At 35.7% G+C, this 57,671-nt stretch carries 52 protein-coding genes, 2 tRNA genes, 1 pseudogene, 1 riboswitch and 1 other annotated feature (2 of these 57 only partly in view); of the genes and pseudogenes, 26 read left to right on the forward strand and 29 right to left on the reverse strand.

Features of this window, described 5'->3' with window-relative positions; translation table 11 throughout:
- The 3 genes from CD039_RS10545 to CD039_RS10555 all read left to right on the forward strand — a co-directional run.
- Positions 1-165: the 3' end of a YxeA family protein gene (locus CD039_RS10545; protein ID WP_103372284.1), read on the forward strand. The gene continues 222 nt to the left of window position 1, outside the view; 165 of the gene's 387 nt are visible here — the last part of the coding sequence; its start codon lies off the left edge, out of view; it ends in the stop codon at positions 163-165.
- A 166-nt stretch (positions 166-331) separates the two neighbouring features.
- A complete protein-coding gene (locus CD039_RS10550) occupies positions 332-1,090 on the forward strand; it encodes an ABC transporter ATP-binding protein (protein WP_103372285.1) in 759 nt (252 codons plus the stop codon).
- Positions 1,080-2,957, forward strand: coding sequence for an FtsX-like permease family protein (locus CD039_RS10555; RefSeq protein WP_103372286.1), 1,878 nt, complete (start codon positions 1,080-1,082; stop codon positions 2,955-2,957). The genes CD039_RS10550 and CD039_RS10555 overlap by 11 nt, the downstream gene beginning before the upstream one ends.
- Positions 2,958-3,095: 138 nt before the next feature.
- Here the strand turns inward: CD039_RS10555 and CD039_RS10560 are convergent, their stop codons facing one another.
- On the reverse strand, positions 3,096-3,605 hold the full coding sequence (locus CD039_RS10560; RefSeq protein WP_049410036.1) for a DUF805 domain-containing protein: 510 nt from the start codon (positions 3,603-3,605) through the stop codon (positions 3,096-3,098).
- 253 nt (positions 3,606-3,858) lie between these two features.
- Between CD039_RS10560 and CD039_RS10565 the strand changes: the two genes are divergently transcribed.
- Positions 3,859-4,830, forward strand: coding sequence for a tRNA dihydrouridine synthase (locus CD039_RS10565; RefSeq protein WP_103372287.1), 972 nt, complete (start codon positions 3,859-3,861; stop codon positions 4,828-4,830).
- Between the two features lie 318 nt (positions 4,831-5,148).
- Here CD039_RS10565 and CD039_RS10570 read toward each other — a convergent pair whose 3' ends face one another.
- From CD039_RS10570 to CD039_RS10590, 5 genes are all read right to left on the reverse strand, one after another.
- Positions 5,149-6,243 (reverse strand): hypothetical protein, encoded by a 1,095-nt coding sequence (locus tag CD039_RS10570; protein ID WP_103372288.1) that lies wholly within the window; start codon positions 6,241-6,243, stop codon positions 5,149-5,151.
- 172 nt (positions 6,244-6,415) lie between these two features.
- On the reverse strand, positions 6,416-8,299 hold the full coding sequence (locus CD039_RS10575; RefSeq protein ID WP_103372289.1) for a glycosyltransferase: 1,884 nt from the start codon (positions 8,297-8,299) through the stop codon (positions 6,416-6,418).
- 398 nt (positions 8,300-8,697) lie between these two features.
- The gene (locus CD039_RS10580; protein WP_103372290.1) at positions 8,698-9,684 is read right to left on the reverse strand and encodes an MsnO8 family LLM class oxidoreductase; all 987 of its coding nucleotides are present in this window, start codon (positions 9,682-9,684) and stop codon (positions 8,698-8,700) included.
- Positions 9,685-9,714: 30 nt separating this feature from the next.
- On the reverse strand, positions 9,715-10,380 hold the full coding sequence (locus CD039_RS10585) for an NAD(P)H-dependent oxidoreductase (RefSeq protein WP_103372291.1): 666 nt from the start codon (positions 10,378-10,380) through the stop codon (positions 9,715-9,717).
- Positions 10,381-10,516: 136 nt separating this feature from the next.
- Positions 10,517-10,837, reverse strand: coding sequence for a winged helix-turn-helix transcriptional regulator (locus tag CD039_RS10590; protein ID WP_103372292.1), 321 nt, complete (start codon positions 10,835-10,837; stop codon positions 10,517-10,519).
- 156 nt (positions 10,838-10,993) lie between these two features.
- Between CD039_RS10590 and CD039_RS10595 the strand changes: the two genes are divergently transcribed.
- Positions 10,994-12,313, forward strand: a complete 1,320-nt coding sequence (locus CD039_RS10595) for an NtaA/DmoA family FMN-dependent monooxygenase (protein ID WP_103372293.1) — start codon at positions 10,994-10,996, stop codon at positions 12,311-12,313.
- A 429-nt stretch (positions 12,314-12,742) separates the two neighbouring features.
- On the opposite strand, the gene CD039_RS12170 is transcribed toward CD039_RS10595, so the two are convergent.
- From CD039_RS12170 to CD039_RS10615, 4 genes are all read right to left on the reverse strand, one after another.
- A complete protein-coding gene (locus CD039_RS12170) occupies positions 12,743-12,871 on the reverse strand; it encodes a hypothetical protein (protein WP_103372294.1) in 129 nt (42 codons plus the stop codon).
- Positions 12,872-12,884: 13 nt separating this feature from the next.
- The gene (locus CD039_RS10605) at positions 12,885-13,769 is read right to left on the reverse strand and encodes a permease (protein ID WP_103372295.1); all 885 of its coding nucleotides are present in this window, start codon (positions 13,767-13,769) and stop codon (positions 12,885-12,887) included.
- An 87-nt stretch (positions 13,770-13,856) separates the two neighbouring features.
- Positions 13,857-14,177, reverse strand: a complete 321-nt coding sequence (locus tag CD039_RS10610; RefSeq protein ID WP_002449352.1) for an ArsR/SmtB family transcription factor — start codon at positions 14,175-14,177, stop codon at positions 13,857-13,859.
- Between the two features lie 45 nt (positions 14,178-14,222).
- On the reverse strand, positions 14,223-14,417 hold the full coding sequence (locus tag CD039_RS10615; RefSeq protein ID WP_070719429.1) for a hypothetical protein: 195 nt from the start codon (positions 14,415-14,417) through the stop codon (positions 14,223-14,225).
- A gap of 282 nt (positions 14,418-14,699) precedes the next feature.
- On the opposite strand from CD039_RS10615, the gene arsD reads away from it, so the two are divergent.
- From arsD to arsC, 5 genes are all read left to right on the forward strand, one after another.
- A complete protein-coding gene (gene arsD, locus CD039_RS10620) occupies positions 14,700-15,047 on the forward strand; it encodes an arsenite efflux transporter metallochaperone ArsD (protein WP_002449502.1) in 348 nt (115 codons plus the stop codon).
- Positions 15,034-16,758: an arsenical pump-driving ATPase gene (arsA, locus tag CD039_RS10625; RefSeq protein WP_186303076.1), complete on the forward strand. Its 1,725-nt coding sequence runs from the start codon at positions 15,034-15,036 to the stop codon at positions 16,756-16,758. The genes arsD and arsA overlap by 14 nt, the downstream gene beginning before the upstream one ends.
- A 137-nt stretch (positions 16,759-16,895) precedes the next feature.
- Positions 16,896-17,210 (forward strand): ArsR/SmtB family transcription factor, encoded by a 315-nt coding sequence (locus CD039_RS10630; protein WP_103372297.1) that lies wholly within the window; start codon positions 16,896-16,898, stop codon positions 17,208-17,210.
- A gap of 2 nt (positions 17,211-17,212) precedes the next feature.
- Positions 17,213-18,502: an arsenite efflux transporter membrane subunit ArsB gene (arsB, locus tag CD039_RS10635; RefSeq protein ID WP_103372413.1), complete on the forward strand. Its 1,290-nt coding sequence runs from the start codon at positions 17,213-17,215 to the stop codon at positions 18,500-18,502.
- Between the two features lie 16 nt (positions 18,503-18,518).
- Positions 18,519-18,914, forward strand: coding sequence for an arsenate reductase (thioredoxin) (gene arsC / locus CD039_RS10640; protein ID WP_103372298.1), 396 nt, complete (start codon positions 18,519-18,521; stop codon positions 18,912-18,914).
- Between the two features lie 205 nt (positions 18,915-19,119).
- On the opposite strand, the pseudogene CD039_RS10645 reads toward arsC, so the two are convergent.
- From CD039_RS10645 to CD039_RS10655, 3 genes and pseudogenes are all read right to left on the reverse strand, one after another.
- A pseudogene (locus CD039_RS10645) lies at positions 19,120-19,601 on the reverse strand (YdhK family protein).
- A gap of 19 nt (positions 19,602-19,620) precedes the next feature.
- Entirely contained in the window at positions 19,621-21,054 is a 1,434-nt protein-coding gene (locus tag CD039_RS10650) for a multicopper oxidase family protein (protein WP_103372299.1), read from the reverse strand.
- A gap of 14 nt (positions 21,055-21,068) precedes the next feature.
- Entirely contained in the window at positions 21,069-23,132 is a 2,064-nt protein-coding gene (locus CD039_RS10655; RefSeq protein WP_167386269.1) for a heavy metal translocating P-type ATPase, read from the reverse strand.
- A gap of 165 nt (positions 23,133-23,297) precedes the next feature.
- On the opposite strand from CD039_RS10655, the gene CD039_RS10660 reads away from it, so the two are divergent.
- The 9 genes from CD039_RS10660 (at position 23,298) to CD039_RS10705 (ending at position 32,374) form a co-directional block, all read left to right on the forward strand.
- The gene (locus CD039_RS10660; RefSeq protein WP_103372300.1) at positions 23,298-24,851 is read left to right on the forward strand and encodes a hypothetical protein; all 1,554 of its coding nucleotides are present in this window, start codon (positions 23,298-23,300) and stop codon (positions 24,849-24,851) included.
- 263 nt (positions 24,852-25,114) lie between these two features.
- Positions 25,115-25,423: a cassette chromosome ssDNA-binding protein gene (gene ssb / locus CD039_RS10665; RefSeq protein ID WP_103372301.1), complete on the forward strand. Its 309-nt coding sequence runs from the start codon at positions 25,115-25,117 to the stop codon at positions 25,421-25,423.
- Positions 25,423-27,159, forward strand: coding sequence for a cassette chromosome replicative helicase (gene cch1 / locus CD039_RS10670; protein ID WP_103372302.1), 1,737 nt, complete (start codon positions 25,423-25,425; stop codon positions 27,157-27,159). The genes ssb and cch1 overlap by 1 nt, the downstream gene beginning before the upstream one ends.
- A 219-nt stretch (positions 27,160-27,378) precedes the next feature.
- Complete coding sequence (gene ccrA / locus CD039_RS10675) at positions 27,379-28,740, forward strand: cassette chromosome recombinase CcrA (protein ID WP_103372303.1); 1,362 nt, start codon at positions 27,379-27,381, stop codon at positions 28,738-28,740.
- On the forward strand, positions 28,737-30,365 hold the full coding sequence (gene ccrB / locus CD039_RS10680; protein ID WP_103372304.1) for a cassette chromosome recombinase CcrB: 1,629 nt from the start codon (positions 28,737-28,739) through the stop codon (positions 30,363-30,365). Before ccrA ends, ccrB begins: the two co-directional genes overlap by 4 nt.
- Before the next feature lie 502 nt (positions 30,366-30,867).
- A complete protein-coding gene (locus CD039_RS10685; RefSeq protein WP_103372305.1) occupies positions 30,868-31,209 on the forward strand; it encodes an SAUGI family uracil-DNA glycosylase inhibitor in 342 nt (113 codons plus the stop codon).
- 92 nt (positions 31,210-31,301) lie between these two features.
- Positions 31,302-31,613, forward strand: a complete 312-nt coding sequence (locus tag CD039_RS10695) for a DUF960 family protein (protein ID WP_103372306.1) — start codon at positions 31,302-31,304, stop codon at positions 31,611-31,613.
- A gap of 15 nt (positions 31,614-31,628) precedes the next feature.
- A complete protein-coding gene (locus CD039_RS10700; RefSeq protein WP_070837706.1) occupies positions 31,629-32,138 on the forward strand; it encodes a DUF1643 domain-containing protein in 510 nt (169 codons plus the stop codon).
- A gap of 14 nt (positions 32,139-32,152) precedes the next feature.
- Positions 32,153-32,374 carry a hypothetical protein gene (locus CD039_RS10705; RefSeq protein ID WP_103372307.1) on the forward strand — a complete coding sequence of 74 codons (222 nt, stop codon included), beginning with the start codon at positions 32,153-32,155 and terminating at the stop codon, positions 32,372-32,374.
- A gap of 104 nt (positions 32,375-32,478) precedes the next feature.
- Here CD039_RS10705 and CD039_RS10710 read toward each other — a convergent pair whose 3' ends face one another.
- The 4 genes from CD039_RS10710 to CD039_RS10725 all read right to left on the reverse strand — a co-directional run bounded on the left by CD039_RS10710 (position 32,479) and on the right by CD039_RS10725 (position 36,360).
- On the reverse strand, positions 32,479-33,660 hold the full coding sequence (locus CD039_RS10710; RefSeq protein WP_103372308.1) for a restriction endonuclease subunit S: 1,182 nt from the start codon (positions 33,658-33,660) through the stop codon (positions 32,479-32,481).
- Positions 33,661-33,919: 259 nt separating this feature from the next.
- Positions 33,920-34,531: a hypothetical protein gene (locus CD039_RS10715; RefSeq protein ID WP_145178978.1), complete on the reverse strand. Its 612-nt coding sequence runs from the start codon at positions 34,529-34,531 to the stop codon at positions 33,920-33,922.
- Positions 34,532-34,571: 40 nt separating this feature from the next.
- Positions 34,572-35,051, reverse strand: coding sequence for a 23S rRNA (pseudouridine(1915)-N(3))-methyltransferase RlmH (rlmH, locus tag CD039_RS10720; protein ID WP_049410109.1), 480 nt, complete (start codon positions 35,049-35,051; stop codon positions 34,572-34,574).
- 508 nt (positions 35,052-35,559) lie between these two features.
- Positions 35,560-36,360 carry an MBL fold metallo-hydrolase gene (locus CD039_RS10725; protein ID WP_002472777.1) on the reverse strand — a complete coding sequence of 267 codons (801 nt, stop codon included), beginning with the start codon at positions 36,358-36,360 and terminating at the stop codon, positions 35,560-35,562.
- 581 nt (positions 36,361-36,941) lie between these two features.
- Here CD039_RS10725 and CD039_RS10730 point away from each other — a divergent pair.
- The gene (locus tag CD039_RS10730) at positions 36,942-37,766 is read left to right on the forward strand and encodes a DUF3100 domain-containing protein (RefSeq protein ID WP_103372310.1); all 825 of its coding nucleotides are present in this window, start codon (positions 36,942-36,944) and stop codon (positions 37,764-37,766) included.
- Positions 37,750-38,202 (forward strand): hypothetical protein, encoded by a 453-nt coding sequence (locus CD039_RS10735; RefSeq protein ID WP_103372311.1) that lies wholly within the window; start codon positions 37,750-37,752, stop codon positions 38,200-38,202. Before CD039_RS10730 ends, CD039_RS10735 begins: the two co-directional genes overlap by 17 nt.
- Positions 38,203-38,576: 374 nt before the next feature.
- Here the strand turns inward: CD039_RS10735 and CD039_RS10740 are convergent, their stop codons facing one another.
- From CD039_RS10740 to yycF, 4 genes are read right to left on the reverse strand one after another with little or no spacing between them, the layout of a single operon-like run.
- Positions 38,577-39,356: a two-component system regulatory protein YycI gene (locus tag CD039_RS10740; protein WP_103372312.1), complete on the reverse strand. Its 780-nt coding sequence runs from the start codon at positions 39,354-39,356 to the stop codon at positions 38,577-38,579.
- Positions 39,357-40,694, reverse strand: coding sequence for a YycH family regulatory protein (locus CD039_RS10745; protein WP_103372313.1), 1,338 nt, complete (start codon positions 40,692-40,694; stop codon positions 39,357-39,359).
- Positions 40,684-42,513, reverse strand: coding sequence for a cell wall metabolism sensor histidine kinase WalK (gene walK, locus CD039_RS10750; protein ID WP_103372314.1), 1,830 nt, complete (start codon positions 42,511-42,513; stop codon positions 40,684-40,686). The genes CD039_RS10745 and walK overlap by 11 nt, the downstream gene beginning before the upstream one ends.
- 12 nt (positions 42,514-42,525) lie before the next feature.
- Positions 42,526-43,230: a response regulator YycF gene (gene yycF, locus CD039_RS10755; RefSeq protein WP_002472735.1), complete on the reverse strand. Its 705-nt coding sequence runs from the start codon at positions 43,228-43,230 to the stop codon at positions 42,526-42,528.
- Positions 43,231-44,061: 831 nt separating this feature from the next.
- Between yycF and CD039_RS10760 the strand changes: the two genes are divergently transcribed.
- The 4 genes from CD039_RS10760 to CD039_RS10775 all read left to right on the forward strand — a co-directional run bounded on the left by CD039_RS10760 (position 44,062) and on the right by CD039_RS10775 (position 45,761).
- Positions 44,062-44,136: transfer RNA gene (locus tag CD039_RS10760), tRNA-Glu, on the forward strand.
- A 7-nt stretch (positions 44,137-44,143) separates the two neighbouring features.
- Positions 44,144-44,216: transfer RNA gene (locus tag CD039_RS10765), tRNA-Asp, on the forward strand.
- 296 nt (positions 44,217-44,512) lie between these two features.
- Positions 44,513-45,175 (forward strand): LPXTG cell wall anchor domain-containing protein, encoded by a 663-nt coding sequence (locus CD039_RS10770; RefSeq protein ID WP_103372315.1) that lies wholly within the window; start codon positions 44,513-44,515, stop codon positions 45,173-45,175.
- 109 nt (positions 45,176-45,284) lie between these two features.
- Positions 45,285-45,761, forward strand: coding sequence for a hypothetical protein (locus tag CD039_RS10775; protein ID WP_103372316.1), 477 nt, complete (start codon positions 45,285-45,287; stop codon positions 45,759-45,761).
- Positions 45,762-46,023: 262 nt separating this feature from the next.
- Here the strand turns inward: CD039_RS10775 and CD039_RS10780 are convergent, their stop codons facing one another.
- The 8 genes from CD039_RS10780 to hutH all read right to left on the reverse strand — a co-directional run bounded on the left by CD039_RS10780 (position 46,024) and on the right by hutH (position 57,246).
- Positions 46,024-47,307, reverse strand: coding sequence for an adenylosuccinate synthase (locus CD039_RS10780; protein ID WP_103372317.1), 1,284 nt, complete (start codon positions 47,305-47,307; stop codon positions 46,024-46,026).
- Between the two features lie 294 nt (positions 47,308-47,601).
- Positions 47,602-49,002 (reverse strand): replicative DNA helicase, encoded by a 1,401-nt coding sequence (gene dnaB / locus CD039_RS10785; protein WP_103372318.1) that lies wholly within the window; start codon positions 49,000-49,002, stop codon positions 47,602-47,604.
- A 32-nt stretch (positions 49,003-49,034) separates the two neighbouring features.
- On the reverse strand, positions 49,035-49,484 hold the full coding sequence (gene rplI / locus CD039_RS10790) for a 50S ribosomal protein L9 (RefSeq protein ID WP_103372319.1): 450 nt from the start codon (positions 49,482-49,484) through the stop codon (positions 49,035-49,037).
- Positions 49,481-51,448, reverse strand: coding sequence for a DHH family phosphoesterase (locus CD039_RS10795; protein ID WP_103372320.1), 1,968 nt, complete (start codon positions 51,446-51,448; stop codon positions 49,481-49,483). The genes rplI and CD039_RS10795 overlap by 4 nt, the downstream gene beginning before the upstream one ends.
- Positions 51,449-51,462: 14 nt before the next feature.
- Positions 51,463-52,398 carry a DUF2232 domain-containing protein gene (locus tag CD039_RS10800; protein WP_103372321.1) on the reverse strand — a complete coding sequence of 312 codons (936 nt, stop codon included), beginning with the start codon at positions 52,396-52,398 and terminating at the stop codon, positions 51,463-51,465.
- A 138-nt stretch (positions 52,399-52,536) separates the two neighbouring features.
- Positions 52,537-53,499, reverse strand: a complete 963-nt coding sequence (metX, locus tag CD039_RS10805) for a homoserine O-acetyltransferase MetX (RefSeq protein ID WP_103372322.1) — start codon at positions 53,497-53,499, stop codon at positions 52,537-52,539.
- A 100-nt stretch (positions 53,500-53,599) separates the two neighbouring features.
- Positions 53,600-53,700: riboswitch (SAM riboswitch) on the reverse strand.
- Between the two features lie 400 nt (positions 53,701-54,100).
- On the reverse strand, positions 54,101-55,384 hold the full coding sequence (gene serS, locus CD039_RS10810) for a serine--tRNA ligase (RefSeq protein ID WP_103372323.1): 1,284 nt from the start codon (positions 55,382-55,384) through the stop codon (positions 54,101-54,103).
- A gap of 59 nt (positions 55,385-55,443) precedes the next feature.
- Positions 55,444-55,649, reverse strand: a binding site (T-box leader).
- An 85-nt stretch (positions 55,650-55,734) separates the two neighbouring features.
- Entirely contained in the window at positions 55,735-57,246 is a 1,512-nt protein-coding gene (gene hutH / locus CD039_RS10815; protein WP_103372324.1) for a histidine ammonia-lyase, read from the reverse strand.
- Positions 57,247-57,543: 297 nt separating this feature from the next.
- Here hutH and CD039_RS10820 point away from each other — a divergent pair, with 297 nt between their 5' ends.
- A protein-coding gene (locus tag CD039_RS10820) for an NAD(P)H-hydrate dehydratase (protein WP_049410130.1) crosses the window boundary here: on the forward strand, positions 57,544-57,671 show its beginning. Its footprint extends 688 nt past the window's final position; 128 of the gene's 816 nt are visible here — the first part of the coding sequence; the start codon lies at positions 57,544-57,546; its stop codon lies off the right edge, out of view.

The raw sequence follows: 57,671 nt of genomic DNA on the forward strand, positions 1-57,671 counted from the left end.
GGCTACGACAAAGATGGGCACAGTAAAAAGATTACGTATACAGGTATGAAAAAGCTCAAAACGAATCATTATCTAAAAATCATAAAAAAATCGGGCGTAGTTAAAAGTTATGAAGAAGTCAAGAAGAAAAATATTCCACAAGATGCTCGCGAAAAACTCAAATAAATCGATAAATCCACGGCCGCACACTCAGGTCGTGGGTTTATTTGTAATCTCTGACATAACCTTACAAATCTGTAAGTTACAGCCCTCAATTTGTAAGGTTAGATAAAGGCTGCAACGCGCACTCTCTCGTAAACTTGAACTATAAACAATCATTAGGAGTGAGATAATGACTATTCTAGAAGTAAATAATTTATCTAAAATCTATGGCAATAAACAAAAATATGAAGCCCTTAAAAATATCAATTTCAGTGTTGAAAAAGGAGAATTTGTCGCAATTATGGGGCCTTCGGGTTCAGGTAAGACAACGCTCCTCAACGTCATCAGTTCAATCGATACGATTTCAGGCGGGTCGGTCATCATTGATGGCAAAGAAATTAATAAATTAAATGATAAAAAGCTCGCTGATTTCCGTAAAACGCAACTTGGTTTTATCTTCCAAGACTACAGTGTCCTCCCCACACTCACAGTCAAAGAGAACATTATGCTTCCACTGTCAGTGCAAAAAAATAAAAAATACGTAATGGAACAAAACTACAAAGAAGTTACTGATGCGTTAGGTATCAATGACCTAAGTCACAAATATCCGAGTGAAATTTCAGGCGGACAACAACAACGTACAGCTGCTGCGCGTGCATTCGTTCATAAGCCGTCCATCATTTTCGCCGATGAACCTACAGGCGCGCTTGATTCTAAGAGTGCCCAAGATTTACTCAAACGTCTTGAAGATATGAACAACGAATTTAATACGACGATTATTATGGTAACGCACGATCCTTCAGCAGCGAGTTTCGCAGAGCGTGTCATTATGTTGAAAGACGGTAATATCCATTCAGAAATTCATCAAAATAATAAATCTAAGCACGATTTTTACCAAGAAATCATCAAACTACAATCCACATTAGGTGGTGTGACTCATGACATTTAATCAAATTACGCTAAAGAACCTTAGACAGAATATTAAACATTATGGGATGTTCCTGTTCTCCCTACTCTTGAGTATTGTGATTTACTACAGTTTCACAACTTTAAAATACTCACATAGTATCAATAATTCAAATTCTGCTGAGTTCCTTAAAAAAGGCGCGTCAATCGGTTCAACGACACTCTTTATTATCATCATCGTCTTCTTGATGTACGCGAATCATTTATTCGTGAAGAGACGTACGAAAGAATTCGCGTTATTCCAACTTATTGGACTATCAAGAGGCAATATTCTCAGAATGTTGAGCCTTGAACAATTCATGATTTTTATCGTTACAGGCATCGTAGGTGTAATTATTGGCATCTTTGGTTCACAATTAGCACTTAACATCGCAGTGAAACTCATGAAACTCAAGACGCACATAGCGATTGGCTTTGAACCTAAAGCGTTAGGCATCACTGTAATCATGCTTGCCATCTCATTCTTATTAATACTGATTCAGAACGCCTTATTCTTGAAACGTCGTAGCATCCTTACGATGATGAAAGACAGCACGAAGACCGAGGCGACGAAAGCACGTATTACGATTCCTGAAGTGATTGGCGGTATCTTAGGTATCGCGATGATTGCCTTCGGTTATTATATGGCAATGGGAATGTTTACTACGTTCAAAGCATTAACGATGGCGATGGCCACTCCATTTATTGTTATTTTTCTAACTGTCGTCGGTGCTTATCTCTTCTTTAGAAGTTCCGTTTCTTTGATTTTTAAAACGGTTAAGAAAGCTAAAAATGGTCGCGTGTCGATTACAGATGTCGTCAGCACTTCTTCAATTATGCATAGAATGAAGAAAAATGCGATGTCGCTCACAATTATTGCGGTAATTTCAGCGATTACGGTTACAATTCTATGTTTCGCAGCCATCACACAGTCACAAACGAATTACACTATGGAGACCATGACACCTCAAGATTTTAATATCTCAGAATCAAACCACGCAGAGAAATTTGAAGATAAACTCCATAAAGCACATATTCCATTTGAAAAGAAAGTAACTGAAACGATCAACCCTAAAAATGTGAAAGATGAAGTTATGACTATGGGTGATGATACACATTCTGCCAACACATCAACGCTGGCTGCCAACTCTAAACTGAAAGGTAACGAGGCGAAACTAACCAACACAAAATCTATGCCAAGTATCGTTCAAATTCACAACAATAAAGAGATTACTGTAAAAGGGAAAGAGAAGAAAACTGTAAAAGTGACACAAATCGATAAAGATAAAGTCTATCCTTTAAATGTCTCTTATGACGCACCTGTCGTAGAAGTGAGTCCTGAGATTTATAATGCGGTAAAAACAAATGATAATATTCTACACGATTACGGATATAACTTAAAACATCACAGTGATATGAAAAAAGCTGAGAAATTAGGTATGAAAATTGATTCATCAATCATTTCTAAAGAAACGATGAAGAAACAGCTCGATGCGTCTAACGGTGTCTTCATCTTCGTGACTTCATTCCTAGGCTTAGCATTCCTAATTGCGGCTGGCTGTATTATCTACATTAAGCAAGTCGATGAAACTGAAGATGAGAGTGATAACTTTAAGATTCTGCGTCGTATCGGCTTTACAAGTTCAGATATGGCGAAAGGCTTAGTATTGAAGATATTATTTAACTTCGGTCTCCCTCTCATTGTTGCGCTGTTACATGCGTTCTTTGCGGCCAATGCATTTATGCATATTATGGGTAACGTGACGTTGAAACCAGTGTTTACCGTCATGATTATTTACACACTCGTTTACTTCATCTTTGCGATTATCGCATTCGTTCATTCCAACCGAGTGATCAAGAAGTCAATTTAAAGAGATGATGTGATACTGTAAGTTAAAATTGTTGAAGAGCCATGCATGAGAAGTGCGTGGCTCTTCTTAGTTTCTAATCTAATTAAAAGACGCATCCTTTTAGATGCGCCTGATTTTAAATATATGTAAGTTACTCATTTATTCAGCTACTACTTCGTTATCTTTCATTGGTGGACAACTGCCACCTTTCCCGTAACGATTAGGTCTTTTTTTACCTGGCATAGCTAACACTATAACAGTATATAACCAGATGAGGCTCGTAATAGCAGAACCGAACAACCATGCGAAAGTAGCTGTACCAAAGAGACGAGCATCATTATTAACAATTAAATAGATAATGCCTAATATAAATAAGCATGCGCCGATAGTTGAAATAATCCCACTCAAATGATGCAGAATCGCCAATATCATCGTACGGCTTGTATCATGAAGACGGCGACAAGTTACTGTGAAAGTTGGGATAAGTAACACGACTGCAAAAATCGAACCTAGCGTTCCTACTGAAACAATACCTAATAATGATGTAATTAAGAAATTAATCCAGAATGGATGCCAATATTCAGCTCGTGTTGCTCTTCCGTTGACCTTAGCAAACCTCGTCCAAAATCTTATATAACAACCTATTGCCGACTGATTTAATTTAGCCATAAATTACCTCCTAACCCATTATATTATTAGTATACATAAACAGAATTATATATCAATTTCATTTTATACAACTACTTTATATAAAAACTATAAGAGATGTAAACGATTGCAAATGCTTAACTTTTAGACTCCCAGCAGACTTCCCTCTTAACTTACTGAGACCCATCGCTATACCTTTGTATAAGTCTGCGATTTGTGGTAGTATCATCATGGATAAATTTAGATATTACTAAACAAGAAGGTTTAATAGATTATGAAAGATAATTTTTGGAGTGAATTACCTCGCCCATTCTTCATTCTGGCACCTATGGAAGACGTGACGGACATCGTTTTCCGTCATGTAGTCAGCGAAGCTGCGAGACCTGATGTGTATTTTACCGAATTCACTAACACAGAGAGTTTCTGCCACCCAGAGGGCATTCATAGCGTGCGTGGACGTCTGACTTTTAGTGAAGATGAACAGCCAATGGTCGCGCATATTTGGGGTGACAAGCCTGAGCAGTTCCGCGAGATGAGTATTGGCCTAGCTGAGATGGGCTTTAAAGGCGTGGATCTGAATATGGGCTGTCCTGTAGCCAATGTTGCGAGCAAGGGTAAGGGTTCTGGCCTGATTCTCCGTCCTGAAGTTGCGTCAGAGATAATTCAAGCAGCGAAAGCAGGTGGGATTCCTGTCAGCGTTAAGACGCGTTTAGGTTATTATAAAATTGAAGAGTGGAAAGAATGGTTGAGACACGTCTTCAAGCAAGGTATTGCTAACTTATCGATTCATCTTCGTACTCGCAAAGAGATGAGTAAAGTCGATGCCCATTGGGAATTGATTGAAGCGATTAAAAGCTTGCGAGATGAGATTGCGCCGGATACGTTACTGACGATTAACGGTGATATTCCAGATAGACAGACTGGTCTTGAACTTGCCGAGAAATACGGTGTCGATGGTGTGATGATCGGTCGAGGTATCTTCCACAACCCATTTGCATTTGAAAAAGAACCCCGTGAACATAGCACAAAAGAATTATTAGATTTATTAAGACTCCATCTCACATTATTTGATAAATATTCAGCAAACACTGGTCGCCCATTCAAGAGTTTACGTCGATTCTTCAAGATATACGTACGCGGCATTAGAGGTGCGAGCGGTTTGCGTCACGAATTAATGAGTACCAATTCTACTGATGAAGTGCGTAAGTTGTTAGATGAGTTCGAAGCGCAGATGGATGGAGAGTAGAGAGGGAAAAATAGATACTAAGTATAAAGTGCATCCTAAAATTAGAGTTTTGATCTAACTTTAGGATGCACTCTTTCGTCTTTCAGTGAATTTCAATTATTTATATATGTTCTACTTCTTATTAGCGTAAGTATCCCAAGAGATAATTACAAGCATGTAAAATAAAATATAAACAATGAACCAAATATCTAAATGATCTTGATGCAATTGCTTATATATTAAGAATAACATCACAACAGACATAATTAACTTCACAGAAAAACGTAACCACATATACTTTAAACTCCCACTTACCAGATAATCTTATACACATAGAGTTTAACTATTTTTAGAAATTATGTCATCTAAATATTTTTCAAAGTCTTTTAAACTTATGACATCACGTATTTTATCAATGATTTTATTAATACCTTTGGTATCTTCATTTAAGGCCGATACTATATTTCTCTCAGAAAGTGCAGCACTTTGATTTTTGAACTTATATATAGAAGATACAATATCTTGCTTGTAGTTAATTTCCTCATTAATGCAATATTCTTCAAATAACTCTTCCCATTTATCTGCACTTCTCAGAATAATAATAACATCCTTATCTTTTTTAATTTTTTCAATAAGAATTTTAGCACTTAATTTACTACTTTCTAAATTATCTAAATTGCTTAACGAACCACTTTTAAATGAACGATATGGAATTAATTCAATATTAGCTACTTTTATTTTATCTAGTGCTTGTTCAAATTTTTCTTCAATATCCTTATTATTAGTATATTTTTTAGTTTCATCCATTTTGTCAAAAATTGATGTATAATGTTTGAGAGCATTTTTAAATAATGAATCTTTTCCTTCACTAAATACTTTCGAATAATATTTCGTAAAATAGTAGGCTACTATTTTAATGTCATCTTCTTTATGTTTATCCACAAATATATCAGCACTTTCATTAGATTCCTCGTACATTTTACGCAATGCTTTTATTTCCTTGTAAAGGACATTTTCTTTAGATAAAATATGATTTTGGTAAAATTCATGTAATTGTTCACCATTGTTTGTATCTCCTACATAAAATTCATTAGACACATCTTCGTTACTCTCATTTGTTCTTTCTTTTCGAATATACTCTCCTACTGTATCACAATTTTTCGATTCTTCAGTTTGGGTACGAGGATTAAGTAATCCAATTACCACTTTTGCCTTATCAATATCCCCTAACACATGATTAGGTATACCCCAACGAAGTACCTTTCCGCTCTTGCTACTTTTCTTCTCTAATTGCTCATCTTTATGGTGTCCCCAAGAAAACTTCTCTTTACTTTCAGGGTGTTCGTATAAGTAATGATATTTTTCAGCTTTTTCTTCTATATTTCCTCCATTGTTCCAAAATTCTTCTAATTCATTCCATAAACTTTCACTCATATCTCATCTCTCCTATACAATGGTTATCAAACGGTTCATACATCAAAAACCGCTTCACATACCCAGTTAAACAAATAAAGTGGACAACAAATGTCCACTTAAAATTGCATGATAAGATTTAATATGATGTTGCACTAAAATCTCGATTTTAGTCATTAATCATTTACACCCACTACTTCACCACTTCTACAAAGTCTTTGTTCGCAGTCATGAACAGTCCATCTTGCGTTACTAAGCGTGGCGTTGAATTTTTAGTATAAATAATATCCTTAATAGTCAATTTCTTACCGACTTTAAGCGTTTGAACCGCTTCACCCATAAACGTGCGTGTATCATACAGTTTACATGCTTTAGTAATTTTCACTTTTTGAGGCACGTCAGTGATATATTGATCTAAATTTGACGCATCAATCAACGCTACAAAGTCTTTATTTGCGGTCAAGATACTACCATCTTGTAATACGAGGCGTGGCGTGCCTTTGGACGTATGCTGTATATCCACCGCTTCGACTCTCGTTCCCGCCTCCACGGTATCAATAGGAACTTTGAACGCGATATCTTCATATCGTTTCACTTTCTTCAGTGTCATGAGCGGCCCTGGCACTTTTGTAAAATATTTATCACTCAAGTCCATTTTTTGTTGCGCTTTCTCTTTATTCATCAACTCAACTTTGAAATTTTGACGTTTCATCTGATAAAGGTCATTAAAACTAGGATATGACGCATACACGAGTGAAAATTCGCCTTTTCCATACTCGACACTTAAATTCAAATCTACAGTATCCAAATTTTTAAATGCTTCATGTGAAACATAAATTCTACTGTCGTTATATTCAAACGGCAACTCCGCTTCATTCGGCACATTGTTAATTTCAACCGCCTTCACCGCTTGAATTTTAACATCATCAGCCCTAAAGACATGAATCACTTCATATTTCTCACCATCAATGACATGCGTCCCTTCATAAATTGGATAACAATCCACCGCAAGAGTTTCAAACCATTCATAAGACCGCGTAAGATTGCGATAAATCTTGCCATCTTGAATCGTAAATTTCCATCTTTTATACACGATATCTGATACGAAATTGATAAACGTTTCCTCATCCGCCTGATGATAAAATGTATGCAGTATTTCAAAAATCGGATCCGTGATTAGCTCCTTAACTTCAAAACCGCATTCACTCATTTTACGTTCGACTGCATCAAATATCTTATAAAACCCCGGTTTATCAGGTGATTTCACAAAAGTTCTCGTACGAAGAAAACGTGCAATGTAGTCCATCTCAAGCACTCGAGATAACGCCATGCGCTTAAGCTCTGAAGACATCTCCATGTCACAAGTTCGATTGAGAATCTCTAAATTCAATCTCGCTTTCTCTAACATGGACGTTTGTTTAATCAACGAAACGTTCTCGTCATAGCGATTGACGTGATACATCGGTATCGTAGTCATCGTAATATCATTCACTTTAGAGAAGAGTTGGAAGAAAAATAACTTATCTTCTCCATACTTCATGTGTTCAAATTGAATGTCATTATCAACAACAAGCGCCCGTTTAAATAACTTTCCAGGTGGTCCCACAGCTCTAAAGATTTTCTCGATATCTTGTGGCTTTAAATGAGATTTATCTTTATAACTCGTAAATTTACCGTGATATCCCACACCTTTTGAAGTATGTTTGAAACTCTGACCTATACCGAAATCCGCGTCGTCAGCAATAACCTTCTCAACCATCTTAGGAAAGCCTTCCGTATCTAACCAGTCATCCGCATCCAATAATGTAATATATTTCCCGCGAGCCTCTTGAATTCCCACATTTCTTGGCTCAGCAGGACTCCCTGTATTCTCAGGTAATTGAATTAATCGAATAAAGTCATAGTCATTTTCATAACTTTTAACAATCTCCACCGAACGATCAGTTGAACAGTCATCCACGAAGATAACCTCAATACTGTCTTTATCTATTTCTAAATTAATTAACGATTCTATACACTGATTTAAGAATTTCTCCTTGTTATACACTGACACAATAATCGAAACGAGTTTAGTCATGTTGGTCCCCTCTCTTTTAATTCTCATGTTAGTTCATATCTTTGATGATAAGATGCGCTGTCTCGCTTCCCTTATGCCACCAACGATAAATTGATTGATTACACTTTAGCTATTTGAAAATGTTCAAAATCATTCGATCCACTTAAATTAATCATAATATACGTAACCTTTAATGCAAGTAGTTTTTCTAAAAATTTTTCTATACATGCAACTTTAAAGTACTTAATTAATTGAACTTATAAGTATTAATGCTGTAAATAAATGATAGCAAGCACAACGCTAGATCTACAAGAGAGGTTCTACTATTAAAAAAAGACATAATAAAAATAACGAAGCCCAGCTACTCTCGTAGTCGCTTCGTTATTTATCAAACCTACTGTTCAAATGAATTATTCGTCTTATTTAGTAATCAAAGAGGCGAGTGCTTTATATAGATTTTCCCGGGATGCTTCACCAAACTGTGTCGTCGTAATCATAAGCTCATCAATTGCTAATTCATTCGCCAAATGGGTTAACTTTTGTTTGAGTTCTTCAAATGTCCCTATCAATTGAGACTGTAAATAAGATTCTGCCATAAGTTGTTGTTGCTTACTTAATTTAATTTCATCAATATGATTCCAATCAACATTTTGAATCATACCAGCACTATTTAAATACTTAAGCATAGCTGCTTTTTTTAAATAGTGCACTTCTTCCTCTGTTTGGCCACCAATGACTGAAACACTGACAATCATATTCTGATGTTGTTGATCTTGAGTCTCTTGACGATATGCTTTTACAGCTTTCTTCACATCATTCTGGTTAAATTGATAAGCATATACATAGGATAATCCTTTCTGAGAAGCTAGACGTGCACTTTCAACGCTTGAGCCTAACACATACACAGGTGGTAACGGCACGCTTTGAGGTATCGCCCGAATTTGTGACAATTCATTATTAATGACTTCGCTATGATAGGAATCATAATTAAATAATTCTATTAATTGGGCATCTAAATCATTCGCTTTATATGGTTGATTTGAACGGCGTAAAGCAAAAGCAGTGAGGCCGTCTGTACCAGGAGCACGTCCGATACCTAAATCAACACGATTAGGATAGAAAGCTTCCATTGTTTTAAATGACTCAGCAATTCTTAACGGAGAATGGTTAGGGATCATTATCCCACCTGAACCTACCCGTAAATTTGATGTGACACTCAAGATTCTATTCATAATCGTTTCTGTAGCTGCACTGGCCACCGTAGGCAAGTTATGATGTTCTGCAATCCAGTAACGTCGATAACCTAGTTTGTCGACACTCTTAGCTAGCTCTATTGTATGATTCAACGCATTTCTATCGTGATCATTACCATCTACAGGAACTAAGTCTAGTACAGATAAATTCATGTGATATTCACTCCTCTCAAATATCCATGATTAATCTTCATCGACGCCACCATTTAATAAGCCTTTAGCTGCAAGTTTAGTCATTAGTCGTGCATTACCTCTTCCTATATCACCCAATTGTGTTTCAAAGATTTGATTAATAAATGTTTCAGTTTGATCTAAATAATGGTGTCTAGTTTCGTTACTGACTGCAGGTACAGCTGTGAAATACTGTTGAGCTATGTCTCGGAAACCTGTCATACCGAATATATTATCCCATAAGATTTCGATGGCTTGATATTGTTGCGTTAATCCAATGTAAGGGTCTGCTGAACCAAATGTAAATAGTGAGAAGACGCGTTTATCTTTGAGTAAACCTTCCCCTTTTTTGTTATATGCAAAGCCTGAGATAAATACTTTGTCAAAATATCCTTTTAAGAAACCTGGAACAGAACCAAACCATACTGGAGAGATTGTGATAATCGTATCAGCCCATAGGACATCTTCTTGTTCACGTCTAACTTCTGGAGTGTATTCCTTTGTGACTGCTGCTTTTAAGTCTTCACTTTCCATTGTTGCATTAAAGTTCATAGAGACTAAATCTTTTACTTTATACTCAGCCCCTTGTTTCTCAAGCGTTTCTACTGTACGATCTAAGATTGCTTTGTTGAAACTACCGTCATATGGATGTGCATAAACTACTAATACATTAGTCATTCATATCCCTCTTTCTAACTATTGTTATTTCTATTTTGAACAAATATATGGAATATGAATAGTACTGTTTTTTTTAGTAGCTACTCCATTTTATAGTTGAATTATGAGGAAACAAGGAATATAGCGATCGAAATTTTTATAGATTTTCTTCTCCCCAATCATACATATACTTTAGTATAGGCTCGAATTTCTTCCCTAGTTCAGTTAGTGAGTACTCCACTTTAGGTGGAATTTCTTTATACACTTCACGATGAACCAAACCATCTCTTTCAAGTTCGCGTAATTGTTTCGTTAGCATGGACTGGGTTAATTCTGGAAATGTACGATTGATTTCTCCAAAACGGCGAGGTGTTTCAGACACATACCATAGTAAGACTAACTTCCATTTTCCGCCTACTAGTTTTTGAACTTTTGCTAAACCACAATCATGTGAATATTCCATTTTATTCATATCCATTCAGTAAAAAAATCGTTTAATTCAACTCCTGTTATTCTCCATTACTACTATAAAAGATACTAACTTCTTAAAAAAACAGTACTTGTTTTAAATAAATTACTGTTATAACGTTAATGCATTATTAATTTAGCATAATCATTTAAGGAGTGAAATAATATGTCCTCATCTAAACAAATGATACTAGGTGCTCAATGTACGAGCTATGGTGCTTCAAGTAGCGCTTGGAGAAATGAAGCAGCTGCCCCTGATCGTTTAACTAATTCAGATTCTATTATCGAATCTGTTAAAAAAGCTGAAGAAGGGAAATTCCACTTTATCTTTATGGCAGATCATCCTGCTTTAAGAGACGATATCTCAACTTCTTCACCTTCTAGTACGATCGATCCTATCGTCATTGCGAGTCAACTCGTACATGAAACAAATCACATCGGTATTGTTTTAACACAATCTACAACCTTTAACTATCCATATACTGTAGCTAGACAACTTAAAGCCCTTGATGTATTGAGTAATGGAAGAATGGGCTGGAATGCTGTTACGACAAATGATCCCCGAATTGGTGCAAATTACGGAGAAACTATTGCTCCACGTCAAGAGAGATATGCACGTGCACACGAATTTATCCAAACTGTACAAGCACTTTGGGGTAGCTTCGGTCAAAATGCTATGAAAATGGATAAAGAAAGAGGTATATTTGCAGATACTTCAGAGATAGAACCTATCTTTGCCCAAGGTCAATATGTCTCTTCAAGAGGTCCCCTTCCTATACCTGCCTCTCCACAAGGTCAACCTGTAATCTTCCAAGCAGGTGGAGGAGCAGAAGGTTTAGAACTGGCTGTAAATTATGCTTCAGGTATTTATTCCATCGCTTCAGACATTGAAAGTAGTCGCATGCATCAAGCAGAGTTAAAGTTAATGGGGGAACGATTAGGTAAAAATACAGAGCATATCAATATATTTATGGGACTTATCGTTACAGTTGGAGATACATTTGAAGATGCATTAAATAAAAGAAGAACTATGCTAAACGAAACAGTTGGAGGCCTAGAAGATAAAGTGATGCATTTATCACAACTCGTTGGTCTTAACATTCCTTATAGCATGTTACATGAATCACTTCCAGAAGAGTGGTTAGCTATGCTAGAAGCTCACCCTTATCAACTCCATTCACAACGTGCAGTAAATCTATTTAAACAAGGTTATACTGTATTTGATGTTCTTGCACATGGCGTTACAGACTTTCACAGAACAATCATAGGGAGCCCAATTGATATTGCTGATGAGATGCAAGAACTCTTCGAAGACGGTGGTTGTGACGGCTTTACTATTTCTCCTGACCGTTACTTCGATGGACTACCTGACTTTGTGGATAAAGTGATTCCAGAACTTCAAAAACGTGGACTTTACCATACTGAATACGAAGGTCACACACTTCGTGACCACTTAAACGTGCCTTATCAATATGGTCAGAATTAATAGTTGTAAAATAGGGTCAGCTCACAAATTTCATATGAGCTGGCTCTACTTTTTTGATTAGAATTATCTTAGGAAAAAGGCATATTTTATTCAATTGGTTTACACTTCTACAAATTGCTCTAGAAAAGTAAGTTCATTTCCATTTGTATATCTATTGATAAATAAAGTTATTGATATCCAATCAATGTTATTAATCTAATACTTCTTATAAGATTAGTAATTTCTAACATCACTTATGATAACTTTCTGCGTATCGGTTAATGATGCGGTTTTTTATTTAACGCCTTTTTGTTATAAGTCTTAAAGAAATACTAAACAAGTAAAATAATTTTTCTTAACTGAAACGAAAGAACGACAAATTCCATACTATTACATTGGAATTTGTCGTTCATTTATTTATTAGAAGCATATATTCTACATACTTCTAAATTAATTGTTACAACAATTATTATTGTCTTGCTGTTCTTTTTCATCTTTATCTTTCTTTTCTTCAATTTCTACCGAACAGCATGATTGATCCTGAGGTTTCATTTTATTTAATACATCTTTAATTCCCATTAGCTCACCCCCTTTAAATAATGATGTTTACAATCAAACCTGTAACGATAGCTACAACTAAAATTGCAATAACGAATGATAATACAAAATTTCTTTTGAATAATTTAGATAGTAATACAACTTCTGGAATACTTGCGCCAGCACCACCAATTATCAAGGCAACAACTGTCCCTATTGACATTCCTTTTGAAGCTAATGCTTCAGCTATAGGTAACATTGTTTCAGGTCTGATATACATAGGAATACCTATAATAGAGGCAATAAATACTGATATAATGCCATCTCCACTCGCATATTTAGTAATAAATGTTTCGGGTACAAAGCCATATATAAAAGCACCAATAAATACACCGATAAATAAGTAAGGAATCATTGGATATAAGAATGCCCAAGCATCATTTAATGCTTGTTTAAAACGAGATCCATTTTTATTAGCGAAAAACCCATCTCCTTTTACCGTTACACCTTTATAACTTTTAGATAAATTCATTTTTGAAAATATGAGACCAACTAAAATACTAAAAATCGCTAGTGTAACAAAGTAAACAACAGCAACTTTCCAACCTAATAAAGCCCATAACATAAATATCATTAATGGATTCATTAAAGGTGACGCAATTAAAAAACTCATTGCAGGACCAAATGGAACTTTAGAATTTAATAAACCTGCAAGTATAGGAATTGTAGAACAAGAACAAAATGGTGTAATCGCACCAAAAGCCATTCCCAATATATAATTAATAGCTTGATTAGGTTTACTTAAAAATTGTTTTATTTTTTCTTCTGAAACTATCTGCTGTATTATACTTACAATAAAGCTCACGATGATAAATAGTATTAATAATTCAAAAAACAACATCACAAATGTTTTTGTAAATTCCATAATTGAATCTAACATTAGTATAACGCCTCCAAATTTAATTAATCAATATTTCTTGATATATTAATCAAAAAAAATTGATTAATACTACATTAAAAAAGATACTTAAAGTATCTTACAACAAGTATCTTCGTTTAAAACAACCTGTATTTGCTGCTCATTAATTTTATAATAATTCCATGTGCCATGCTTTTCAGCAATAAGAACATTTGCATCTACTAATTTTTTTAAATGATAAGAAAGTTTAGATTGTTTTATATCTAATAACTCTTCTAAATCACATACACATAATGATTTATTGAAGCTTTGGCTAATTTGATTTAGTATTTTTAATCTGATTTTATCAGCTAGCGCATTAAACATATTTTCATAAAAGTCAAATTGTTGATCTTCACTCATATCAGTCTTTGCTTTAATAACTTCCATAAAAGACCATCCTTTTTATAATATTTCATTGAGTTTATATTATCTTTATTTCAATTCTTGAATTGCTTGTTTATAGTTATTTTTTGTTGATTCGCCATACTGATTAATGTTCTCTTTAAAGAACTCCTTTTCCATATATATTGTAGCTTCTTTTAAATTGATTTCTCTTGATAGCATAACAAGATTTAAATAACTTACAAAATAACCAACAGTTAAAGTACTTGCATGGTTTACTCGCAATCAAGCATGCCTCCTTATTGTCAACGTAGTTTTATATCATTTAATACATCAATTTTTTTTGATATATTAAATATAAATCAATATCTATATTATCGCAAGAAAAAAACTACAATTTTTACATAAACTTAGGTATTGCTCACAGAAATATTAAAATAATTTTTTCATAAATTGTATTATTAAGAATTAAATTTAGTAAAATTTTTAAAACTCAAACAAAAACATAGACTAACATCTATATAGATGTTAGTCTATAATCGAAAATTAATTAATGAGGTGAGTATAATGTTAAATATTGAAATATACGAAGAAGCTATGTGCTGTTCTACTGGGGTATGTGGTCCAGAACCGGATGAAACACTAATAAAAGCGAACCAAATCAATGAATATTTAAAACAAAATCAAATAGAAGTTCAACGTTATAATATGAATAATAATCCGAATGAATTCATTAAAAATCAAGAAGTTATTCGTTTAATTCAAGAAAAAGGTGATGAAGTTTTACCCATCACTTTTATAGAAGGCGGTATAGCTAAAACGGGCGCTTATATTACCCAAGAAGAAGCCGATGAAATCATTACAGTTAATCAAATGAGAAATGGAGGATGCTGTGGTGGAGATGGATGCTGTTAAATACTTAAATAAATTGAATTTAGATAACATTGAGTTAACAAAATATTTGTTTTTTACTGGTAAAGGTGGCGTAGGCAAAACAACGATATCAAGTTTTATTGCTTTAAACTTAGCAGAGAATGGAAAGAAAGTAGCTTTAGTAAGTACTGATCCAGCTAGTAATTTACAAGATGTATTTCAAATGGAATTATCTAATAAATTAACTAAATATCAACCTATACCTAATCTCTCTATAGCCAATTTTGACCCGATTGCTGCTGCAGACGATTATAAAGCACAATCTATAGAACCTTATGAGGGTATTCTACCAGAAGATGTGCTTGCTGAGATGAAAGAACAGTTAAGTGGTTCATGTACAGTTGAAGTAGCAGCATTTAATGAATTTACAAATTTTTTATCCGATAAAACTTTAGAACAAGAATTTGATTTTATTATATTTGATACAGCTCCCACAGGTCACACCTTGAGAATGCTTGAATTACCTTCTGCATGGACAGATTATTTAAATACAACGAGTAATGACGCTTCTTGCTTAGGTCAATTATCAGGTTTAAATGAAAATAGAGTTAAATATAATTCAGCACTTGAAAAACTACGTAACCAAGATGATACGACCATGATGTTAGTTGCGAGACCTACTCACTCTTCTATATATGAAATTCAAAGAGCGCAACAAGAATTACAACAACTGTCAATTTCTAAATTCAAAGTAATAATTAACAACTATATAGAAGAAAGTCACGGTTTAATTTCGAGTCAGATGAAATCAGAACAAGATAAAAACATTAATCATTTTACTGAATGGTTAAATAACAATCATGCTTATTACGTTCCATATAAAAAGCAAAAAAAAGAAGGTATAGAAAGTTTAACTAATCTATTAAATGATGATAACTTAATTGAAAATGATGACTTTATTGTTGAAGATCATCCGCAATTCAATAAATTAATCGATGAAATTGAAAATAGTAAAGTTCAATATTTATTTACACTGGGAAAAGGTGGCGTTGGTAAAACGACAGTAGCAACGCAATTAGCTACAACGTTATCTAATAAAGGATATCGTGTTCTTTTAGCAACTACTGACCCTACTAAAGAAATTAATGTTGAAACTACAAGTAATTTAAATACTGCTTATATTGATGAAGAACAAGCATTAGAAAAGTATAAAAAAGAAGTACTAGCCACAGTGAATGATGATACACCACAAGACGATATCGATTATATTATGGAAGATTTAAAATCACCTTGTACAGAAGAAATAGCATTTTTCAAAGCCTTTAGTGACATTATGGAGAATCAAGACGACATGGATTACGTCATTGTAGATACAGCTCCTACAGGCCATACCTTGCTGTTACTTGATTCTAGTGAAAACCATCATAGAGAATTAAAGAAAAAATCAATTCAAACTACCAGTAATGTTGAAACATTATTACCTAAGATTCAAAATAAAAATTTAACACAGATGATAATCGTAACACTAGCAGAAAAAACACCTTATTTAGAATCTAAACGTTTAGTAGAAGATTTAAATAGAGCTAATATAGGCCATAATTGGTGGATCGTTAATCAATCGTTAGTTACGCTAAATCAACGTGATGACCTTTTTAGTAACAAAAAAGAAGATGAATCATTTTGGATAAACAAAATTAAAAATGAAAGTTTTGATAATTACTTTGTCATACCTTATCGAATATCAGAATATTAATGTTATTGATTATAATAAGACCTAGAGTCTACTTTAAACCAGTTAATAATTTAGGAGTTAAGCAAGTATATAATTTATCAAGTGACAATAAAAATTATTAACGAAATAAAAGATTTCAAGTAGAAAGGGAGAAAAAATTGAATTATAGTGAAATATCGCAATACTTGAAAGTGATGGCTGATAGTAGCCGTCTTGAAATATTAGATTTGTTATCTTGTGGTGAATTATGCGCTTGTGATTTATTAGAGCATTTTTCTTTTTCTCAATCCACATTAAGTCATCATATGAAAGTATTAAAAGACAATAATTTAATTACATCCAGAAAAGATGGTAATAAAATTTTATACAAATTGAATCATGACGTATTGGATAACGTTACATCACGACTCACTCTATTGAGTTCCTGTACTGTCCCATGTATATGTGAAACAGTAGAGAAAGGTGAGTGTTAACAATTACGATATTAGCAATCACTATTTTTATATTAACGTTAATTTTTATCATATGGCAACCTAAAGGTTTGGATATTGGAGTTACAGCTTTAATCGGTGCTGTTATTGCTATCATTACAGGTGTCGTTAGCTTTTCAGACGTACTAGAAGTTACTGGAATTGTTTGGAATGCGACGTTAACCTTTGTCGCTGTTATACTCATTTCATTAATTTTAGATGAAATTGGATTTTTCGAATGGGCAGCTATACATATGGTTAGAGCTTCAAATGGTCAGGGGTTTAAAATGTTTGTCTACATTATGTTATTAGGCGCTATTGTAGCAGCTTTCTTTGCGAACGATGGAGCTGCATTAATTCTCACTCCAATCGTACTTGCTATGGTAAGAAATCTTGGATTTAATCAAAAAGTCATTTTTCCTTTTATCATTGCAAGTGGATTCATTGCAGATACTACATCTCTCCCATTAATTGTAAGTAATTTAGTAAATATTGTTTCTGCTGACTACTTCAATATTGGATTTATTGAATATGTAAGTCGTATGATTATTCCAAATATATTCTCTTTAATAGCAAGTATTGTTGTATTATGGCTATATTTCAGAAAAGTTATTCCTAACCATTTTGAAATTAAAAATCTTAAAACGCCTGATCAAGCCATTAAAGATCCAAAATTATTTAAGTTTTCGTGGATTGTTTTGTCAATTTTACTCATTGGTTATATAGTTAGTGAATTTATTCAAATTCCAGTATCGTTAATTGCTTGTTTGATTGCATTTATATTTACTGTATTGGCCTATAAATCGAGAGTAGTAAACACGAAACAAGTTATCAAAGGCGCACCTTGGAATATTGTTCTCTTTTCTATAGGAATGTATTTAGTTGTATTTGGTCTAAAAAATGTTGGTATTACTGCACTATTAGCTAATATTCTATCAAGCATATCAAACTATGGATTGTTTAGTAGTGTTATGGGTATGGGTTTCATATCCGCATTCCTTTCAGCAATTATGAATAATATGCCTACCGTATTAATTGATGCAATTGCTATTGGACAATCTGCAACTACCGGTTTAATCAAAGAAGGCATGATTTATGCCAATATCATTGGTGCAGATTTAGGACCTAAAATCACACCTATCGGCTCTTTAGCAACACTACTATGGCTACACGTTTTAACACAAAAAGGAGTAAAAATTTCGTGGGGCACATATTTTAAAACGGGTATTGTTATTACTATTCCTGTTCTTTTTATCACATTAGTTGGTTTATACGTTACACTTATTATATTTTAAAAAAGAGGTGTCAATGATGACAAAGAAAATAATTTATTTTATATGTACAGGTAATTCATGCCGTAGCCAAATGGCTGAAGGTTGGGCTAAGAACATCTTAGGTGAAGAATGGCAAGTATATTCTGGCGGTATTGAGGCACACGGTGTCAATTCGAAAGCAATCGAAGCGATGAAAGAAGTTGGAATTGATATATCAAATCATACTTCTAATTTAATTGACAACACTATACTAAACCAATCTGATTTAGTAGTAACTCTATGTAGCGATGCTGATCAAAACTGTCCTGTATTGCCGCCTAATGTAAAGAAAGAGCATTGGGGATTTGACGATCCTGCTGGCAAACCTTGGTCAGAATTCCAACGTGTTAGAGATGAAATCAAAACCGCCATTGACTCATTTAAAACTAGATAAACTTTAAGCGTCTCAATATCATTGGGACGCTTTTTTATTATTAATTATTTTATACTTTTTGATTTATCTCCAGGATTAGTCATTTTTCTTATCTTTTTAATTTACACACTAAAAAATATCCTCCTTAACAATAATAAATTATTTAAATTATTGATTAAGGAGGATATTTTTATATCTATTTATTTCTCAATCTAGAACTAGATTTTTATCGTGCTTTCAGCTCATTTCCTGTCATCCATTTATGATTTTTAATGATTTTACCATTATCTTTGGATTTGTAATCAACTACGTAAACAGTAGTCTTTTTCACGTTATCTATATTGGCTGTAGCACCTTTCATACCAGACATATGACTTGCTTCTAATTTAACAGTATCGCCCTTACTAAATCCATCTTTAGGTGCATCTTTGATCTCTTCGTTTACGACCCATTTATGATTGTTTACTTTTTCATTTCCATTTGTGGGTTATAACTTACAACATAGGCATAAGTTTTATACGCACCTTTTACAGTAGCTTCTGCACCTTTCATCCCTGGCATATGCCCTGCTGTAATCGTTACTTTATCTCCTACTTTAAATTCACCCTCATTAGTCGATGTCATATCTTCAGGAACTTTACTTTCATCATTATGCTTCATATGGCTCTCACTTTTTTGGTCATTAGTGTCTTTATCTTTTTTCATCATATTAAAATCTCCCTATTGATTAGTTTGTTACTTTTATTTGACCCATCATTCCATTATCTTCATGCTCAAGTATATGACAGTGAAACATGTATGTTCCAGTATTTTTAAATACAACCTCTATTTTAGCTTTTTGTCCAGGTTCCAAAGATATAACATCCTTTTTACCCCTCATATCTTTTGGAGGTTTCTCACCATCCACAGATAAAACTTTAAATTGCGTTCCATGGATGTGGAAAGGATGTTTCATACCACCCATTTTATCTTTGACATTTTCAATTTCCCATACTTCTTTCTGGTTTAACTTTTGTGTAAAATCTATTCTGTTAGGATCGAATTTATTACCATTAATGGTAACATGATCATTCATACCTTCTAATTTTATTTTTTTACTTACTTTTGGTGTATTACCTTTGTTAGAACTTTTCTCTTTGTTACTAATCGGTAAAATTACAGTTTTATCATTATCAACCAGACTGATTTTCTCGCCTTTCATTTTAGATAAATCTATTACTATTTCTTTTCTTTCTGAAGGAGCTAAATTAATTTCTTTTAATTTTTTAGCGTTTTTTAATTGACCGCCATCTGAAGCAATATACTCAAAACTTTGATTATTACTTAGCTTAAGATTTAAATCTCGAGCATTAGAACCATTTAAAAGTCTCAAACGTATTTTCTCTTCTTTTGCTGTCAGTTTGGGGTTTACTATTCCGTTCACAAGAACAGTATCACCTTGAGTGCCATCTTCGTCTTTCGTTTTTGAATAATTTAATTTTTTAGATACAAATGTTTTATCTTGGATTATTATAGGCAAATCATTTTTTCCATAATTACTAGGATAATTATTCTTTTTACTATCTTCTATATATAATAATCCTGATAAGCCATTATAAACTTGTTTAGCTGTATTTGGAGAGGGGTGGGGGTGATACCATAACGTAGCAGAATCTTGATTAACCTCGAATTTTATAGTTTTTTCTTTTCCTGGTTTTATAACCTGAGAAGGCCCTCCATCCACTTTTCCATTTATTTCTAATCCATGCCAATGAAATGTTGTATTTTCATCTAAGTTATTTATTAACTTAATTTTAACTTTATCTCCTTTTTTTAATTTTAAAGTTGGTCCAAGTAAATTTCCATTGTAGCCTAGAGTATTAGAAAAATTATTTTTGTAAAACTCTGTCTTTCCTTCCTGAGCTTTTAATGTATAATTTTTATAACCATTGTTATCTTTTTTTGACTCTGCAACTTTAGGAAATATTATTTCATTTTTTCCTTGTGAAGAATTTAATTTCTTTCTTTCGTCATGATGTTTCATATTTGTCATATCCATTGTATTTTTCTTATCTTCTTTCATATTCATCATATCATTCTTACTTTCTGCGAAAGTATCATTAGACGCAATAATTATTATGGAAAAAATTATAATTAAAATTGCAAAAACTTTATTATACATAAGGTTTACCTCTTTTATTTTAATTTTAATGTAAAAGCATTAATCGCTACTATAACTGTACTTAAAGACATTAATATTGCTCCTACAGCTGGTGATAATATTAACCCGATAAAAGCTAATGCGCCAGCTGCTAAAGGTACAGCAACAATATTATAACCTGCACCCCACCATAAGTTTTGCACCATTTTTCTCATAGTATTATTTGAAAGGGTTAAGAAATGAATAATATCTGATGGATTACTTTTAACAAGTATGACATCACCTGAATCTACTGCAACATCTGTGCCTGCACCAATTGCTATACCAATATCGGCTCTTATAAGACTCGGCGCATCGTTGATACCGTCTCCGACCATCATGACTTTATTACCATCACTTTGATAATCTTTTATAATGCTTTCCTTATCTTCTGGCATGAGTTGTGCGTGGACATCACTAATACCTAATTCTTTTGCGACAGCGTGTGCCACTTCATTATTGTCACCTGTAAGCATGACTGGTGTAATATTTCTTGATAGTAAATCAGCTACCATTTGTTTTGAGCTTTCTTTAATTTGATCTCCTTGAGCAATCATGCCAATGACTTGTTGATCCTCAATTAAATAGCTGATTGAATTACCTTGTTGAGCTAATTTAGTAAACAAGTCATCGTCATAATTAAGTTTATGTTTATCAAGATAAGAGACATTTGTTATTTTATATGTTTTATTATCAATTAGACCTTCTAATCCGACACCCGGAATATTATTCACGTCTTGTGGATTAGTAAATGAAACATTTTTACTTTTCGCAAAATCAACAATACTTATAGCTAATGGGTGATTAGATTGACTTTCTAATGAGGCGAAAAGGCTTAATATTGTATCATTACTCAAATCATTTTTAAAGCTCTCATAATGATTCACAGAAAAGTTACCCTCAGTTAAAGTACCAGTTTTATCCATCATTACATAATCGATATGTTGAGCTATTTCTACAGACTCTCTATTTTTAATAATTAAACCATTATGTGCACCAATTGAAGTAGAACGTGCAGTGACTAAAGGTATTGCCAATCCTAAAGCATGTGGACAAGCAATGACTAACACAGTTACAAGACGTTCGAGTGCAAAATCAACATCATTTTGAATGAGCATCCAGACAATAAAAGAAATCACGCCAACAATTACAGCAAAGTAGAATAAATAACCAGCTACTTTATCAGATAACAATTCAGCACTAGATTTATCATTTTGTGCTTGATTAACAAGTCCCATAACTTGAGAAAGATATCCATCTTCTCCAACAGCTGTAACCTTGACTTGTATTGTTCCAGATCCATTAATAGAACCCCCGATGACATTGTCATTTTGATTTTTTTGTACTTTTTTAGATTCTCCAGTGACTAGGGATTCATCTATAGATGTTTGTCCTTGAACGATAATACCATCTGTTGGAATGCTTTCTCCGGCTTTTACTTCGACGATATCATCAGTCATGATCTCTGATATTTTAACTTCTTCGCGTTGGCCATTATCCATAACTTTAATCGCACTATTAGGTAACAGTTCTGCCATTTTCTTTAAAGCATCTCCAGCATTTCCGACAGCATTCATTTCTATCCAATGTCCTAATAGCATAATTAAAATTAAGGTTGCTAATTCCCAAAAAAAGTCCATTGTATGACCAGTTGCACTACTAAAGTTATTCATATAAAAAGCATACAAGCTATAAATATAAGCTACTGAAATACCTAGGGCAACTAAGGTCATCATGCCTGGTTTTTTTTCAGCAATTTCATCTTTACCACCAGACAAGAACGGTTTACCACCATAAAAGAATAAAATTGTACTTAATATTAACACTACCCATTCAGAACCTGGAAATGTGAATTGAAAAGGTAAGTTAACACCCATCAGTGGCGATAAGAGAATGATAGGTATTGCAAAAATTAATGAAACAAAAAACTTAGCTTTAAAATTCCCATGATGATGTGCATGGCCACTATGATGATTATGTGATTCATGGTTATCATTATGCATGTGATTGGAATGATTCATGTGATTTTGATGATTATGCTCTTCACTATTATTATTCAAATTAACCCCTCCTAATGAAATTGTTATAGTAAAGCTACTTATACTATAACATATACCCCCATAGGGTATAAATAGTTTCGATTTATCTCCAAGATTAGTCATTTTTCTTATCTATTTACTTAGAGTTTGTTGTATATTTAGAGAAAAATAGAAAGGAACTTAAGAATGTTTAAAGTTAATAAAGATGAAAAGCAGCTAGTTAAAGCAGTAGTTCATTTGCTTAATATGGCCTCTGAAAATTTAGAATTTAACGAAGAAGTATTCATTAGCTCAAACCAAATGCTAAGTGAGCCATTTATCACTAATAAAATAAGCATTGAAATAAAAGATGATTTTAAACATGTTATCAATCAATATGGTGCACACGCTGGTTCTGTCTTAATGCTTAACCGATTATTCGACGCTTTATATCAATTTTTGAAATATAATTACGATCAAGAAATGCTAGATGAACAATTTGAACAAGTAAAAGAAGAAATTATATCTTATTTTATTGATAAAGAAAGCGTTACTCGTTATTTAGAATATTGCTTACTACAAGATAACTTAATTAATTTAAGTGATAAAGAAATAAAAAATATAAAGATAGCCATTACTTTCGGCGGATCAAAGGAATCTTTAAACCACCGATTTCATTTAACGCCTATTGTAAATAATATTGAATCTGTTGTTGCAAGATTAAAACAACTCCCCCAATCTAATATGAAGAATGCAAAAACTTACAGCCAATATGAAAATATTCGATTAAGCAAATTAACTAAATGCTTAGCTGATACCAGTGAATTCAATCCAAATGGCCATTTCTATAGCGATATTCAGTTTAAAAGAAAAGATATTCAAATAAGTTATTATGCGACGATGAAAAGTTATATTAGCTCAACCTCATCAATAGAAATGCCTACTAAGGAAGACCTATATAAAGATATTAATAATTTAATGAAAAATGTTGCTAAAGAACAAGATAATGACTTTACTAAAGCATTTTATACATTTAATGATACTTTACTAATAATAACCAATTGTATGGTCAATAGGTTATTACCTTCTAACACGTATTGGCAATTATTAAATCACAATAAAACGCTTTTATCTAAGTATGACAATTCTAAAGCATCACTCAATCATACTTTATCAGAAACATTTATTGACACATTACTTACTTCTAATAACTCTAAAGAACTACTCAATAAAGATTTTTCTAAAGTAGTTGAGCTACTCTCAAATGTGATACCTAAGCATTTAATTATTTTAATAAATAGTGCTACTTATAGTTTAGAGGAGCTTTTAGATGAAGATTTTCTTGATAATTATAATCATAATTTAATATTTCATTTCAAAAAGAGACCCTCTTACTATCCTTTACATCAAGTGTTTAAAGATTTTTATATTTATTACTTTAAAGGATTCAATTATTTAAGAATATTAGCAAATTACACTCGAATTTTAATAAAGGAGGAAATGTACAACAGTTATACTAGAAACAAGTGCTTTGATATATTTGAATTTAATGATTATTTACATACTAAAATTAACAATTTTAATTTCAAAGATATAAAGTCTAATAGTAGTAAAGATAATACTTCTCAATCTCTAAGTATTACTCAGGATAAGCAATTTACGAGGTTAAAGCTTATACATTCTAAGAGCACATTTTCATTATTTGATGACGTTAATTTCTTAAACATCTATAAATCAAAACTAATAAGTAGTCGTAAATAAAAAATTTATATATTTTTTATTAATAGGCTGATAACTGATTTATTAGTAAACATTCATTAAAGTTGCACATTAATCAATTAGTGATTCTAAAGCGCAAACACTCATTCAACACTGTGTTTGTGCTGTTTTTTTAGGTTATTTACTAAAATTTCGAATGTGAAAAATTAAATAGGAAGATCAGTACTTTCTTTATATACTCTGAACATAAACAATAAGAACTAGTCATAGAAATAAAGGGCATATTAAGAAAGGATGTTTAATCAATGAAAGAAAAAAGCTACGAACAAGAATTACTATATGAAAGTGTAAAGATAGTTACTAAGAAGTTATCTCCAAATACAGAGTATTCTTTTAATGATTTAAAAAATATGGCAATAAAAATGCCACAATTTAATAATATGGATCTTTCAATTAATGAACAAAGAGAGGTTGGACGTCGTTATAGTTCATGGGTAAAAAAATGTCCTCAAGCAAACGTTATTATAATCAACCGTAAATCAAATCGTAATTTAATTTACCGTAAGGTCAGTACAAATAATATTAGCAACCCTTCGAAAGGAGGTGTTCGCTAATGAGTCATTACATCATTTTTGAAGTAGGTCCATACCAATTAGATTCAAAGGCGTGGCGTAAAACTTTTCCACCTAAAAAAGATGGAGATAAGGAAAAAGTGGTGCCTATATCTAGTTGTATCGTTGTTGAAGCTAAATTTTGGCATGCCTCAGAAAATACAGAAAAGATAATTATTTCTAACGGTAAGGATAAAGAACATACATTTGAATCTGATATTTTAACAACTCGAAACTTACCTTCCTTGATTAAATATAGTTACAGTATCAATGAAAGTTATATAAGAGATTTGAGCTATGCACTACAGTTAATGCGCGATGAACTGCCCACTTCTGATTTATATGATGGCTCGGGCATCATAGAAACACCCCACGGTTACATTGTAATGGTAGATACCGTTTACACATCTAAACAATATGATCAGTTAGCATCTTTAGAGCCTATTGTCGATAGTGCTTATCTATTAGAGCCTAAAGGGACATTTAAAGATTGGTTAAATATGTATATGAACGAAGTCAAAGGTCATCTTCTTCTAGAGTTAGCGGTCGTATTTGGAATTTCTGCCTTAGTGACAGCCTTTCTGAAGCATAAACATGAAGTTGAATTTGCTGGTATCATCTTTAGTTTTACAGGCCAGTCATCAACCGGTAAATCAACAGCGGCAGCTTTAGCGGTATCCGTCGCTGGAAATCCAACCAAAGGTAATAAAACGCTTTTTCGAAGTTGGAATGGCACACGTAACGCTCTTGAAGGTTACTTGAGTAACAATTATGGCATACCTATGGTATTTGACGAGCTCTCCTCAGCAACTTTTAAAGATACAACAGGGTTATTGTACTCCATCGCTGAAGGTCAAGGTCGTCAACGTTCAAACGTTCATGGAGAAGTTAAAACACCTAAGAATTGGGGAACTTCTGTCATTTCAACGTCAGAATACAGTATTTTTACTGATTCAGCTCAAAACGATGGGTTACGTGTAAGAACCATTGAAATTAATGAGCAATTTACTACAAATGCGACCAATGCTGACAATATTAAAAAAGCTATGGCACTAAACTATGGTCATGTTTTACCGTTAGTAGCTCAATATCTTATAAATCGTGAAGAGGAAGTTATTCAATGGTTTAAAGATGAACATCATTGGTTTAAAGATAAATTGAAGAGTGAAGCAAACAATACAGGTATTCGTATGTTTAAGCGTTATGCAGTCATTACAACATCTGCGAAAATATTAGGTCGTGTTTTAGCTACAAATATTGATATTGCTAAAATAAGAGATTACTTTATTGATTATCATACTCATACAGTCTCTGAACGATCACTGGCAGATAAAGCGATTGAAATCATTACGCAATTTGTAGCACAAAACCGTGGTAAATTTTCTGATGATACAGCGTTAAAGAATATGATCGAGAACTATGGATTAATTGCCTTAAAAGATAATCATATCGAAGTCAAAATCATTGCATCTGTATTTAAAAATATGTTGATAGAGAATCATTTCCAAGATGTCAACAATGTCGTGAATGCACTAAGGGATAAAGGATATATCGAATCTGACCGTGATCGAATAACTACGAAAAGAGCAGTCAAAGATGACTATGGCAAGAAACAGTCACTTGTCTTTTACCATTTAAAGCTAGATTCAAAATATGCGTCTATTTTTGGTCTAACTAAAGATGCTGAACCTATTAAAGCTGAAATTAACTTGGATAACAAAAAGATACTTGAATCATGAAAAAAACAGAACGATGATTTAATTGATTTTTAATAACTTAAAGATGAAATCGTACAGGAGTAGATAAAATGGATGAATTGATTGAATTACTAGCTGATTTAATCGTTGAAGAGTTACAGAACGATAACTAATCATTGCGGTCCAACGTGTTAAAAGCACGTTGGACCTTTCATTCTAATTTACTCACAAATATATATTATCTTTTTGGAGGTGTATAACATGGAAGAAGCGATTGCTTATGTACGTCAAAGTACACTCAAACAACAAAGTTTAGCGACTCAGAAATCTCTCATTTTAAATACTGCTAAGCAATATGGATGGTCTAATGTGACGTTTTATGATGATAAGAAAACAGGTCGACATACAAAACGTTCAGGTTATCAAAGAATGATAGAAATGATTGCGTCTGGAAAATGTAAAGTATTGTGTTGCTATCGTCTGAATCGACTCCATCGTAATTTGAAAAACGCTATACAATTCTTTGAAATTTGCAAAAAGCATCACGTCACAATCATCAGTGTGAATGATGGCTATTTTGACTTATCTAAAGAGTTTGATCGTTTTCGCTTGAACATACTTATGAGTCTAGCTGAAATGGAGTCTAATAATATCAGTGAACAGACACGAAATGGAATAAGAGAAAAAGCCAAACAAGGTAAGCTAATCACAACTCATGCACCTTTTGGGTATCGTTATAGACAAGATCATTTTGTTGTACATGAAGAAGAAGCCTATACAGTCAAAGCAGTATATCGCTGGTACTTACAAGGTCTAGGCTACAAAAAGATTTCCCAACGTTTGGATAACAATCCTAAGCTTATTCCTCGTAAGCCCTATCAAGTTAGAAATATTCTCTTGAACCCTAACTATTGCGGTCGTGTCATCAATAAGTATGGCACATTTAATGATATCGTTCCGCCTATTATTGATGTTGATACGTTTGAAGAAGCACAAGAGTGTCGTATTCATAAACAACACAATCGATCCAATTCTAGAAATAAGCTAAAGCGACGAATCAAATGTCCTTACTGTCAATCAACATTAACAAACTTAACGATAAAAAAAGAGAACTATTCTCTACGTTACTATGTTTGCCCTAAAAATATGAATGACGCTTATCGTACATGCCCATTTAAAAGTATCAATGCATCAGAACTTGAAAGTGAAGTGCTCGACACTTGTAAAAAGTATTTTGAAGAACAATCGTTTCATAAACGATTGAATAACACAATACTCAAAGTCCTAAAACAGCAACAAATGAAGCATAAAGAAACCCATCTAACACAAGAACAACTCATCGAAAAGCTAGCTCAAAATCGTATTGATGTAAAAACGTTCAAACGTTTATCTGCTAGTTGTAAAAGTGAAGAGAATTACTCTACTTATTCAACCTACCAAATCTATGACAAATTAAAATATGTCATAAAAAATAAAATAACTTTACAGGATATAGCACCTTTTATCGATTGCATCAACATAACTCAAACTAAACAATTACAAGGAATCTACTTTAAAAATAGTCCACTCAATATCGTTGAACAATCACACTTAATAATATCTGAAAGGAATGAAGTCGTATGAAACAACTCAAAAAGAAACGTATTGGATTATATGCACGTGTATCGACTGAAATGCAAACGGATGGTTACAGTATTCATGGTCAATTAAATCAACTTACAGAGTATTGTCAATTTCAAGGTTATGAAGTCGTCAATGAATACACCGATCGAGGTATATCGGGTAAAACAATGCAACGTCCAGAACTACAACGTATGTTAAAAGATGCCAACGAAGGTAAATTAGATTGTATTATGGTCTACAAAACGAATCGTTTAGCTAGAAATACCTCAGATTTATTAAATATTGTCGAAGAATTGTATAAGATTAATGTCGAATTTTTTAGTCTAACTGAAAAAATAGAAATTGCCAGCTCAACAGGTAAATTGATGCTCCAAATTTTAGCCAGTTTCGCAGAATTTGAAAGAAATACGATTGTAGAGAATGTCTACAATGGCCAAAGACAACGTGCTATTGAAGGTTATTACCAAGGTAATTTACCTTTAGGCTATGATAAAGTACCTGACAGTAAAAAAGAGCTCATGATCAATCAACATGAAGCGAATATTGTTAAATATATTTTTGAGTCATACGCCAAAGGTCATGGTTATCGTAAGATAGCGAACGCATTGAATCATAAAGGTTATGTGACTAAGAAAGGGAAACCTTTTAGTATTTCATCCATTACCTACATCATCTCAAACCCTTTTTACATTGGAAAGATACAGTTTGCGAAGTATAGACACTGGAGCGATAAAAGACGAAAAGGACTCAATGAGGAACCGATCATTGCAGATGGTAAGCATGCGCCTATTATTGATAAAGCTTTATGGGATAAAGTACAGTTTAAACGCCAAGAGAGTCGCAAGAAACCACAAGTTCACGGCAAAGGAACAAACCTACTGACTGGCATTGTAAAATGTCCGAAATGTGGCGCAGCAATGGCGGCAAGTAATACCACCAATACATTAAAAGATGGCACTAAGAAAAGAATCAGATATTACTCATGTAGTAATTTTAGAAACAAAGGTTCAAAAGTTTGCTCAGCCAATAGTGTTAGAGCAGATGTACTAGAAAAATATGTTATGGATCAGATATTGGAAATTATCAAAAGCAAAAAGGTATTGAAGCAATTGGTTGAAAAGGTAAATGAAAAAAGTCAAATAGACGTCTCTTCTTTGAACCATGATATTGCCTATAAACAGTCACAATGTGAAGAAATAAAAGCCAAAATGCATACACTAACGAAAACCATTGAAGACTCCCCTGACTTAGATAGCGTATTGAAACCAACAATACTTAGCTACCAAGATGAATTGAATCAAATAAATAATCAAATCCATCAACTAGAACAAGATAAACAAGCGGAAGCTCCACATTATGATACTGATATGATTGCGAATGTACTACGAGTAATATTCAAAGATATAGACAAATTAGAGAAATCTCAGTTGAAATCACTCTATCTGACGGTCATCGATCGTATTGATATCCGAAAACATGAATATCATAAGAAACAATTTTATGTCACACTCAAATTGAATAATGATATTATCAAACAACTATTTAATAACCATCCACTCGACGAAGTGCTCCTTAGCACTTCGTCTTTATTTTTGCCACAAACTTTATATATAACTATTGAATAAACAATAACTACACTGCTATTCTTTCACTTATTTTATCTAACCATTTTTAGAATTCTCTTTATCAATTTCAATAACACTTATCTAATGAGATAGCGAATTAGCATTATCTATCTACTACTACACGAAGCTTATATTGAAATTGCTAAAGAACATCCCACGATAATTTTTTACCGGGAAAGGAATGGGATTTGCAGATTTGAAGAAGCAGAAGGATTGTGCAAGCACAATCCCAAAATCCCATTATTCTTTATAAATAAATAATATATATATAAGGAAGCAGAGACCCAACCCTATCATTAATACTTATAAATAATGAGTTGATTGTTCGTCAAAATGAGTGGGATTCCGGGATTTCCTTGTTATACCAACGTTTATAACGGGTTTTTATATGGAATTTTCTCCTATTCCCACCGGGATTCGTAATAAATGACAAATCAAATATATATTATCCCAATGATGTACATCAACTACATCACTATCACACTATCTAGGAGGCAATGATATGAAAACAACCACTCAAGAACTCAAACAATATATAACTCGTCTATTCCAACTATCTAACAACGAAACATGGGAATGTGAAGCACTGGAGGAAGCAGCAGAAAATATACTTCCTACTCGCTTTGTAGACCATACCCCACTTGCACATCTTACACTTGAAACTTATACCTACTATAATAATGAGCTACATGAGCTAAGTATCTATCCATTTCTTATGTACGCCAATAACCAACTCATCAGTATTGGTTATTTAGATCATTTTGATATGGACTTTCTGTACCTTACAGATACTAAAAATACGATTATCGATGAACGTCATCTATTACAAAAAGGAGGAGAATAAGATGAACTGGATCAAGGTCGCTCAACTATCTGTTACAGTCATTAACGAAGTGATTGATATCATGAAAGAAAAGCAAAATGGAGGAAAATAGTATGAAAATCAATCGATACATCACAAGAGGTATTAATGAACACCTATCTCTAGACCTTCAAATCTTACTTTGGAATATGGTAAAAGAAAGAGATACTCAAGGCCATACAGATTACCTACACATTTTTAGACTACAAGAAGATGAGAATATACTCTCAATCACACATGAACAAGAACAACCCGCATACAAATTGGAATATCACTATACAAACTATGTAAAAAATCAAAATGCATTACCTAAGAAAGTCTACGTCATCCGAGAAGATGATGTAGACGCTTTTTATTATGTGATGCTTTTGCCAGAAGAATACTAAAGGAAGTGACGATATATGAATACAATAAAAAGTACGATATACACAGAAGCCATATTTAGCAAGGATAAAAAGCACCGCTATTTACTCAAGAAAACATGGGATGAAAAGAAACCAGCTTGTACAGTGATAACGATGTACCCTCATTTAGATGGTGTATTATCACTCGATCTTACTACTGTTCTTATTCTTAACCAATTAGCTAATTCTGAGCAATATGGCGCTGTTTATCTCGTTAATCTTTTCTCTAATATTAAAACACCTATGAGTATAAAGCATCTCAAAGATAAAGAACCATACGATGAGCACACGAATATACACTTAATGAAAGCAATAAGTGAAAGTGACACAGTGATTCTAGCTTATGGGGCTTATGCGAAGCGACCAGTTGTTATCGAACGTGTTGAACAAGTGATGGAAATGTTAAAACCTCATAAAAAGAAAGTCAAAAAACTCATTAATCCAGCAACAAATGAAATTATACATCCACTCAATCCTAAAGCACGTCAAAAATGGACATTGAAATAAAAGGAGGATTATCTATGAACCATGAAACCATACACTCAGACTGGCGAACGGTTGCTAATTGCTTAGCATCGCAAAATTATATTTCAATTGTAAAAGGACTAGTACATCATTTTACATCGATTGAAGATGAAGAAATACTTGATAAAATTTATGAAGATTTTATGAATGATGACTCTATAGCAACTGTACTTAATAATGATTTTCAAGATATTATCAATCGCTATTTAACAAAATGAAATATATATTTCAATAAAACTAGAGCATCCTTCACTTTGCGGTGAGGGATGCTCTCAACTTATTTTTTTGTATTTTCAATTAATATAATAGATCGTTATCAGTATCAAACGAACATTTTTTGTAGTAAACCTTGTTTGCGTTGTTTGAGTTGTTCTACTTTTAATAATTGATTTTTTAGTAATTCATCTAATTTAGATAAAAACTCACTTATTTTCTGTCGCTCCTCATTAATAGGGTATGCAACATCTATATTTTTAATTTCATTTCCTGAAATCGATTCAAATGTACTACCTTGTGAAAATCTAATCCATTTATTTTGTAAATCAAATAATTCAAGAAAATAATAAATAAAACTATCACCTTTAATAGCACATACTCCTCTACCTATACATGCTTTTAGTTGTGCTCTGCCTATTTTTCCAACTGGCGCTCTAACTGTTAATAAAATATCATTAACTTCAGCTAATTTTGTTATTTGCTTAGTATATATTCTAGGCTGTATGTATCCATTATTTAAATCTGCATTACCTTGTACTAATGTAGTATAATTACTATTTTCAGTATAATTTTTGCTACTGGGACTTTGTCCCATTGTTATATTCACTAAATTTCCTAATAGTTTATTTTCCCACTTTGGATAATCATTTCCATTTTCATCCTTAAATCTCAATTGTTGTGAAAAAATCTTTTGCATATAGCCTTTCTTTTGTTGCTCTAATAATTCTAATTTCTTTTGTTCCAATTCGATTTGTTGATCGAGTAGATAAAAAAAGGCGCCTATCTTTTGTTGTTCTTCATAGTTTGGAAAGTATGTTTGATACTTTAATAAATTTTTGAAATAAAGTCTTGTACGCGCCCCACCTTTCTTTTGAATTCTACAAAATTTTAAGAATCGCATATTATTATTTAATTCATAAAAAATAAAATTTTGAGAAAAAGTGTTTTTTACAGTAAACACAGGGTATTCTTTACTTACTAAAATTGGAGTATTAAATTTATTTATATTAAATTTGAATATATCGTCATCACTCATATGTCTATAAGTAAAGTAATTTATAGGTACAATACTAAAGGTGACATTTTCATTAGCAAAGCTTCTATCTCCCTCAAAATACTTATTTTGAATATACAGACCTTGCCTAGAGGAAGTTACTATTGGAAAATTTGTATCTTTCTGAGTGCCGTATTGTTTATCTTCCATTAAGAAATCATTCATTGTTAATTTAGACCATTCATTTTTAAACTCAGGAAATCTTAGTTTTGGAGTATTGGTTTGTTTAGTCATGTTTTAACACTCCTAGTTCTTTCAAGCATTTGTTAAAGTCGTCTGATACAATATTATATATATTCATACATTCATAGCCTAAATTTTCAGGTTGTTCAAGTATCTCCCATTCTAATACATATCCACTTTGATGAGTCATCTATTCTCCCGCCTTATTACTTAATTTTTCCTTAAATATATCAAAGTTGAGTAATAATTAATATTGTATGCTTTGTTTTTAGCTATCAATTTAATAATATGATGCGTCTGGTTATAAAACCTATACAGCTGGAATCCAATATTCGCTCCAAGTCTTTTCAAAAAGATAACTTTGTCCATTGTCTTCTGGTATAAAGTGAATTAAAAGACGAACTATTAGAAAATGAGCCGATAAAACGGTAATAGCATTTGCTAGATTTCCTTTTTTAACATTATGTATTCTATCATGTTTAATTGCTTGATAATCTTTCCACCAATTTAAATTAGCGTATGGTAAGTTAGCATTTATATTTTTAAATGGTGTAACACTAAAATTATTATTATCATGTACATTAATTCTTGTCGAAACTGTTTCAATGCCCTTATCCTTAAATTTTATTAAAACATTCGCATAATCACTCATTTGATAGTATTTTTTCTTTGGTGAAATATTCAAATTAATTAATAACTCTTTTAAAATTGAATCAATCTCAGAACATGATAAAAGAATAATAGAAGTAAATTCATCTGAGTAACACTTACCATTATCATTTGTATGAGTAACATATTGATTAGTAGAAATTAACTTTTCTTCAATCATTTTATAATAAGACCAATACATCGAAAATTTATTTCTATCCATTTTAATTTTCCTTTCTTTAATAGTGCAAAATATTAATTTTAATTGCGCCATGATGTATTCAAATCATTTACGAAACAATTCAAAAACCGCATCATTTATGATATGCTTCTCCACGCATAATCTTAAACGCACGATAGACTTGCTCGATTAAGACGACCCGCATCATTTGATGTGGAAAGGTCATCTTGCTAAATGAAAGTGCGTAATCACTGCGTTTTAAGACGTCCTGATGTAAGCCATTTGAACCTCCGATGACGAAAGTGAAGTCGCTTTGACCTTGTGTCATACGTCGATCGAGTTCTTTCGCAAGCCCTTCTGATGTCAGCATCTTTCCTTCAATCTCTAAAGTAATGACTGTGGATTGCGGTTTAATCTTATTAAGAAGACGCTCTCCTTCTTTCGCTTTCACTTGTTCGACTTCTTTGTCACTTAAGTTCTCAGGTGCTTTTTCATCAGGAACTTCTACAATATCAATCTTCGTATAGCTACCTAAACGTTTTTCATATTCTGCAATGGCTTGTTTCCAATATTTTTCTTTGAGCTTTCCCACTGCGAGTATAGTGATTTTCACAATTTGACCTCCTACACATGTTGATAATACTTGAGTTATCCTAGTTATCCACAAGTTATTCACTTGTTCACAGTATTCCCTCTTAGATATCTCTATTATACATCATGCATTTTACAAAATTTACGAGTTATACACAAAAAGAAAGTGATATTCTGTGTATATGTGGATAATCCTGTGAATAATGTGGGTATGTGACTGTGAATTGTTCACAACTCTGGATAACTCTGCACAATTTAGTGGATAACTTGCCGTCTGTCTTACATTTTTATTCACAACCTTAACGTTAATTTTACAATATTAAGGCTGAAACCTTATCCTATCACCTTTCTGTGTCTTATCATCTTTATACAATAACGTTTTCACGTATGCAAAGCGGTCATACTACCTACCGTCTTAAAGTTAAAAAATTGAATTAACCACTCACGATTCTTAAAAAACTGAAACAACTTTTATCTTCTAACTGCATAAAAAAACACGCCCCTTAAATCAGGGACGTACGCTTCACTTATTACAATGTATAAATCGGCGTTGCTTCAGCCTTGTCTGTATCACAAAGCTTTACTTCGTTATCAGAATCAATATCATGTTCTTTCAACACTTGACCGACACTCATACGTGCTAAATCTTTCATATTATTGTCTTGAGATAAGTGAGAAAGATAAATACGTTTCGTGTTATCTGTAATCACATCTGTCATCGCAAGACCCGCGTCTTCGTTCGATACGTGACCCATATCACTCAAGATACGTTGTTTCGTCTTCCAAGGATAACGACACATGCGCAACATATCCACATCATGATTACTTTCGAACATAAAGGCATCGCTGCCCTTAATAATGCCTTTCATGCGATCTGAAACGTATCCTGTATCAGTGAGAATCGTAAATTTCTTACCGTTATTATGGAACACGTAGAATTGTGGATCAATCGCATCATGGGAAACATTAAAGGATTCAACATCAAATCCTGCAAGAGATTTCGTCTCATAAGGATTAAAAATGAATTTCTGATCCATTGGAATGCGACTATCTTTCTTCTCAATCGCTGACCACGTCTTCTCGTTCGCATAAATCGGAAGGCCGTATTTACGTGCCAATACACCTAACCCTTTAATATGATCTGCGTGTTCATGTGTGACGAGAATTCCATTGACGTTCTTAATCTCTTTATCAATTTGGCTAAAGAGCCCTTCCATCTTCTTACCTGTTAATCCTGCATCGACTAACAAGCTTCCTTTATCACTTTCAACATAAGTGGCATTTCCAGTACTACCACTCGCTAAGACACTCATTCGTATCAAGCGATTCACCCTTTCTCATATTCCTAACTGTACCTATGTTATTTTTTGAAATTTATACTGCGGGCATACTACCTGCAGTGATATGGCAGTCTGACCTGTCTATCTTAAATGTACCCTAAACCCTTGTGCAGTCTATGATTAAGGCTTTATTAATAGTAAGCACTGTATCCATTTATTCTAGCTTACTATTGTTTCATTTACGCCCGTTTTTTAATTAACAATCACATTATACTATATCAGTTTAAAAACTGCTTGAGCAATCAACCTGTTTCTTGAAAACGTAAGAGAGCAATTCTTAAAAGGTGTAACAACAATTTCTTTAAAGATGGATTGAGACACTTTTGAGTGAACTAAGCTACAGCGAAAATCCATTTTTTCGAGCTTGCAAAGCGAGAAAAAATGAGTTGAATGCAGCCCACTAAGCAAGTGAAAGTCATCCAAAAACATCAGTATCTATTTTTAAATCCCTATTTTTCTCTCTTTTTCCTCACAACCCCTTTTCTTTTTCAAGAATTATCGTTAGACTAGAGTCATTATATTTTTAAAAATTCTTACTTTTTAGATAAATAGTAATAAAGGGGGACGTTTTCATGAATAAACAAACACAACTATGGAAAGATTGGCGACTACATACATTAACATTCGTCATCGTGTTAATTTCAGAAGGTATCGGAGCACACAAGTTTAACTTAGGACCCACGTCCCTCTTATTAATGCCTGTCGTCTATGCAGTTATCTTGGGTCTCATCGCGTATTTTACACCGCTCGTCAAGAAGAAACAGGCTAAGAATGCTGAGCCAATGGTATTTATCGCAGTCGCGCTACTCATCGCGAAGTTTGGCGTTGAAGCTGGACCCGCACTACCTAAGATTATCGCAGCAGGACCGGCGCTCATCCTACAAGAGCTCGGTAACTTAGCAACAATACTCATTTCACTGCCTATCGCAATCATTCTTGGTTTAAAACGTGAAACAATCGGTATGACGCATTCTATCGGACGGGAAGTTAATCTCGCACTCATCACTGAAAGATACAAGACGAACTCACCTGAGTGGCAAGGCGTGATGTCTATGTATATCTTCGGCACGATATTTGGCGCGATCTTCTTTAGCATATTCTCTAGCGTGCTTATCTCAATCTTGCCGCTTCACCCACTATCATTCGCTATGGCTACTGGCGTAGGAAGTGGTGTAATGACGACTGCAGCTCTAGGGCCACTGGTTGAAGCCTTTCCAGACCAAGCGAGTACACTTGCCGCATTCTCTGGAACAAGTAACTTGTTGACATCCGTCACTGGCCTATACATGGCGATCGTCTTTGCTTTGCCGTTAACTGAAAAGTACTATGCGCTCTTAACGAAAGTGAAAGGGAAATTCTCTCAAGTAAAGGGGTGGGACAATGACTTCTCAAATTAAGAATTGGAGTATGACACTCATCGTCGTAGGATTAATTTCACTCATCAATAACTGGTTCGGATACCATCACGGGCCATTTAAAGCCCTTCCAGGGATTGTGGCACTCATGGCGATCGCTTTCATCGGAATGTTATTGGGACGTCTCATCCCTTTGAATATTCCAAGCATCGCTTACATCGGCGTCCTAGGATTAATTCTGACAATTCCTGGTGTCCCAGGCGCTTCATACATCGCGCATTGGACGAAACAAGTTGATTTGATGGCACTTGCGACACCTGTAGTAGCTTACGCCGGCATCTCAATCGGTAACTCTTGGTTAGCCTTCCTCAAGCTCGGTTGGAGAACGATTATCGTCGGCATGGTCGTGTTGATAAGCACTTATGTAGGCTCAGCTGTCGTTGCAGAAATCGTCCTACGCATTCAAGGCATTGTTTAATTCATAGTGAGTAAAATGCATTAACGATTCGCAGCAGATAAATTCAAATTAACTACATTATCACGAACTCTATACTTCCATATGAGTGATAACATTCCTTTGTACTTTTAAATATAAATAAATAAAAAGTAGATGATGAAGGGGCGAAAGTTCACATTATTTTGTTTTAAGGACGGCTTGAGACGCTTGAGGGATTACGGTCGCAACGAAAATCCATTCTTTGAGCTCTAAGAGCGAAAAGAATTAGTTGAGTGCGACCCCCTAAGCAAGGGAAAGCCTCCAAAAACAAAATTTATTATACGTAGTCAATTAAAAAAACGTACACACCCATCACAGTGTGTACGCTTTCCCTATTTTCACGTATCATCCCTCAGCTACTCCTTAATAATCTTAGGATTATCAGAAATCGCCTCAACATAATACGTCTTCGTTTCATCTTTATGTTTCACAGTCACTTCCCAATTCGCTTGCAACACCTGTACATTCGGTTCACGTACCACTGTGTAATAGCCTAGACGAATCTGAGTGACTTTATCATTCCGCTTCAAGTAACGATTAAAGTACAGCGCCTCTAATGCTTTCTTCGCACTAATCACTTGCTTCGCATCATTATTCTCACCTTTAGAAGGCGCAATCGTCTTCATCGCGGACTGCTGATAACTTTTAGCTTTATCATTATCAATACTAAACGTCAGTCGCGCTTTCTTATTATTCATAATTGGATAGCCGCCATAAGTTTGTTCAAACGTGGCACTTTTACTATCCATATCGCTAAGCTGATAATGCTTGCCGTCATAAACGTTCTTGTTCACGTAATCCTTGAGATCCGAAACGTTATCCGCACTCACAGGCACTTGTTTGTCGATATCTACCTTCACACGCGCTCCATCGTCCTCAGCATGTTTGTCAGAGTTGCCTTTCGCTGCTTGAGTGAAATCATTGGAACGTGCTGTCAGTAGCTGCATCTTCACGCCATCAACGCTTGGAATGTCTTTCGGCAGTTCAATCTGCTCTTGTTTAAAATTCACTTCGTTCTCTTCTTTACTCTCATGAATATGAGATTTCTTCACTTTATCTACGTAAATAACGACAAGGCTGATGTTCACTAGAATAAATACTAAGATAAATAACGTCTTCGCATATTTCCAATTCATTTATTCTAGCCCCCCATCATTGTCGTAGGCGTACCATTTGCCGTCGTATTCGATGTACCAATGTGGTTTGAATTCACTGTTGCGCTGTACTTCGATATCGTCTTTGTCAGGTTGATCGATACGTTTGTAACCAATTGTGATGTTATTGACCTTTTCAAAGTCAATATTTGGGTTATTAGCTAAAGCTGAGCGTACTTTCTCTGCGCCTTGCAGTTTCTCATCTTTCTCACCACTATCTATCGTGACATTCGATTTCAGTAAAGCGCGGGCGTAGCTATAGATGCCATCTTCACTCCAGGAGACCTTTACTGTATTTAAACTACCTGAATTAAACGTCGGACGTCCGTTGAGGAACATCTGATACGTGAGCTGACCGGACTTGTTATCGGTGTGGAACAGTCTGAAGTCATCGGTGAAACCACCATGTTCATTAATATAATCGAACGTACCTGGAATAGTTTCATGCATATTCTTCGAAGTCGCCTTATCTTCAGACAAGTTATTGTATTTATATTTCTCAGTCTTATTGTCGTAGTTGGCGACGCCCGTGTTGTTATTGTAAGTAGTTGCTCCGTTCTTCGCACTGCGCACAACCACGGAATCGTCAAAGAGTACGGAATTCATTTTATCCACACTAATATGATTGTAAATTGTACGATAAGACTTCAGATGTTTCGGTGACTTTGGCGCAAAGATATGCGTCGCACTATCAATCGTATCCTTATTCGTAATCATCTCTGAATAAGGCTCCATGTCCTTCTTCAAGGCTGCGACCGTCTTATTCACTGAACTTGCCTTCGAAGACAGCGTCATACGAACAACGTCATGCCGATTTTTACTAATCGCATAAAGTTGAATCTTATTGTCATGCGACTGATCGATCAATAAACGATTGAACTTAAAGTTGCTCGGCACTTTCGCACTGATGTTCAACACGTCCCCGAGATACGTCGCAAGTGGCATGTCATAAGTGAAGTCGAGCACGAGAAACTCATCAGTTAAATCAGGGATGATGAGATTATGGTCACTGTGCATCTGATCTGAGTGTGTGACATGCTGATTCTTAATCGGCTCCAGGACGGTGGACACGTTCTGACGTGATGCCACCATACCTTCTGGATGATCCGACTTCGAATAGATGATTTGATATGGCGTGATGACCTCACTCATATCCGCGTTGTTCGTCTTACCTATCGACTGTGAGGAGTGATCTTTGTTCGTCTCTTTATCGACTGTTTGTAAGTCGGGCGTGAACTTCCATGTCATATAGGTCAGAACGAGGCTCATCAGCACAAGTAGGGCTAGGATGACCGTCTTGATATGTTCTTTACTCCGCATCCCAATCACCATCTTCTATGACTTCACATGGAAGCGTGATAAAGACTGACGTACCTTGGCCTTCAACACTGTTAGCCCAAATACGGCCATTGTGTGCCTCAACAATTTCTTTAGAGATAGCGAGGCCGAGACCCGTTCCGCCCATTTTACGCGTACGGGCTTTGTCTACACGGTAGAAGCGGTCGAAGATCTTATCTACTTTGTTGATTGGAATACCAATACCGTTGTCCTTGATGCGAATCGTCATACGGTGATAAACAGCATTCTGTTTCACGTGAAACTCAACCCGCTTCTCGCCACGAGAATATTTCATCGCATTGGTAATGACATTGTCGAACACTTGCGTCATCTTGTCTGGATCGATTTCGGTAAAAATAGTCTCATTCGGAATTTCACGCACGAACGTCGTATCTTTCGCTGACATCTCACGACGATTAATAATCTTGTTGATAAACATGTTAAAGTCGACAATCTCTTTCGTAATTTGATCGGATTCGTTATCCATACGTGAGAGTTGTAGTAAATCATTAACGAGACGAATCATTCGCTCTGTCTCTTCACGCGTGACGTTTAAGAAACTAGGCGCAATCTCTTCATCTCTCCAAGCACCTTCCTCGAGTGCTTCGATATAACTATTCATTGAGGTTAATGGCGTACGCAATTCGTGTGACACGTTCGCGACGAATTCACGACGTTCACGTTCAACTTGTTGTTGTTCAGTAACGTCATGAAGCACGGCGATATAACCTGTCACGAAGCCTGTCTCTTGTACGATACGGCTAAAGTTAATTCGAGCAATGATGCCTTCCGCTTCGTTGATATCAAGCAAGAAACTATCGTTATTCTCTTGTATCTCGTCGAGTGAGAAATCTTCTTCTAGCTTTAAAATGTTAAGCATATGCTGACCGATAATTTCATCTTTCATCATGCCCATCATCTTCAACGCCATATCATTGACGATACGCACACGACCACGACGATCGGTCGCAATAATACCGTCACTCATGTGCGTGATGACGGAATCCAGTCGACGTTTCTCACTTTCTGTATTGGCTTGCGCCTCTTGAACACGTTTCGATAAGTTATTAAATGCGAGGGCGAGCTCACCTATTTCGTCGTTACCATAAATCTTCACACGTTGCGTATAGTTACCTTTAGACATCTCAATCGTTTGGTTACGCATATCCGTAATCGGTTTCGTAATCGTACGCGCGATAAAGAAACCGAGCACAATCGTGATGATGAGTGAAATTGCTGTACCTACGATAAAGATTTGGTTGATATTATTAAGTTGGTCATACACGTTATTAATGTCTGATTCGATATAAATATTGCCAATCGTACCTTTGCTCGTCTTCACAGGTAGATTGTAAACCCAGACACGTTGCTTGCCGTTGCCGTAATCTTTAAGCACGGTATGACTGTTCGATTCGCCTAGAGATAATGCTTTTTGAATCGAATTATCGTTCACTTTTTGATTTATTAGACTGCGGGTAGACTGCTTCGACGTCGCCAAAATGATTTGATCTTTATCGATGAAGCGAATTTCTTCGATTTCTTGACGGTTCGCATACTCATTTAATAAGTTCTGAACTTCCTTTTGACTGTTGACCGATTTGTCATCTTGATAGACTTTCTCTATGCCAAGTTCAATCTGTTTCGCATATTGGGAAATATTACTTTTAAACGTTTGCGTCTGTTCTTTCTCCAAACTATTGGTAAAATACAATCCGATGATCTGCATACCAATAATGATGAGTAGGACATAGACGATTACCAGCTTAGTATGAAGTGATTGAAACTGTTTAAGCCATTTCATCTCAGACGACCTCTAGTCATGTTGTTGAAGGAAATATCCAACACCACGACGCGTCACAATATATTCTGGATGAGAAGGATCATCTTCAATTTTTTCACGTAAGCGACGAATCGTTACGTCTACAGTACGCACGTCACCAAAGTAATCATAGCCCCATACTGTTTGTAGCAAGTGTTCACGCGTCATCACTTGTCCCATGTGTTTAGATAGATAATGGAATAATTCGAATTCACGGTGGGTTAATTCGATATTCTTACCACGTTTGCGAATGGAGTATGCATCAGGATAAACCACGATGTCTTTGATTGAAATTTCATTTGTCGCATTATCGTCCTCTTCTTGAGCTGGTTTAGAATAATGACGACGTAAGTTCGCTTTCACACGTGCGATAAGCTCACGTGTACTGAATGGTTTCGTTACGTAGTCATCTGCGCCTAACTCTAAGCCCAATACTTTATCAATCTCAGAGTCTTTCGCCGTTAACATAATGATTGGCATTTCATATTTCTTGCGGACTTCACGACATACTTCCATACCATCACGTCCAGGAAGCATGATGTCGAGTAACACGATGTCCGGTTCTTCATCATAGATTAAGTCCACTGCGTCATTACCGTCGTAGGCACAGTGCACTTCATAACCTTCTTTCTTCAAATTAAATTCTAAAATATCTGCAATTGGTTTTTCGTCATCAACTACTACAACTTTTCTAGCCATAATTTAAACCTCATTTCTCAATTGTAGTACGCATAGATTTATTATCTCATATGTCTCTACTTTATAATTTACCATTAAAGCTATACTAATTCTATGATTCAACGTAAGAAACATATAATAGTAGATTCTCTCATGATATCATCTCTGGTGTCTTTTCAGAAAAGTTATGATTGATGGATAGGAACCTAAAATATAAAAATCTATAATGTTTATTTCTTCCCCTTTTAGCAACTATAATGACTATTTTCAACACTCTGTGACAAAATAACTTTTATTTTCAATGTTTTGACTCTCGCTTGCATATGGGACCACACTCAACTAATTAATCTCGCTTAATAAGCTCGATTAATGGATTTTCGTTGTGGTCTAGTTCCATCATGCGTCTCGAGTCGACATTGAAAATATACATTTAATGAAATTGTAATTCTATTCAATCATATACTTAGTTTTTACTGTACAAGATCTATAGATTTCCAAGATTACCTTAATCTAATGAATATATAGTTATTTTTAAAAACAATTATATTCCTACTTATCAGTCTTAACGTTTATTTCTCACACTCTTAATAAGAGAAATATATCTCTGAATTTTCCATAACAATGGTTAAAAGTTTAAAATTTGCCTATATCACTCAATTATCTACTGTTCTATAAATTTGTCTACACTATGTTTAGAAACTCATGAAGATGGTATACTATAAATTATCTAACTAGTGTGTTGGCATACGATAGCCCTTTATTTTTTCTGTATTAAATTTTTGTGAAAGAATTTTAAAAAAGTGCTTGTCATCTCGTTAGAGAGTTGCTATAATTTATCTTGTGCTTAAGAACGGCTCCTTGGTCAAGCGGTTAAGACACTGCCCTTTCACGGCAGTAACACGGGTTCGAGTCCCGTAGGAGTCACCATTGAGTTGGTCCCGTAGTGTAGCGGTTAACACGCCTGCCTGTCACGCAGGAGATCGCGGGTTCGATTCCCGTCGGGACCGTAGATGCTCACCCAATAGGGTGGGCATATTTTTTTGCGCTTTTTTAAATGTTGGCGATCTCCTAAAGCTACATTATATTAGTCTTCTTATAGCAACTCCTCAATTACCTTATATTCTCTCTTCTTTTACAAAAGTAACCTCACTACATTTTCTAGAAAGTTCCTCCAATTTATTTTCACCTATTAATAAGTCAAAATATTTCATCAACAAAAATATAATTTAAGGTTTAAATGACATATCATGTCATACCTTATTCGCTAATATAGAAATAAATTCACATATGGGAGGAATTTATTATGAAAAAATTAGGAATAACTTCAGGAATTGTGCTCAGTGGAGCAGTATTATTTGGAGGAATTGGTACATCTCAAGCATATGCAGAAAGTTACAGTTCTGTTGATGCAAGTAACGCAGAGAACATCGCGAAAGAAGTAGCTAAGGATAACGGAATGGATCCTTCAAAACAGAATTTCTTCAAGCCAAAAAGTAGCGGCGATTATTATCAAGTTGAAATTGGTAATAAATCTAACGTAGGTGCAGGTGCTTATCGCGTGCATAAGGATGGTCTCGTTGAATATAGAGATGGTGGCGTGGAGTCTAACCCTTACCATAAAGTAGGTAACTATCACTTCTCAAGCGCTGATTCAAATGCGACTAATGATAGTAAAAATGATACAAATCAACAACAAGACTCTACAAAAGCGCAACACAACCAAGGTAACACACAACAAAACCAAACTAATCCTAGCAACGTTTCACAACAAAATTCAATGCAATTCAACCAAAATAATGAGCAACAAGCACAAGCTCAAAATGTAAAACAATCAAATCAAAGTGATGTACAACAAGCTCAAACATTACCTAACACTGGTCAATCTTCTAATAGTGTTGCTTTAGGCGCACTTGCGATGATATTTGGTATTAGTGTACTTGCTATGAGACGTTTCGTACGTCAATAATCTTCCTCCTCATTGTACAAAGAAAAATTTAATTCACATCTCAAGCGACGTATATTGTCGTACCTGATTCGCTATCATAAGACTAAATACGTTTAGAGGAGGATTATTCATGAATAAAAAGGTGGAATTCGCCCTTTCAATCCTGTTCTTCTGGGTGAAAGGTAGCGTAGCCGTAGACTCTAGATTCGTGAAAGTAAACACGGCTAATGCGATTCTCGGTATCTTTCCAGCGGGACGCGATGCAGAAACGATGCCGTTGAAGAATATTAGCTCTACGAAACTTTCAAGTAAATATAAAATCTTTCCAATGATTATCGGAATATTGATTATGCTCATTGCATTATCACGCTTAGGCACTTCATTCTTTGGTGCACTCATCTTCTTCATTATCGGTGCACTGATCTTTGGAAGTGGCATGTTAACAACATTAATCATTCAAAGAGCAGGTAACGATTATGCAATTTCTGTACCATTTTTCGAGAAAAATAAATTACTGATCGCGCAGAATTCTATTGAAGAAGCACTCGCTCACGATACAGATAAGACAGATTTGAATCAATTCTTTGATAAAAAGGAATCAAATTAGTTCAGACAATTAAAATCTCATCATATACATCACTATTATCACCGTATTCGATCATTAAGCAACTCCTTAGAAGAAAAGGACATGCACAACAAATGAACGGCACAGTCACCTGACACGCATGTACACTCTTCTCAAAGGGGTTGCTTTTACTTATGCATAACCTCGTCTCACTTTTACCTATCGTCTCTTCACGAGCCTCACAACTACAGCATCAAAAAAAGACCTCCGATGTATGACACCGGAAGCCTCGACCTAACTCGTCTTACCATAAGTTAGATAATAAGTTTGTTTGACTACGATCTGGACCTACAGAGAAGATTGAGATATCCACACCGCAAATTTCAGAAATGCGTTCTAAGTAGCGACGTGCATTGTCAGGAAGTTCGTCTAAAGAACGGCAACCTGTAATATCTTCGTCCCAACCTGGAAGTTCTTCGTAAACAGGTTTACAACGTTTCACTTCGTCTAAGTTCGCTGGATATTCAGTGATTGTTTCGCCATCCAACTCATATGCCGTACAAATCTTCACAGTATCTAAACCTGTGAGCACATCAATTGAGTTGATTGAGAGGTCTGTAATACCGCTCACACGACGCGCATGTCGTACGACAACTGAGTCGAACCAACCGACACGTCTAGGACGACCTGTCGTTGTACCGTATTCACGACCGACTTCGCGAATGTGATGACCGTCATCATCAAAGAGTTCTGTTGGGAATGGGCCATCGCCTACGCGTGATGTATAAGACTTACATACACCGATGACTTTAGATACGAAGGTAGGGCCTACACCGCCACCTACTGTCACGTTACCTGCAACTGGGTTACTTGATGTAACGAATGGATATGTACCATGGTCAATATCGAGCATGACACCTTGGGCACCTTCGAATAATACTTTCTCATCTGCTACGAATGCATCGTCTAATACTTTCGCAGTGTCTGTAACGTATGGTGCTAAGCGTTGTCCTGCTTCATAATATGTCTCAAATATCTCATCAAATGTTGGGCATGGTTTATTGAACATACCTTTGAAATACGCATCTTTATATTCAATATTATCTTGTAGACGTTGTTTAAAGGATTCTTTGTTTAATAGGTCAGCCATGCGAATACCGATACGCTGTGCTTTATCCACGTATGCAGGGCCGATACCTTTCTTCGTCGTACCAATCTTGTTGTCGCCACGACGTTCTTCTTCGTACTCGTCTTGTTTCAAATGATATGGCAAGATGACTTGCGCACGATTTGAGATGCGTAAGTTGTCAGTAGATACGCCACGTTCATTTAACGCGTCTAACTCTTTTAAAAGTGCTACTGGGTCTACTACGACGCCATTACCTATCACTGCGAGCTTATCTTTGTAGAAAATACCTGATGGTACGAGGTGTAATTTATAAGTTTCACCGCTAAATTTGATTGTGTGACCTGCGTTATTACCACCTGAAAAACGTGTGATCACATCTGCTTGTTCTGCTAAGAAATCTGTAATCTTTCCTTTACCTTCGTCTCCCCATTGTGTCCCAACTACTACAATTGATGACATATGAGCACCTCCAAGTTTTTCTCAATTTACCATAGAGTATTTTACCAATATCACCTGGAGATTGCAAATAAAAATCGAACATTATTTCAAAGTTGTCAGGAAACGTTAAAGGCGGGTGTTGTAATTGATCTATAGTTTATAAAAGCGATGACATCAACGTTTGAACAACGATTTAAGTTAAAACGTTAACCGTACTTCTATTAATTTAAATTACTTTTAAATGACCAAAAACCGTACAAAGTTAACTAATAAGTTAAAATCATACGGTTTAAAAACTTCGATTATTTATTTTGATCACATATCTGCATGCGCATAATCAATATCAGTAAATTTGTTGTACTGTTTCATGAAATGCAGTTTCACGGTACCTGTTGGGCCGTTACGTTGCTTCGCGATAATAATTTCAATCTCACCATTATCGTCATTCACTTGCGGTTCCATGCCCATGTCACTATCGTCCTCATCATCTTCACCTGCACGCTCGTAATAGTCGTCACGGTAAAGGAAGGCAACGATGTCGGCGTCTTGCTCGATGGAACCTGACTCACGAATATCACTCATCATCGGACGTTTATCCTGACGTTGTTCTACACCACGAGAAAGCTGACTCAAGGCAATCACAGGACATTCAAGCTCTCTGGCAATCGCTTTAAGTGTTCGAGAGATTTCTGAGACTTCTTGTTGGCGATTATCAGAGAACCGTGAGCCACTACCTTGTAGCAATTGGAGATAGTCAATTACGACCATATCTAAGCCATGTTCTTGTTTCAAACGACGACACTTGGAACGGACATCTGACACCCGAATACCTGGCGTGTCATCGATAAATAATTTCGTATGCGAGAGTTTACCGACAGACGTAGTGAAACGATTCCAATCCTCTTCTTCCATCATACCTGTACGTAAGCGGTTGGAATCGACATTTCCTGTACTACAAATCATACGTGTGACGAGTTGATCCGCACCCATCTCTAGAGAGAAGATGCCTACGGTAAAGCCATCTTCGTGCGTGGCCACCTTTTGCGCGATATTAAGAGCGAAGGCAGTCTTACCCACGGAAGGTCGAGCAGCAATAATGATGAGATCATTGCGGTTAAAGCCTGCCGTCATGTTATCTAAATCGCGATAACCTGTAGGAATACCGGGTGTCTGACCACTATTCTGATCGAGCAATTCAGTATTCTCATAGACTTCACCGAGCACAGTGACGATATCTTTAAATCCTTCGCTTTCGCGTGACGAAGAGATTTCAAGTATCCGCCGCTCAGCATCATTGAGGACCTCGTCTAATTCGATTTCACTATTATAACCATCATTGGCGATACTTTCTGCAACTTGGATGAGCTTCCGCTTCGTCGCTAGCTTTAAGACGATGTCAGTATAGTATTGAATATTTCGCGTCGTAGGCACATTGTTCGCAAGTTCCGCGAGATATTGAGGTCCACCCGCTTCACTAAGCCGACCATCTTGAGAGAGTTGATCCATGAGCGTCACACTGTCGATATTCTTGCTTTCCTCATGGATGTGCATCATCGCTCTAAAGATATGTTGATGGGCACTTCTATAAAATGACTCAGGAAGTAAGACTTCCTGAGTTGAGTTCATGAGTTCTGGATCGAGGAAAATGGCACCTAATACAGATTGTTCCGCTTCATTACTATGCGGCATTTGATTGCGTTCGTACATTCCGTCCATTCGTTCTCCACCTCATATCTCATTACTTTGAATTAGTTCTGTTCTACTGTGTGTACGCGAATTGTACCTTCAACTTCTTTATCAAGTTTCACTGGTACATTCGTATAACCTAAAGCGTGAATGCCGTGTGGTAAATCCATCTTACGTTTATCAATTTTGATATCGTGTTGATCTTTAAGGGCTTGAGCGATTTGTTTCGTACTGATTGAACCGAATAACTTACCGCCTTCACCTGTCTTCGCACTTACTTCAACTTCGATGTCTTCAAGACGTGATTTAAGTTCTTTCGCATCGTCAATTTCTTTCTGTCTTTCTTGTTCTGCACGTTTATTTTGTTGTTGAAGCTGTTTCAAATTACCACTATTTGCTTCTACTGCTAAGTTCTTTTTAAAAAGGAAGTTGTTAGCGTAACCTACTGGTACGTCTTTAACTTCGCCTTTCTTACCTTTACCTTTAACATCTTGTGTGAATATTACTTTCATGCGTCTTCACTCCTACTCATTTGTTCTGTTATTGCCTGTTGTAATTGTTCAATTGCTTCTTCGACAGTTAAGTCTTTCAACTGTGTAGCAGCATTCGTTAAATGTCCGCCACCGCCTAATGCTTCCATCGTTAACTGAACGTTGATAGCACCAAGAGATCGCGCTGACATTCCGATAAGATTATCTTCACGTCGTGCTACAACATATGAGGCTTCTACACCATCTAAACTTAACAACTCATCTGCTGCTTGTGCAACAGTAACGGGATGATAGATCTTGTCGTCTGGACCATGGGCAATCGCTACGCCATGATCTTGAAGTTCAACCGTGCGAATCAATTCAGTTCGGTTGATGTACGTATCGATATCATCCTTCAAGAAGTGTTGCGTTAAGATCGTATCCGCACCATGTGCACGGAGATAACTTGCTGCATCGAAAGTTCGTGAGCCTGTCCGCAATGTGAAGTTACGCGTATCGACGATGATACCCGCAAACATCACTGTGGACTCAAGTCGTGTTAAGCGTTGTTCTGTCGGTTGATACTCTAGTAACTCTGTGACGAGCTCTGCAGTAGAGCTGGCGTACGGTTCCATGTAAACCAACAACGGACTGGAAATAAAGCTTTCGCCACGACGATGATGGTCAATGACAACTTTACGATTAGATTTATTCAAGATATTTTCATCTAAGACCATCTCAGGTTTATGCGTATCTACCACTACGAGCGTCGTCTTAGAAGTCATGATATCCCATGCTTCATCGGATGTGATAAAACGTTCTTTCAATTCAGGTTTCTCATCGACCGCGTTCATCACACGTCGCAATGTTGGATCGATATCTGAATCATTAAGCACTACGTAGGCGTCCAAGTTATTCATCATCGCAAAGCGCGTCACACCAATAGCAGCACCAATGGCATCTAAGTCCGGGCGCTTATGCCCCATAACGATGACTTTGTCGCCTTCCATCAAGATATCTTTCAACGCATGAGAAATGACACGAGCTCGCACACGTGTACGTTTCTCCATCGGGTCAGTCTTACCGCCGTAGAAGCGGACATTACCGTTGATGTGTTTGATGGCAACTTGGTCACCGCCACGACCGAGCGCTAAGTCTAGTCCAGATTGTGAAAGCTCACCAAGATCAATGAGATTCTCTGAGCCTTCCCCTACTCCGATACTTAGTGTGAGCTGGGCACGGTAACCTACACTCTTCTCACGTAATTGACTTAAGATATCAAAGTTACTATCTTCAACTTCATTTAAGATACGTTGGTTCAAGTAAGCCACAAACTGGTCTGAGCTATAACGTTTGAAATAGATATTATATTCTGAAGCCCAACGACTGATGACGCGTGTCACCATCGAGTTGATTTCAGAACGTTGAGTATCGTTCATATTTTGTGTGATTTCGTCATAGTTGTCGAGGAAGAGCGTCGCAATAATCGGTTTAGACTCTTCATAGAGTTCATTTGTCTTCACTTCTTCCGTGATATCGAAGAAGTACAGCACACCTTCCTCTTCTGCATAACGTACGCGATAATGGTAGCCATTATCTTCAATTTCTATTTCTTGTGTCTTTTCCAGCTGTTTTAAAATGTTTGGATAAACCTCATTAACTGGGTCTGAAATCACGTTGCGTTCAGCACGTTCAGACATGAATTTGTTCATCCATTCAATATTCTCATTGTCATCTAGGATAATCATGCCGATGGGCAGCTCTTTAATTGCAGTGTTACTGCCAGCTGAAATATGTCCACTTAAGTCATCGACATAATGATCCATCTTATTTAAAGCTTTACGTATTAGAATAATCGAGACGATTGCCATAACGACGAGTATGATAGCCAATACAGTCGCGAAGATTTGATTGATCACAAACCACGCGATGACGATAGCAATACCCGTCAGCAACATTAAGACAAACGGCAAGATTAACGCTTGCTTAGTGGATTGCCGGTTCATTGTTCCACCTCAAATCATTTTTTAATGCGCGCTTTTAAGTTCAACATCATATCTACCATACCTATTAAGACTACAATTGGCGCCATTGCAGATATGAGCGTTCCGATAACCATGAGTAGTATTGTCACGGCTAACGGCATACTTTTCGCTTTACCAAAGAAATGAATTACACTTAATCCCTGAATATACATACATAATGATAACACAACTTGAAAGTTCAATACGATACTTTGGAACGTAGATGGTTCACTATTTGAAGTGAACAGAAGACAGACAATCGTAATGATATAAACAATTAAGATAAACCGTGGCATTTGCCAAGCATATAACGGTCTAAAGATAGGCGTCGCCACTTTAAACTTACGTAAGATTGGGAAAGTGATTAATAAATTAAATAAGACGATAACAAAGATAGTGACGATAATATAACTTGGAAATTCCATCAACGCTTTATTTGTTAAATTATCTACTAATTGATTGTAACTTTCTATGACATTGCTACCATATTGTTGTATATCAGACGGTTGTAGATAATTTAAGACTGATTTCATCGGTTGCACTAAAGTACTCCCAACTGGTAAGCGATGCGTTGCCTGTAAGATGAGTAGTGCAATTAAACTGAATAAACTTAAATATGTCGTCGTAACATAGAAGATGCGTTCTTTCGTTGCACGCTCTTTTAATAATTGCCCAATGACGAAACTTGTGAGCAAGACCACTACAATAGCACTTAATGTGGCTAAGTTGGTAAAGAGCGTCGTGAGAATAACTGTAATTAATGCAGCTATCCCGAAACTTTCTTTCGATTTATGCCACAAGACGATACCAGGAATGGTTGCAAAGAAACACAACACATAACCTATCCAGGGCATAAAATATGTAACTAAAGCTACAATAATAAAGGCGATAATCCCTAGTATTGTCGCTTTAGGGTTAACTTTAGAAAACAAATTTGCCACTCCTATACTCAATTTGACTATAATGCCTATTTTAACCTCTTTGAAAGGTTTATACAATTATTGTCAATTAAGGCATGAACGTGTCTTCCCTATTTCATGCATACCCATTCTTCCTATGTGTTACGTGTTTTAACGTCGAACTTTAGACTTTTTCAAAAAATGATATAAATTAGGTGCCCAATCGTTAAAGTTGAGTAAAAATCCATCATGCCCCACGTTATCGGGTACGAAGAAGTGACGATGATATTGGAAGCGTGACCCCATCGCTCGAACTTGATCATCTGGATAAATTAGATCATCGGTAAAGCCGAGTGTCAGAACTTTAGTATCTAACTGAGCTAAGACTTCCGCCACGTCGGTACGATCGCGGTCGAGATTGTGGCTATCAAGCACATCAAGCAACCTTTTATAACAAGCCACGTCAAAACTTTCTTTAAACTTGTCACCTTGATGATGTTGATAAGACACTACTTGTTCAGGTGTAAAACGCGCTTCGTAACTCTTTGAAGACCGATAAGTTAAGAAACCGAGTTGGCGTGCAATACTCAACCCTTCCTTTCCGCCTATGTGAATAGTTTGTCGTGCAATATCGTTAAACGCGCGACTATAAGATGAAGTCTTATCTGTCGCAGCGAGAATTACAGCTTTCTCAACTTGAAACTGGCGATTGTAGAGCAGTTCCTGGACTTGCATACCACCTAGAGAACCACCGATGAGGATAGCGATACGCTCAAACCCTAGTGCTTTCACTCCACTTTCAATCGCTCGGACAATATCACGCAACGTCAGACGTTGAGGAAATTTAGGATCGTTGAGCGGTGAACTCGAACCAAATGGACTTCCGATGACATTAAATGTCAGAAACTGGTAATCATGAATCGGCAAATAGCCCCCATCAATAATTTCACGCCACCATCCCGGTTCGTCATCTGTACCATACGTCAGATGGTTCCCTGTCAACGCATGACAAACGAGTACAAGTGGTTGGCCTTGATACCCTACATGTTCATAACGTAGTTTTAAATTCTCAATTAGTTCCCCAGATTCTGTATAAAAGTTGCCTAATTCGAGTGTGTCTACAATATATTTCATTTGCTGTATACCTCCTTGTTAATGAACTTATCGCTACCCCTCCCCTACTCTGCTTTATAAAAAAAGTCTCCTACTCGACCAAAAGTAAGAGACTCACATCACCTTATTACTCGAGTTGCATCGTTGGTTGTAGCACCGTACTGATAAAGCCGGTTGCTGAAGTTTCATAGGGCCAAATCCCTCCACTTCTCTCAATAAGTTCATTATTTGATTAGCGTTTCGTGATTAGATTAAAGTTAATTCTAATCGAATATTCCGATAATTACAACAGTTATTGTATCGTTATGAATTCTTATTGCGTTATCTAGCTCACTACATCTTAGAGTAGGACGCTTAGTTACAAGGGGTAAGTCTGACGTTTGTCTGAAGTAAGACTGACGGAAGTGTTAGTGTTGTTCCCTCATTCTCCTGCCACTGTAGTCATACAATACTTTCAGGTGCTAAGACTAAATATCTACATCGACTATCTCTTCAGCATTCACAGTATTAAATATTTTACTGAAATAACTTTTCTTTCCAATAGAAAACGGCAATTCCACAATTAATGAGAATTGCCGTTTCAATATATTTTATCTTAACTTGTAACTCATTAAGTCGTTGATTATTTATCTAACGTAATCTTAGTCTTACCGCCCATGTAAGGTACAAGCGCTTCAGGAATTGTAATTGAACCATCTTCGTTTTGGTAGTTCTCAACAATTGCTGCAAATGTACGACCTACAGCAAGACCACTACCGTTTAATGTATGCACAAATTCTGGTTTCGCATCTTTATCACGTTTGAAGCGGATGTTTGCACGACGCGCTTGGAAATCTGTCACGTTAGAGCAAGAGCTGATTTCCTTGTACTCATTGTAGCTTGGTAACCATACTTCAAGGTCGTATGTCTTGCTTGCGCCGAAACCAATGTCGCCTGTACATAAGTTCACACGACGATATGGTAATTCAAGTTCTTCAAGGATTGATTCCGCATTCTGAGTTAACTCTTCAAGCGCATCCCAAGAATCTTCTGGTTTCTCGTAACGTACCATTTCTACCTTATCGAACTGGTGAAGACGGATTAAACCACGAGTGTCACGGCCTGCAGATCCAGCTTCACTTCTGAAACAAGCTGTTTGTCCTGTGAATAAAGCAGGAAGTTGATCTTTATTAAGAATTTCATTGCGATAGAAGTTTGTGAATGGTACTTCTGCAGTTGGGATTGTGTAAAGTCCTTCTTTTTCAACTTTAAATAAATCTTCTTCGAATTTAGGAAGTTGACCTGTACCGTACATTGAATCAGCGTTGACAAGTTGTGGTGCCATCATTTCAGTATAGCCTTGTTGTGTCGTATGTTTCGTAATCATGTAGTTCATCAACGCACGTTCTAATAATGCACCGTCGCCAGTTAAGAAGACGAAACGTGCACCTGAAACTTTCGCTGCACGGTCGAAGTCAGCCATCTTCAATTCTTCAACTAAATCCCAGTGTGGTTTCGCCTCGAAATCAAATTCTCTTGGCGTACCCCAACGTTTAAGTTCAACGTTGTCTTCGTCAGATTCGCCTTCTGGGACATCATCATGGATTAAGTTTGGAATGCCAGCTAACGTGTCATGTAATTCTTGGTCTACGTCATTAAGTGATGTATCGATTTCTTTAATCTTGTCACCTAATTCACGCATTTCTTTAATAACGTCATCCGCATCTTCTTTGTTGCGTTTCTTCTCAGGAATTTCACCACTAACGCGGTTACGCTCTGCTTTCATTTCCTCAGTCTTGCTGATGTAGTCACGGCGTTTTTCATCTAGTTCTAGGACTTTGTCCACAACTGATGAATCCATACCACGCTTCGCAATCTTATCTTTGACCATGTCTGGTTCTGTACGGAATAATCGAATATCTAACATCTGTCTATCTCCTTTGAAATATATTTAGGTTAAAGCGCATAAAAAAGACCACATCCCCGACAAGGGACGTGGTCTCTACGCGTTGCCACCCTATTTAACAGCTTAATTTGATAAATTAAGACTGCGCTCTCACTTAAATAACGGTAATTGCCGATTGTTCACATCTGTAGGTAGATTCATATTAAGGATCATTGCCTGTTCGCACCAACCACAAGCTCTCTGAAATCATCACATTAATACTACTTAGCCTACGAACAATAGTGATATTTGAATTATCTTAAATATAGCAAATTGTTTAAAAATTTTCAAGACAGTATAAGCTATTTATTTAAAATGGCAAATTTCTAAACTTATTGTTCATCACTGCTATAAGCATCATCACGTAGATATTGTGCGACCGCTTCAATATCTTTATGGAACTGACGATCTTCAGTAATTGAAGGCACGATGCTACGTAACGCTTCGTACTTCGCTAAAGTGCGCGGCGATAATTTTTCAACACCTTGATGTTCGACTGCTTGTAGCGCAATAATACATTCGATTGCAAGTACTCGACGGGCATTTTCCACAATTTGATAGCCGTGACGAGATGCAATCGTTCCCATAGATACGTGGTCTTCTTGGTTAGCGGAAGACGGAATGGAGTCTACGCTTGCTGGATGCGCTAACGTTTTATTCTCAGACACGAGACTCGCAGCAGCATACTGCATAATCATCGCACCACTTTGAAGACCTGGTTCCGGACTTAAGAACGCGGGCATACCATGGTTAAGTTGTGGATTCACCAATCGCTCAAGGCGACGTTCTGCCACATTTGCCAACTCTGACACACCGATTTTTAAGAAATCAAGCGCAAAAGCAACAGGCTGACCGTGGAAGTTACCGCCAGAAATCACGAGTGTTTCGTCATCTTCGTCAAAGATTAAAGGATTGTCATTTGCCGCATTCATCTCAAATTCAAGTTTCTCTTTCACATAATTGAACACTTGGAAGCTCGCACCGTGAATTTGTGGAATACAACGTAAAGTATACGCATCTTGTACACGTAACTCAGCTTGACGTGTCGTCAATTGAGAGCCTGCTAACCAATCTCTCATACGTTCAGCAACATCGATTTGTTCTTGATAATTACGTGCTTTGTGAACTTGCTCATTGTAAGCATCTGTAATCCCGTTAAGAGATTGATGTGTTAACGCCGCAATCCATTCAGCTTGATAACCTAAATCTTCCGCTTCGATATACGAAATCACGCCTTGTGCTGTCATCGCTTGCGTACCGTTGATTAACGCTAAGCCTTCCTTCGCTTGAAGTGTATGTGGTTCACGTCCTAGCTCTTGTAACACATCTTTACTATCACGCACTTCCCCTTGATAAACGACTTTGCCTTCGCCAATCAGTGCTAACGCTAAATGTGAAAGCGGTGCTAAATCTCCTGAAGCACCAAGAGACCCTTGTTGTGGAATGACCGGTACGATGCGGTGATTAATAAAGTAGATGAGTTGATCAATCAGCCCAACTGTCACGCCTGAATGACCCTTCAACAACGTGTTTAAGCGTAAGACCATCATAACTAACGCTACGTTGTCTGCGAACGGTTCACCTACACCACATGCGTGAGAACGAATCAGATTGACTTGTAATTGATTGTACTGCTTGTCATCGATACGCACATCACTAAATAAACCAAAGCCAGTAGTTATGCCGTAAATCGTCTCTTTATCTCGAATGATGCGCTCCACTGTGGCACGACTGTCTTTCACACGTGATAATGCTTGGTCTGTGATTTCGACTGTGTCGTTGTGAGCTAGAAAGCGTTGAATGTCTCGAATCGTCAGTTGTTCACCATTTAATTGTAAAGTCATTATCCCATCTCCCTTTATATTCTCTATTTCTTTAAAAGTATACGCTTACATACCGATTGCGACAATGCTTATCACGAAGTCCGTAATATGGTATTGAATTAGCATATTAACAGAATAAAGGAGGTGTGATGAGAATCAGGGTTATAGCCGCCATTATTTTTACTCATTTCTATTGACGAACAAGAATACGAGGTATAGTATGTTCTATTGTATTTAGAAGATTAACGAATCAATCGACAGTAATGTCACAGAGCAAAGATATATTTCGTGACTTGAAGTCAAAGGGAGGTTGCCAATATGCAAACTTTAACAACACCTACTATTCCACGTCGTAATCCAGAGACACATAAAGGGGACTATGGCAGAATTCTACTCATCGGTGGAAACTCTAATATGGGTGGTGCAATTATGATGGCTGCGACAGC

This window comes from Staphylococcus argensis (assembly GCF_002902305.1).
GTDB lineage: Bacteria > Bacillota > Bacilli > Staphylococcales > Staphylococcaceae > Staphylococcus > Staphylococcus argensis.

Excerpts from the sequence above, each read along its gene's own strand:
- CD039_RS10550 (WP_103372285.1), top strand. The coding sequence starts at position 332 with ATGACTATTCTAGAAGTAAATAATTTATCTAAAATCTATGGCAATAAA.
- CD039_RS10555 (WP_103372286.1), top strand. The coding sequence starts at position 1,080 with ATGACATTTAATCAAATTACGCTAAAGAACCTTAGACAGAATATTAAA.
- CD039_RS10560 (WP_049410036.1), bottom strand. The coding sequence starts at position 3,605 with ATGGCTAAATTAAATCAGTCGGCAATAGGTTGTTATATAAGATTTTGG.
- CD039_RS10565 (WP_103372287.1), top strand. The coding sequence starts at position 3,859 with ATGAAAGATAATTTTTGGAGTGAATTACCTCGCCCATTCTTCATTCTG.
- CD039_RS10570 (WP_103372288.1), bottom strand. The coding sequence starts at position 6,243 with ATGAGTGAAAGTTTATGGAATGAATTAGAAGAATTTTGGAACAATGGA.
- CD039_RS10575 (WP_103372289.1), bottom strand. The coding sequence starts at position 8,299 with ATGACTAAACTCGTTTCGATTATTGTGTCAGTGTATAACAAGGAGAAA.
- CD039_RS10580 (WP_103372290.1), bottom strand. The coding sequence starts at position 9,684 with ATGAATTTATCTGTACTAGACTTAGTTCCTGTAGATGGTAATGATCAC.
- CD039_RS10585 (WP_103372291.1), bottom strand. The coding sequence starts at position 10,380 with ATGACTAATGTATTAGTAGTTTATGCACATCCATATGACGGTAGTTTC.
- CD039_RS10590 (WP_103372292.1), bottom strand. The coding sequence starts at position 10,837 with ATGGATATGAATAAAATGGAATATTCACATGATTGTGGTTTAGCAAAA.
- CD039_RS10595 (WP_103372293.1), top strand. The coding sequence starts at position 10,994 with ATGTCCTCATCTAAACAAATGATACTAGGTGCTCAATGTACGAGCTAT.
- CD039_RS12170 (WP_103372294.1), bottom strand. The coding sequence starts at position 12,871 with ATGGGAATTAAAGATGTATTAAATAAAATGAAACCTCAGGATCAATCA.
- CD039_RS10605 (WP_103372295.1), bottom strand. The coding sequence starts at position 13,769 with ATGTTAGATTCAATTATGGAATTTACAAAAACATTTGTGATGTTGTTT.
- CD039_RS10610 (WP_002449352.1), bottom strand. The coding sequence starts at position 14,177 with ATGGAAGTTATTAAAGCAAAGACTGATATGAGTGAAGATCAACAATTT.
- arsD (WP_002449502.1), top strand. The coding sequence starts at position 14,700 with ATGTTAAATATTGAAATATACGAAGAAGCTATGTGCTGTTCTACTGGG.
- arsA (WP_186303076.1), top strand. The coding sequence starts at position 15,034 with ATGGATGCTGTTAAATACTTAAATAAATTGAATTTAGATAACATTGAG.
- arsC (WP_103372298.1), top strand. The coding sequence starts at position 18,519 with ATGACAAAGAAAATAATTTATTTTATATGTACAGGTAATTCATGCCGT.
- CD039_RS10650 (WP_103372299.1), bottom strand. The coding sequence starts at position 21,054 with ATGTATAATAAAGTTTTTGCAATTTTAATTATAATTTTTTCCATAATA.
- CD039_RS10660 (WP_103372300.1), top strand. The coding sequence starts at position 23,298 with ATGTTTAAAGTTAATAAAGATGAAAAGCAGCTAGTTAAAGCAGTAGTT.
- ssb (WP_103372301.1), top strand. The coding sequence starts at position 25,115 with ATGAAAGAAAAAAGCTACGAACAAGAATTACTATATGAAAGTGTAAAG.
- cch1 (WP_103372302.1), top strand. The coding sequence starts at position 25,423 with ATGAGTCATTACATCATTTTTGAAGTAGGTCCATACCAATTAGATTCA.
- ccrA (WP_103372303.1), top strand. The coding sequence starts at position 27,379 with ATGGAAGAAGCGATTGCTTATGTACGTCAAAGTACACTCAAACAACAA.
- ccrB (WP_103372304.1), top strand. The coding sequence starts at position 28,737 with ATGAAACAACTCAAAAAGAAACGTATTGGATTATATGCACGTGTATCG.
- CD039_RS10685 (WP_103372305.1), top strand. The coding sequence starts at position 30,868 with ATGAAAACAACCACTCAAGAACTCAAACAATATATAACTCGTCTATTC.
- CD039_RS10695 (WP_103372306.1), top strand. The coding sequence starts at position 31,302 with ATGAAAATCAATCGATACATCACAAGAGGTATTAATGAACACCTATCT.
- CD039_RS10700 (WP_070837706.1), top strand. The coding sequence starts at position 31,629 with ATGAATACAATAAAAAGTACGATATACACAGAAGCCATATTTAGCAAG.
- CD039_RS10705 (WP_103372307.1), top strand. The coding sequence starts at position 32,153 with ATGAACCATGAAACCATACACTCAGACTGGCGAACGGTTGCTAATTGC.
- CD039_RS10710 (WP_103372308.1), bottom strand. The coding sequence starts at position 33,660 with ATGACTAAACAAACCAATACTCCAAAACTAAGATTTCCTGAGTTTAAA.
- CD039_RS10715 (WP_145178978.1), bottom strand. The coding sequence starts at position 34,531 with ATGGCGCAATTAAAATTAATATTTTGCACTATTAAAGAAAGGAAAATT.
- CD039_RS10730 (WP_103372310.1), top strand. The coding sequence starts at position 36,942 with ATGAATAAACAAACACAACTATGGAAAGATTGGCGACTACATACATTA.
- CD039_RS10735 (WP_103372311.1), top strand. The coding sequence starts at position 37,750 with ATGACTTCTCAAATTAAGAATTGGAGTATGACACTCATCGTCGTAGGA.
- CD039_RS10740 (WP_103372312.1), bottom strand. The coding sequence starts at position 39,356 with ATGAATTGGAAATATGCGAAGACGTTATTTATCTTAGTATTTATTCTA.
- CD039_RS10745 (WP_103372313.1), bottom strand. The coding sequence starts at position 40,694 with ATGCGGAGTAAAGAACATATCAAGACGGTCATCCTAGCCCTACTTGTG.
- walK (WP_103372314.1), bottom strand. The coding sequence starts at position 42,513 with ATGAAATGGCTTAAACAGTTTCAATCACTTCATACTAAGCTGGTAATC.
- yycF (WP_002472735.1), bottom strand. The coding sequence starts at position 43,230 with ATGGCTAGAAAAGTTGTAGTAGTTGATGACGAAAAACCAATTGCAGAT.
- CD039_RS10770 (WP_103372315.1), top strand. The coding sequence starts at position 44,513 with ATGAAAAAATTAGGAATAACTTCAGGAATTGTGCTCAGTGGAGCAGTA.
- CD039_RS10775 (WP_103372316.1), top strand. The coding sequence starts at position 45,285 with ATGAATAAAAAGGTGGAATTCGCCCTTTCAATCCTGTTCTTCTGGGTG.
- CD039_RS10780 (WP_103372317.1), bottom strand. The coding sequence starts at position 47,307 with ATGTCATCAATTGTAGTAGTTGGGACACAATGGGGAGACGAAGGTAAA.
- dnaB (WP_103372318.1), bottom strand. The coding sequence starts at position 49,002 with ATGGACGGAATGTACGAACGCAATCAAATGCCGCATAGTAATGAAGCG.
- rplI (WP_103372319.1), bottom strand. The coding sequence starts at position 49,484 with ATGAAAGTAATATTCACACAAGATGTTAAAGGTAAAGGTAAGAAAGGC.
- CD039_RS10795 (WP_103372320.1), bottom strand. The coding sequence starts at position 51,448 with ATGAACCGGCAATCCACTAAGCAAGCGTTAATCTTGCCGTTTGTCTTA.
- metX (WP_103372322.1), bottom strand. The coding sequence starts at position 53,499 with ATGAAATATATTGTAGACACACTCGAATTAGGCAACTTTTATACAGAA.
- serS (WP_103372323.1), bottom strand. The coding sequence starts at position 55,384 with ATGTTAGATATTCGATTATTCCGTACAGAACCAGACATGGTCAAAGAT.
- hutH (WP_103372324.1), bottom strand. The coding sequence starts at position 57,246 with ATGACTTTACAATTAAATGGTGAACAACTGACGATTCGAGACATTCAA.